Origin of the sequence: Pseudoruegeria sp. HB172150, assembly GCF_013184805.1 — a bacterium.
Taxonomy (GTDB): domain Bacteria; phylum Pseudomonadota; class Alphaproteobacteria; order Rhodobacterales; family Rhodobacteraceae; genus Psychromarinibacter.
On sequence record NZ_JAATNG010000005.1, the window covers coordinates 222,119 to 277,045 of the forward strand.

Sequence of the window (54,927 nt, forward strand, 5' to 3'; positions counted from 1 at the left end):
GGCGCAATCTGTATCAAAAAGCTGATCTCGAAATTGAATATGATTGCAACACAGCGTACGAAGGACATAAACAAAACAAGTGTGATAGAGGCCTCATATGATGCAGACTGTAACTCGTACCTTGTTCGCAGCCGCTATGCTGGCGCCGTGGCCGGCTTTGGCGGCGCCAATGCTGACCGTGACGACCACTGACGCCTCGGGGTTGCAAACGGTCCTTGAATTTTCTTCTGAAGACCTGCTCTCCATGCAACCCATAGAGGTGCAAACCGACAACGATTTTGTCGAAGGCGAGACAGTGTTCACTGGGCCGCTTTTGCGCGACCTGTTCGGGGAGATTTCTCTGGAGCCCGACGACGAGATCGTCGTGACCGCACTGAACGATTACAGCACTGTGATCCCCGCGAGCGAAGCGCTGGAATATGATGTCATCGTCGCCGTGCTGATGGACGGTGAAGAGATGTCGGTTCGGGACAAGGGACCGTTCTGGGTGATCTACCCGATGAGCGACCATCCCGAACTGCAGGATCCTGGGTACAACGACCGGCTCATCTGGCAGCTTTCCGATGTGGAGCTTACTAAGGACTAGCTAATGAACTCGGGCTTCTCTGCCCTGCGATGGCTGGCAGCTCTGGGTCTTATGGTGGCTCTGGGGCTGAGCGCTGCGGGGCTGATGACCATGCGGTCGGAGCTCGGGGCGCTGTCGAATACCAAGCGGACCGGCGCCATCTGGATCGCAAACCAGCTTGAATTCGAGCTGTTCCGTTTCACTCAGACCGTTGCGTTGTTCATGGCACAGGATCCCCGGGTAGATGCCGAGGATGTCGTGTTCCGGTTCGACATCCTCTGGAGCCGTCATTCGGTCGCGGAAATGGCGGACAACGGAAAGCCGGTGGCCGGTGACTGGCCAGAGGCCGTGGTGCTGGCAGATCTGGGGGAACAGCTGCGCGAGGACGATCCGCTGGTCCTGGGGCTGGAGTCTGGAGATGTGGAAACGGCGCGAGTGCTTCTGACTCATTTCGAGGCCTTCGCCGCGCCTCTGCATGACTACACGCTTGTGGTAAAGGATGTGCAGGCACAGGAGGATATGGATGCGCGGCAGGAAATCTGGCGTCTGTCAAAGCTGACGGTGGCCTTCAGCGCGGCACTGGGGATCGGTTCGGTCCTATTGGCGATCCTTTTCTTCGTCGACTCGCGTGTGCAGCGGCAGATCTCCAAGGAAAACATGGTGCTGCTGAAGCGGTCGGAAGCGGCCTACACTGCGCGGATCGAGTTCCTGTCGACGGTGAGCCATGAATTGAGGACTCCGTTAACCTCAATAAAGGGCGTCCTCGGGTTCTTGAAGGCTGGTGTCCTCGGCGACCTGGACAGCAAGGCGCACCGAATGATCCAGATCGCTCATTCGAATGCGGTGCGGCTGGAGAAGCTGATCGACGACATCCTCGACTCGGTGAAGGCGGAGCGAGGAGAATGGACCTTCGACTTTGAGCAGTTGGATCTGGTCAAGGTCGCTGAGGGTGTCGTCACCGCTAATGCCAGCGTCCGGATCGACCGGACCATCCGGTTCCGCAACGCGGCCAGCGGGCCAGTGATGGTCTTTGCAGATCGAGGGCGGATCGAGCAGGTTTTGTCGAACCTGATCTCTAACGCGGTGAAGTTTTCGGAGTCTGACACCGAGGTCGTGGTGACGGTGCGCAGCGAAGGCGAGCATGCCGTGGCGTCGGTCAAAGATTCCGGTGCGGGCATTCCTGAGGCTTTCCGCGGACGCATCTTCGAGAAATTCGCGCAGGCGGATTCATCCGACAAACGCCGCGCTGGCGGTACCGGGCTGGGGCTGAACATCGCCAAGCGGATAGTGGAAAGCCACAACGGCAAAATCTACTTCGAAAGCGAGCCAGGAAAAGGCAGCATATTTACCTTCGAATTGCCGCTGCTGAAGGATGCTGTCCGCGAAAAACAGGACCACGTGCTGGTTTGAGTCGTGCAGGGCGGGCTATCGGCCTGATCGTTCCCAGAGTTCCTGCACCTTCGAGAAGAGCTGCATCGGGTCAAACGGCTTCGGGATGACGCCCAGTGCGCCTTTGGACAGGATCCGTTCAGTGGTTGCTGCATCCGCTTTGGCGGTCAGGAATACCGCCGCGATGTTTTCCTTGCCCGGGATCTTTCGGATCTCGTCCCAAGCTTCTTCTCCGGTCATGTGCGGCATCATCAGATCCAGCAAAAGCAGGTCCGGATCGTAGGTCATGCATGCTTCGATTGCGCTTTTTCCGGAGTCGCATTGCTTTAATTCCAGCCCGCCGCCAAGCGCCAGCGCCATTTCGGTGATTACGCGAACATCTTCGTCGTCGTCGACATGAAGGATCTTATTCAGGTCAGTCATCTAGATTCCGACGATTACGTTAGTACCGAAACTGACCGGCAGCCGCCCGCCGTCCGTCGCGCATCCCTTGTCACAGCTCCGCGACGCGCACAAGCAGTCGGAACGTATAGTGTACCAACCAACTCACCTTTTGGGAGTGTTGCATGCATGTTACCCGTCAGCAAGCGAATATCGTTATCGAGTTAGTATTCGCGGCGAAACCGGCGAGGATTACGCTGCGGCAGAACTTTGAGTGAGAGGAAACAGCTCTGCGTTGTTGTATGATAAAGGCGCCATTATCGCCGAATTTAGCCCGAACTCGCCCATTGTGATTTCAAATTTCCGTGGCGGCAAGAATTCAAGGCAAAGATTGGCGCGCATTTTGCCCACCGGAAACAATATTAGGCCGAAAAAGTCATCGTCCGGGTCCCGGACGCAAGTGTCAGTTCAGTTCGCCAGGCGATAGAAGGCGGAAGCGCTTCCGCCGAAGACCTGTGCCTTGTCCCTGGAGTCGAGTCCCTGGGTCAGCGACTCGGCAATGTCGAACCAGGTTTCGTATTCCACGCGCAGTCGGCAGACCGGCCAGTCCGACCCCCACATTACCCGGTTCGGTCCGAAGACATCCAACACGTGATCGGCATAGGGGCGCAGGTCAGGTAGAGTCGGATTTTCGGACGCTTCGGTGACGAGGCCCGAAAGCTTACAACAGGCTCCGGTCTCGCGCGCGAGGGCGGTCATGCCATCGGCCCATTGCCGGAAAGATTCCCGCGAATGGGCGCGAATTTGCGGTTTCATACAATGATCTATGACGACTCGCATCTGCGGGTAACGTGTAAGGATCGTGAAGAATTTCTGGAGATGTCGCGGGAAACCGAGCGCGTCGAACGTTAAATCCAGGTCGACGATCGCCTGGAACGCCCACTGAATGTCGGGCCGCAGCATCCAGGCGTCGTCCTCGATGTCCTGGATCATCGGGCGGACGCCCTTGAACTTTGGATGGGCGGCGAAGCGTTCAAGTTGCGTGCGGTGGCTCGGCTTCTCGAAGTCCACCCAGCCGACAACACCAGCGACATGCGGTGTCGCGTCGGCGATACCGAGGAGGTATTCGGTTTCTTCCAGGGTGGCGGCTGCCTGAACAAGAACGGTTCGATCAATACCCTTTGCCGCCATCGCAGGTTTCAGGTCTGCAGGGCCATAGGGCCGTGATAGAACGGGATCATCCTGCGGCATCCAGTGATAATCGCCGCGTGCCGGATTCCAGTAGTGATGATGTGCATCGACCTGGGTCATGACACGTTGGCCAAGACTTTTTCTCTGTTCATCAAATCCTCCCTTGCAGTGAGGCTAGACTGAATTCTAGCTTAGTCCAAGACGCCTATACTTGGCCTACATGCATGCATTTGGGCCCAAATCGTCCGTCGCGAGAGATCAAGGGAGGAGAGCGAAATGCTCAAGGGCATCGATCCGCGGCTAAACGCGGACATGCTTCACGCGCTGCGGTCGATGGGGCATGGCGACATGCTGATCGTGGCGGATGCGAATTTCCCCGCGGAGTCGCTGGCGCGGCAAACAGTACTGGGACGGCTGCTTCGAATGGAAAACCTGACAGCGCCGGAAGCGGTGGAGGCGATCCTGTCAGTAATGCCGCTTGACACCTATGTCGAGGATTTCGCGGGCCGGATGGAGGTGATTGGCGCGCCGGAGGAGTTGCCGACGGTTCAGCAGGAGGTCCAGGCGACGATCGACGCCGCTGAAGGACAGCGGCGCCCGATGATCGGGATCGAGCGGTTCGCCTTTTACGAATTGACGAAGAAGGCCTTCGCGGTGGTGCTGACCAGCGAAGGGCGCGGATACGGCGACTTCATGCTGCGTAAGGGGGTTATCCTTGCAGATGGGTAGACGCTGTTAGCCGGCCGAGAAACGCCATTCCGTGACTTGCTTCCAAGGCTCGCCCGGCCGCAAAACAATGGACGGAAAGTTTGGATGGTTGGGCGCATCCGGCCAGTATTGAGCCTCGAGAGCGACACCGCAATATCCGCGCGCGGTTGTCCCGTCATGGAGGACATACGGCGCCTGCTCCAGCCCATGACCGTCATAGACCTGGATGCCCGGTTCGGTCGTGGCCATCTCCATCGTCACGCCTGACTGGCCAGTGAGCCAAGCGACCGGGCGCAGCGGTTCGCGGCCGCGCGAGAGGCAGAAATTGTTGTCGATGAGCCCCTCGGCGCCGCCTTCCAGAACTCGACCCTCGCGGTAGTCGAAACGGGTGCCATCGACGGGAGCAATCTCTCCGGTGGGGATCAGGTCTTCGGTGGCGGGCGTGTATTCCGCTGCCGCCAGTTTCAGGATGTGGCCTGCAACAGTCGGCGCGTCGTCCAGCCGCCAGTATGAATGGTTGGCGAGGTTGACCACCGTCGGCGCGTCGGTTTCGGCGGACAGGGTAAGGCGCAGTGTAGCCGGCGGCAGGACCTCGAAACGTGCGGTGAACAATCGGTTGCCTGGGAAGCCGCCGTCCCCGTCGGCCTGTCGGATCTGCAGGGTGGCGCTGCCGTCGTCGGTTTCGGCGATTTCCCATGTGCGGCGGTGCATGGCGGCGTCGCCGCCGTGGAGCGTGTGTTTGCCGAGGAAGTTCGTGGCGAAGTCATAGGTCTTCCCGTCGATCTCGGCCTTCGCTCCCGCGATGCGGTTCACGACCGGCCCGCAGGTGGCACCGGCGCTGCCCATCTTGCCCTCGTAGGCCGCGATGTCCGGGCTGCCCACGGTCAGTGAATAGGGGATGCTTTCAAGCCGTACGTCATTCAGTACCGCACCACGGGTGAGTAGCGCGACCGAGATCGCACCGGCATTAATATGCAGCCGGTGGATGGATTCGCCATCGCTCAATCGGCCGAAAACCTCTGTCGTCATGTTTGAAGCTCCACACGTGGTTCGGGTAGGCCCTTCAGCTCGGTCTGCAGCGAGAATGTCATGCCGCTTTCGGCGCGGGCCGCTTCTTCGGGGTCCAGCCCCTCCAGCGCGGAGGTGCAGAACAGCGTTGACAGGCCCGAGCCGCCGAGAGCCGGACAGGAGGTGTGCTTTGCAGGAAACTCGAATGTTCGCAGGAGTTTGCCTTCGGGATTATAGCCGGCGACGCGGAACGCGCCCCATTGCGCGTTCCAGAAATTGCCGTGCGAATCCGTGACCGCACCGTCTGGTGCCAGACCCTCGGGATTCAGATCTAGGAACAGTTTGGCCTCGGCCTTCGGCCAGCCGTCATCGTCCAGTTCCAGTGTGAAGACCTTTTTCGCGCGGGAACAGGCGTAATAGGCCAGTCCGCCGTCCGGCGAGAAGCAGATGGCGTTGGGGATCGTGATGCCTTCGACCAGCTTGCGCAGCTCGTTCTTGTGATACCGGTAGATCGTACCGCGGCCGGATTCCGCGCTCTTGCCCATAGTGCCGATCCAGAAGCCGCCCTGCCGGTCGGCGCGGCCGTCGTTCGAGCGGGTGCCGTCGTCGTCGGCTTCCAGCGGGCAGAGATCCTGCTCGTCGCCATATTCCAGATCGAAGCTGAACAGCCGCGTTTCGCTCGCAATCAGTAGCGTGTCGGTGTCGACCCAGCCGGCGGCGGTTACGTGTTCGTCGAACTGCCAGCGTCTAGGTTCGCCGTTCACCCGAGTCATCAGTTGCTTGCCGAGGATGTCGAACCAGAAAAGCTGATTGCGTTCCGGGTGCCAGAGCGGGCCCTCTCCCAGCTCGCAACGGCGGTTGTCATAAACCTCGACACTCATTGAAACACCTCGTCATAAGTCGCGACGATGTCGCGGGCACGGGCGGCGACGTCGGAGGCGCTGTCGCCGGGTTTGTAAAGCGAGCTGCCCAAGCCGAAGCCGCAGGCACCGGCGGTGCGCCAATCGGCGAAGTCGGATGGGCCAACGCCGCCGACGGCGTAGATCTGCGTATCCGGCGGCAGGACCGCGCCAAGCGCCTTAAGGGCGTCGGTTCCCATCTGCATGGCTGGAAATATCTTCAGCCCCGTCGCACCCCAGCGGATCGCCTCGAAGCATTCCGTGGCGGTAAAGACGCCTGGGTAGCTTTGCATGCCGAGGTTGCATGTTGCGCGGATCACAACGCGCCGGCAGTTGGGCGAAACCACCATTTGGCCGCCGGCCTGGTAGACGCGGGCGACCTCTTCTTCGGTCAGCACGGTGCCGGCCCCGATCGTCGCGTCGTCGCCGTAGGCGTCCACCATTGCCTCTATGCTGTCGAACGGGTCCGGGGAGTTCAGCGGTACCTCGATCCGGTCAATTCCCGCACCGATCAACGCCTCGGTCACGGATACAGCATCGGCTGGCGTGATGCCGCGAAGAATGGCGATAAGGTTGCGGCCCATGCGGGTTCCTCCCTCGCAGGCCGGGCGGTTGCAGTTTCTGTCCGGCCCGGAAGCGCGGACAGGTGGCGATTGCGGAGCGCACCCCCCGGTTCCGATTTGTTCGCAGGCAGGTCTCGTTTCGTCAAGCAAGCGTATGCGGGCGGATGGTAAAGTGCGGCTTTGTTGCCGATGTCCGGGACGCAGGTTCAATTTCGCTGCGCAGCATACTGCTGCGAAGCGTAACGATCTGAACGTTTCCTTAACCTGCGCGACTGTACGGTTTTTGTGGAGTTTGATGGGCACGGATGACCATGGACGGTTATTATTGGTCATGTCGGATGCAGGGGCCGTCCGTCTGTCGCGTCGACGGGTGGCGCGTCACTGAGGGGCTGGCGAATTGACGCCTGCGAAGCGCGTGATGGATTTGGCGTTGGGCCTTCTGATGGCGGTTTGTACTGCGCCGTCGCTCTTGCTGATCGCACTTGTGATCCTGCTGGTGGATGGCAGGCCGGTGTTTTACAGCTCCGAGCGGATGCGAACACCGGTGCGGTCGTTCCGCCTGATCAAGTTCCGCACGATGACCATCGGGTCGGACGACGCGGGCGTGTCCGGAGGCCACAAGTCGCGCCGACTGACTCGGTGCGGCCGTTTCCTGCGTCGAACGCGCCTGGACGAACTGCCTCAGATCTGGAACGTCGTTGCCGGCGACATCAGCCTTGTCGGGCCGCGACCGCCGTTGAGGACATGTGTCGAGGCCAATCCTGAAATTTATGAGCTGGTCCTGCAGAGCCGGCCGGGGATCACCGGGCTGGCGACGTTGTATTTTCACCGTCACGAAGAGCGGCTGCTGGCCGAGTGCAACAGCGCAGAGGAGGCGGGTATCGTTTATGCCCGGCGTTGTGTGGCCCGCAAGGCGCGGCTGGACCTGATTTACCAGCGTCGGCAGTCGCTGGGAATGGACCTGCGGCTGTTGATGCTGACAGCGGCGTTTCCGCTCCGGGTCGTGCTGGGCCAGTTGAGGCCGGTCCTGCACCGCTACTCGCTGCGAGGAATATTGCCGCATTCCCTTTCGCGGGCGAGATAGGCGGCGAGGCTTTTGTCCGTCTCGGCGCGGAAGCGGCCCTGCGGCGTGGCGCGGGCGATGCGGTCCAGGCGAAACATGCGGAAATCCTGGCGCAGTTCGCACCATGCGAGTAGCGTCCAGACCTTGCCCCAGAAGCCCAGTGTCAGCGGCCGGACGATGCGAGCGGTTTCGGCGCCGTCGGCATCGCAATAGGCGAGCAGCATGCTCTCGCGGGTGTCAGACGCTGCCTCCAGTTGGTCGATCAGTGCGCGCGTGGCGGGATCGAGTGAGCCGGAGAAGGCGTGGACTTTGACGGCATCGGCACGGGCGCGCTCCGCTTCGGGCAGGACGGCGGCTATCTTTACAAGCGCCTCCTCCGCACCCTGCACCATCGCCAGCCCGCCCCAGGCGCGGATCAGCCGGGCGCCCGCGACCAGCGCGACGATTTCGTCGCGCGTGAACATGAGTGGCGGCATCTCGTAGCCATCGGCCATCACGTAGCCGTAGCCTGACGCGCCCTCGACGGGCACGCCGGATGCCTGCAGGTCGGCGATGTCGCGATATACGGTTCGCTCTGATACCTCGAGCGTCTCGGCAAGCTGCCGCGCCGTCCGCAGGCGCCCGCCGCGCAGGGATTGCACGATGCGGAACAGACGGTCGGCGCGGCGCATCCGTCAGGCGGCCTTGGGCTCGAACAGGCCGATGCGATTACCATCCGGGTCGAGCATGACGACGTAGCGGCCGGGCGGGATCGTCATTTCGGTGCCCTCGAACTTGGCGCCGGCGGCCTCGGCGCGCGACTTCGCGGCTTCCAGCCCTCCGGGAGCATTGAGGTAGATAATGTTACCGGTGCCGTTGCCGACTGGGCCTTTCACCAGGTTGCCGCCGATGCCTTCCATGCCGAAAGCCGCGATTTCTTCGGGGCCCATGGTGGAGGGCTCCATCCCCCAGAGGAAGATGGCGTTGTAGAACTCGGTGGAACGGGCGAGATCGGTAACCGGGATCTCGGTCCAGACGACGGTGGGCTGCGGGCTCATCCTGTTTCTCCTTGAGAGCGTTGCGATGAGTCCCTTATCTCATAGTCCCACTGACAGCGTTCTGTCAGCATCTGTCAGGGATCGGGTCACCCCACCATTTTCATCCAGCCGAGCGTGTCCTCTGTCGGTCGAGACGGATTGTATTCACCGCTGATCCAGCCTTCGTAGCCTGCGCCTTTGACGGCGGCGAAAAATGCCGAAAAATCAATGCCCTCGCTACTCGGTTCGCGCCGGTCGGGAATATTACCGACCTGAACGTGGCGGGTCAGCGGGGCATATTGCTGCCACGCGGCCAGCGCGTCGCCAGTGATGACCTGGGCGTGGTAGGTGTCGAATTGCAGGCCGAGATTCTGGGCGCCAACCTCGGCGATCACTTCGGCGGCGAGGTTGTAATCGTTCAGGAAATAGCCGGGCATGTCCCTAGGGTTCAGCGGCTCGATCGTCAGGCTCTGCTCCGGTGCCTGTACCGCCGCCCATCTCAGGTTCGAGATGAAAGAATCACGCGCCGCCGCACCTTCGGCCCGGCCGGCCATGACATGCAGGTGCTGTGGTTTCAATCGTTGGGCGTAGCGCAGAGCACGCGGGAAATCGCGGCGAAAGCGTTCCTCGCCCCCCGGAATTGCTGCATAGCCGCGGTCGCCGCCAGTGTAGTTTGGCGGCGGCACGTTGATCAGCGCCAGCGGTAGACCGGCGCTTTGTAGGCGGTCGAGTATCTCTGTGGCCGGGTCATCATAGGGAAACAGAATTTCGACCCCGTCGAATCCAGCATCTGCCGCTGCCTGGATGCGTTCGAGGAAGGGCAGTTCCTTGAACAGAAAGGTGATATTCGCGCAAAGCCGGGGCATCAGGGCAGCTCCGCCGTGGGGATGAAGGGGAAGAACTGGCCGCCGGACCAGACGCCGAACCAATCAACGCCGTCCACCGCCTCGGATGCGCCCAGCTCGACCAAGCGATAAAAGCTCTTGCGATCGATCAGTGCTTCAAGGTTCGCGCGGACCAGAATGTACGGTGAGGGCTCGCCGGTTTCGGCATCACGAACCACACGGATCGGGTGGTCGGGGTCAGCGGCGGCGACATCCTCGACATTGGTCAGGAAGGTCAGCATCTGGTTGCGGCCTGCTCCGGAAACCTCGAAATCGACGGCGACGAATGGAGCGTCCTCTACCTGAATGCCTACTTTTTCGACAGGGGTGACGAGAAAGTAATCGTCGGCATCTTTGCGCAGGATAGAGGAGAACAGTTTTACAAGCTCTTTTCGTCCAATGGGCGTGCCCAGGTAGAACCAGGTTCCGTCCCTTGAAATCCGCATGTCGAGTTCACCGCAAAACTCGGGATTCCAAAGATGTACCGGTGGTAGCCCCTTCTCCGATGCCGCCTTCGCCGCCTCGGCGAGCGCCTCTGCAGACGGGCTCACGATCATTTGTCCGCTATCGCGTTTTGTCATTTGTGCTTTCGAAGATACCTGCCGATACTGTGACCGGGATATAACACGCGTTGGAGTTTTGCCATGGCCGACACCGAGAACCTCGTTGCCGAGATCGAGGCGCTGGGCGCCAAGATGATCGAGGCGGAAGCGAGCATCGCGAAGCGGTTCATCGGGCAGAAAAAGGTCGTCGATCTGGTGCTTTCGACGCTGGTTTGTGGCGGGCATGGACTGTTGATCGGGTTGCCTGGACTAGGCAAGACGCGGCTGATCGAGACCCTTGGGAATGTCATGGGGCTTGAGGATGCGCGGGTGCAGTTCACGCCAGATCTGATGCCGGCGGATATCTTGGGGTCGGAAGTACTGGAGACCGGCGCGGACGGGTCGCGGGCGTTCAAGTTCATCGAAGGGCCGGTGTTCTGCCAGCTGCTCATGGCGGATGAGATCAACCGTGCGTCGCCGCGGACCCAATCGGCGCTACTGCAGGCGATGCAGGAACGGTCGGTCACCATTGCTGGTCAGCCGCATGCGCTTCCGGCGCCGTTCCACGTGCTGGCGACGCAGAACCCGATTGAGCAGGAAGGCACCTATCCGCTGCCAGAGGCGCAGCTGGACCGGTTTCTTCTGCAGATCGATGTCGAATATCCGACCCGGGAATTCGAGCGCGACATCTTGGTTGCCACGACCGGGACCGAAGACGCGCAATCGCACGCGGTTTTCACAGCCGATGAACTGATGGCAGCACAGACGCTTGTGCGCCGGATGCCGGTGGGCGAGGCGGTCGTCGAACTGATCCTTGACCTGGTGCGCGCCTGCCGTCCGGGCGAGCCGGAGGCGCCGGAAATCGTGAACCGCTCTGTCGGGTGGGGGCCGGGGCCGCGAGCCGCACAGGCCCTGATGCTGACGGTGCGGTCGCGCGCGTTGCTGGACGGGCGGCTTGCGCCGTCTGCCGAGGACGTGCTGGCGATGGCACGACCGGTGCTGACCCATCGCATGGCGCTGACCTTCGCGGCGCGGGCGCGGGGCGAGAGCCTTGGCCACGTAATTGATACCGTGGCCGAGCAGGTGACGCGGGTCGAGGCCGCTGCGTGACATCCGCCGCCGAGTATCGCCAGCGGGCAGAAGCCCTTTCCGCCCCCCTGCCGCCGCTTCTGGCGGAGGCCGAACATCTGGCGCAAGCGGTCCTGCTGGGGTTTCACGGGCGCCGGCGCGCCGGGATGGGCGACGAGTTCTGGCAGTACCGTCCGGCGCGCGACGGCGACGAGGCGCGGCTGATCGACTGGCGCCGCTCGGGCCGGTCGGACATGCATTTTGTGCAGGAAAAGGAATGGCAGGCAGCGCAGTCGGTGTTCATCTGGCTGGACGAGTCGCAGTCGATGGGATTCTCCGGCGACAAGAATCGCTCCACCAAGCTGGAACACGGGCGGCTTTTGTCTCTGGCCCTGTCGATCCTGCTGATCCGGGGTGGGGAGCGTGTGGCGCTTGCTTCTCTGGGAACCCCGCCGCGGTCGTCGGAGCTGCAGCTTCTTCGTATCGCGCAGAGTTTCGCCATGGAGCGGGAATCGCCGGATTACGGCGCGCCTGAGGTGCGCAACCTGCTGCCGCATTCCCGCGCATTGTTCGTTTCAGATTTCATGGGCGATCTGGCGCCGCTGGAGGCGCAGCTTGCCAAGGCCGCGGATCGCGGCGTGCGGGGCGTATTGTACCAGTTGCTCGATCCGCAGGAAGAGGCGTTCCCCTTTGACGGGCGCACGATATTCGAGAGTATGGGCAAGACTTTGCGGCACGAAACGTTGAAAGCGGGCGACCTGCGCGACCGCTACCTGCAGCGGCTGGCCGAGCGCAAGGCGCGGCTGGACGACCTGGCCCATGCGACAGGCTGGCAGTACGAGTGCCACCATACCGGCGACAGCGCGCAGGCCGCGTTACTGTGGCTGTACGGTGCGTTGGAGCGGAAAGGCTGACTTGTTCACAATAGGCTCGATAGGTTTCACAGCGCCCTGGCTTCTGCTGGGGCTTCTGGCACTGCCGATCCTGTGGTTGCTGCTGCGGGCGGTGCCGCCGGCACCGATCCGGCGGATGTTCCCAGGTGTGGCGCTGCTTCTGGGTCTGACCGATGACGAAACGCAGACCGACAAATCGCCGTGGTGGCTGTTGCTGCTTCGGACGTTGGCAGTAGCGCTGATTATTCTAGGCTTTGCCGGACCGGTGCTGAACCCGCGAGAGGAAACGCTGGGTTCCGGTCCGCTGCTGATCCTGATGGACGGCACCTGGGCCGATGCCCGCGACTGGACGCGCCGGATCGACCGAGTGGATGCGGCACTGGACGAGGCGAGCCGTTTGGGCCGTCCTGTCGCGCTGGCCACTCTGACCGATCTGGAAGCGGGCGAACTGCCGTTCCGCGCCGCCGACGCTTGGGCACAGACTTTGCCCAGCCTGAAGCCGAACCCCTGGGAGCCTTCGCCGGCCGCGTTGGAAGCATGGATCGCCGAATTGCCTGACGAAAGCTTTGACACTTTCTGGGTATCAGACGGTCTGGAACGTGACAGCCGGTCTGAGTTGCTTACTGCGCTGGAAGGCCATGGCACTGTGACCGTCTTTGAATCGCCGGGCGCGGTTTACGCGCTTCGCCCTGCAGGGTTTGCCGAAGGCAATGTGGCGGTGACTGCGGTGCGCACGGGCGGTGGCGAGGCGGTGACTGTCACGATCGCCGCGCGCGGGCTGGACCCGAGCGGCGTCGAGCGGGAACTGGCGCGCGAGGACCTGACCTTCGAGAGCGGCGCGACCGAAGCCGTGCTTGAGCTCGACTTGCCGCCGGAGCTGCGCAACCGCGTCTCCCGCTTCGAGATAGCGGGCGTCCGGTCCGCCGGAGCGGTGACGCTGACCGATGACGCGCTGAGGCGGCGCGAGGTGGCGTTGATAGCCGGGCTGGACGACCGCGAGGGACTGGAACTGCTGTCTCCACTGCATTTCCTGCAGCATGCGCTGGAACCCACGGCGGACCTGATCCAGGGCGACATGCTGGATATACTGCTGGCCAATCCGGATGTGCTGATACTGGCGGACATCGCCACCATCAGCGACGCGGAACAGGAAGGGATGCTGGACTGGGTTGAGAACGGTGGCATGCTGCTGCGATTTGCCGGGCCGAGGCTGGCCGCGTCAGATGTAAGTCGCCGCCAGGAAGACCCGCTAATGCCGGTGCGGCTGCGCGCGGGCGGTCGCAACATTGGTGGCGCGATGAGCTGGGGAGAGCCGAAGAAGCTTCGCCCCTTCAAGGAAGGCTCGCCCTTTTTCGGGTTGGAGATCCCGGACGACGTGACAGTGTCGAGCCAGATCATGGCACAGCCCGACCCGCAGCTTTCCGAGCGGGTCATCGCGTCGCTGGCCGACGGTACGCCGCTGGTCACCCGCAAGCGACTGGGTCAGGGACAGGTGGTGCTGTTCCACGTCACCGCCAACGCGGAATGGTCGACGCTGCCGCTATCCGGACTGTTCGTGCAGATGCTGGAGCGGCTGGCAGTGTCCACCAGGCCGTCGCAACCGTCGGCCGAAGACCTGGCCGGGACCGTCTGGGCGCCGGATGCAGTGCTCGACGCTTTCGGTGTGGTGCAAGACGCTGGCACACTTCCGGGTGTCGCGGGCGAGGATATCGCCGCTGGCGTGTTGAGCGCGGAGATGCCGCCGGGGCTCTATACCGGCGAGGACCGGCGCATCGCGGTCAACGTCGCCAAGGCGGATACGGAACTGGCCCGCATGGCATGGCCGCAGACCGTGGCTGTGACCGGGCTGGATGTGCTGGAGGAACTGGCGCTGAAGGGCTGGATGCTGGCGGCGGCGCTGGCGCTGCTTTGTGTGGACATCCTGGCATCGCTGTGGATTTCGGGCCGGCTGTCGCGTGTCTCACGGAGTGCTGCGGCGGTGCTGGCGTTGAGTCTGCTTTCGCTGCCGCAGGGCGCGGATGCGCAGGAGAGCGACGACGAACTGGCGCTGGCCGCCACCTCTGAAGTAGTGCTTGCCTTTGTAGTCACCGGCGACGCGCGGGTCGATCAGGTGTCCGAGGCGGGGCTGCGCGGGCTGAGCCAGGTGCTTTGGGCGCGCACGTCGATCGAGCCCGCGGAGCCGATCGCCGTCGACCTTGAGACCGACGAGCTTGGGTTTTTCCCGTTCCTTTACTGGCCAATCTCCGAGGGCCAGCCGATTCCGTCGGACGTCGCCTATGCCAAGCTGAACCGCTACCTTCGCCATGGTGGCATGATCCTGTTCGACACGCGCGACGCCAATATCGCGGGGTTTGGCGCATCCAGCCCGAATGGCCGCAAGTTGCAGCGGCTGGCGGCGCCGCTCGACATTCCGCCGCTTGAGCCGGTGCCGGAGGACCACGTTCTGACGCGCACCTTCTACCTGCTGCAGGATTTTCCGGGCCGCTATGCTGGCCGCGACATCTGGGTCGAGGCAGCGCCGGCCGACGCGGCGCAGGTGGAGGGCATGCCGTTCCGCAATCTCAATGACAACGTGACCCCGGTGGTGATCGGCGGAAATGACTGGGCGGCCGCCTGGGCGGTCGATCCGAACGGCAACAGGATGTTCCCCATCGGGCGCGGATTTGCCGGTGAGCGACAGCGCGAGCTTGCGCTGCGTTTCGGCGTGAACCTGATCATGCATGTGCTGACCGGCAACTACAAATCCGACCAGGTACATGTCCCGGCGCTGCTGGACCGGTTGGGGCAATGAGTTTCGGGCCGGCGCCCCTGGTCGGCGCCGGATCGGGGGCAGCCTCCGAAACCCCGAAGTTTTCATGACCAGAAGAAGGACTGGAGCTGAGATTTGACCGGCTCGATCATCTTTGACCCTCTCCTGGAATGGCCACTTGCCTGGGCTGCTCTTGCCGTGGCTGTGCTGTTCGTGGCCGTTGCGATCTGGCGTGGGCTTTCGGGCTGGTGGTTGCGCGGACTGGCGTCGGCGGTGTTGCTGGTGGCGCTGTTCAACCCATCGCTGCAGCAGGAGGACCGCGCGCCGCTGACGGACATCGTGCTGCTGGTGGTGGATGAAAGCGCGAGCCAGCGGATTTCTAACCGCCCGGACCAGACCGCCGAGGCGATCGCGGCGGTGGAGGCCGAGGTGGCGGCGCTGGGCAACACCGAGCTTCGCGTCGTGCCTTTGGGCGACGGTGAGGGCGACCAGGGAACGCTGTTGATGACAGCGCTTGCCGAGGCGATGGCGGAGGAGCCGCGCGCCCGGCTGGCGGGGGCGATCCTGCTAACCGACGGGCAGCTTCACGATGTGGATCGCGCGCCAGACCTGCCGGCGCCATTGCATGTGCTTCTGACCGGGCGTGAGAGCGACTGGGACCGGCGACTGCTGATCACCAACGCGCCGGCCTTTGCCATTCTCGGCGAACCGGTCACGCTGAAGCTGCGGGTTGAGGACCAGGGGGCGGTGCCAGCCGAGTTGGGAGAGACCGCGGATCTGAAGATCGCCATCGACGGCGAGGAATTCCGCACCGTCGAAGTGCCGATAGGGCGCGACCTGGAGATGCCGATCGTACTGCCCCACGGTGGCATGAATGTGATCCAGTTCCAGCTGCCAGAGGCCGAGGGCGAACTGACCGACCGCAACAACTCCGCCGTGGTGCAGATCAACGGCGTGCGCGACCGGTTGCGGGTGCTACTGGTTTCGGGCGAGCCGCATCCGGGAGAGCGCACCTGGCGCAACCTGCTGAAATCTGATTCCTCCGTTGATCTGGTGCATTTCACGATCCTGCGGCCGCCCGAGAAGCAGGACGGCGTACCGGTCAACGAGTTGTCACTGATTGCCTTTCCGACGCGCGAGCTATTCATCGACAAGATTGACGAGTTCGATCTAATCATCTTCGACCGCTACAAACGGCGCGGCATACTGCCTTCGCTCTACCTCGACAATGTGCGGCAATACGTGCTGGACGGCGGGGCGGTGCTGGTCGCGGCAGGGCCGGATTTCGCCGGCGCCGCGTCGCTGTTCCGATCTCCGCTGGCCGAAATCCTGCCAGCGGCGCCGAGCGCGCGGGTGATCGAGGAAGGTTACAAGCCGAAAATCAGCGAGCTGGGGCAGCGGCACCCGGTAACGGCAGGGCTGGAAGCCTTTGCGCCAGGCGAGGCGGATGAGGACGGGCCCGGCTGGGGGCGCTGGTTCCGGCTGGTAGATCTGCAGGCGACCGAGAGCGGCCAAACGGTAATGGATGCGCTGGACGACCGACCGCTGCTGGTGTTGGACCGGGTCGGCGAGGGGCGCATCGCGCTGTTGGGGTCGGATCACGCCTGGCTGTGGAACCGCGGCTTCGAAGGCGGCGGGCCGCAGCTGGAACTGCTGCGACGGCTGGCGCACTGGATGATGAAGGAACCGGAGTTGGAGGAGGAGGCGCTGAGCGCCGCGGCCGAAGGCCAGACGATGACGATCACTCGCCGGACACTGGGCGACACGGTCGGCGACGTGGAACTGACGGCGCCGGATGGGTCGGTCATGCTGGTGCCGCTTGAGGAAGTCCAGCCGGGGCGTTGGGAGGCCATCGTGGAGGGCCCGGAGATCGGACTTTACCGACTTTCGGAGGGTGAGGAAGAGGCGGTGATCGCACTGGGGCCGGCGGCGCCGAAAGAATTTGAGGCGACCATCGCGGACGCGTCGCTGCTGGAACCGGAGGTCGAGGCGACGCGCGGCGGCGTGGCGCGGATCGAAGAGGGGTTGCCGGATCTTCGCCGGGTACGCACCGGCCGACCGGCCGCTGGGCGCGGCTGGCTGGGCATTACTCCGCGCGAAGCCTACCTGACAGCGGATGTCACTCTCGTGCCGCTAGTGCAGGGCTGGCTGTTCCTGTTTCTGGCGGCATTCCTGATGGTCGGTGCCTGGATGCGCGAAGGGCGAAGCTGACCCGGGACGGTCACGAGGCCTGACGCAGATCCGGACTATCCTCGCGGATTTTCAACATCGAGCTGTTCTGATCCAGGGCGTTGGCCTGTGCTTGCAGAACCGACAATGCAGCAGTGGTTTCTTCGAACATCGCCGCGTTGTGCTGGGTCAGCTGGTCGAGCTGGCCAACAGCGGAGCTCAACTCCGTCAAGTTGGTCGATTGCTCAGTCGCCGAGCTGGCGATCGTCTGTACCAGCTCGTCGAGATAGGTGACGAGCTTGCCAATCTCTTCCAGCGAGTCGCCGGATTCGTTGACCAGTTTCACGCCATCCTCAACCTGCCGACCGGACATATCGATAAGCTGCGCGATCTCCCGCGCCGCCTCGGACGATCGCTGCGCCAGTGCCCGCACCTCCGAGGCGACGACGGCAAAGCCGCGGCCGGATTCGCCGGCGCGCGCCGCTTCGACCCCGGCATTTAGCGCCAGAAGATTGGTCTGGAAGGCGATGTCGTCGATAACGCTGGTGATCTTCGACACCTTCTCGGAGCTTTGCGCGATGTCATTCATCGCCTTCACAGTACGTTGCAGCACGGTCAGGCCGGATTCAGACTGGTCCTTGGTCTTCGTGACGGTCAGGGCAGCCTCCTGCGCACCACGGGCGGAATTCTCGACGGCGCCGGCAATTTCCGTAATGGCGGCTGCAGTTTCCTCAAGCGAGGCGGCCTGGCTTTCGGTGCGCCGGGCCAGTTCGTCGGCGGAGCTGCTTAGGTGGTCCGTCTCAGCGGTAATCGTGGTCGCGCTTTCGAGAATGCTGCCGGCCAGTTGCGAGATCTGGTCGGCCGCGTTGTTGTAATCGTCGCGCAGCTTTACGTATGCCTCCGGGAAGTCACCTTCTATTCGGTATGTCAGGTCACCCAGCGCAATTGCGCCCAGCCCCTCGGCCAGAACCGCCATCACCTTCTGTTGTTGTTGATGGGCCTGTTCGCGCTCCGCTTCCTGCTCTGCGCGCTGGCGTTCCCGTTCCCTGCGCGCCTCCTCCTGCTCTTGCCGGCGCTGCTCGGCAGCCTGCGCTTCCCGCTCCTGCGCCTCGCGTTCCCTCTCCGCCGCCTCGATCTGTTGGCGGGCGATTTCAGCATCCTTTTCAGCCTGCTCCGCTTGCAGCTTCTGGCGTTCCTGCAGCGCGGTGCGGAACACTTCCAGTGCCCTCGCCATGTCGCCAAGCTCGCTTTTGCCGTCTGTGCCTGGAACGGCGCTGTCAGTATCTCCGTCGGTCATGCCCTCCATCCGGTGCTTTACCCCATCGAGTGGCTTCGTGATGGTGCGGCCAATCAAGGTCGAGACTACCAGTAGGAGGACGAGCCCGCCGATTTGCATGGACCACGCGACCTGGCGCAGATGCGACAGCGATTCCATGATGTCGGAGACGTAGGACCCGGTGCCGACGATCCAGCCCCAGTCTGCAAATTCCTTGACGAAACTGATTTTCGCTTCCTGCTCGGTGCTGTCGGGTTTGTTGAAATAGTAGGTGACCGATCCCGCGCCCTGTTCCTCCACGACCTTGAGCATGTCCTGGAAGATGAATTTTCCGTTTACGTCGGTGTAGTCCCACATGTCGGCGCCGCGCATTTCGGGGCTAGGATGGACGATCATCCGCGCATCGCCATCGAAGACGAAAAAGTATCCCTCGGTGTCATAGGCAAGAGACGAGAGCAGACGATTGCCTTCTTGCTGCGCGGCCTCGAGCGACATCGATCCGTCGTCCACCGCAGCCTGCAGATCCGCCAGCGCGCTGATCGCGGTATCGACGACATCGCTCAGGTGACGGTTGCGCATGTCGAAGGCACTATTCACCGACAGGGTCATCATGATTTCGGCGAGGATGATCGAGATGACGATGGCAAGTGCGACAATCGCATAGATTCGCGTCGAGATTTTGGAAAGGCGTTGGCGGAGCATATGGGACCTTCGTGGCTTGAAGCGGTCAGGCTCCGCTAATGCCACGCAGGCATTAACAATGAGTATTTCGGTGGTCAGCGCCGGGCGTCGTATCTGCCCGATGCGTCCGCACTGCACGACTAAAGTACCGCAAATTCTAATGAATGAAGGGGCAAAACTTGTTAGGCGAACCTGCTCCGAGAGCTATTGCTTTTCCGGTTTCGTTACCAGCTATTGGCGCAGATGAGATTCAGCGTGTCAGCTTCAGTACAAAGGTCTCGTCCGCCCAGCCATCCTGCGAGCAGTGGGGGCGAATTAGAATGGAGTCGATACCTTCGGGTATCGACACGACCGAAAGGCTGCGGGTGAAAGGCTGTTCATCGACATGCGGATGCAACAGTTCGCGAAACCCCAACCGCTCACCGTCCGGGGTCAGGACTTCCCATCCATCGGCGTAGTGATCCCAGCCGGTGTCGGGATGCGACAGCGTGACCGAAATCTGCCAAGTGTCGCCGCTGCGTGTGGCGGTTGCATCCTCTACCGCCGGAACGTCGGCGAAGGCCGGCGAAGCAAGCAGAAGCAGGGCAAGAACGTGTTTCATTCCGGGGCCTTGTTGAGCAGGACGAGCCTGGATTTCGAGGCGAACTCCCGACGCAGCAGGATCGAGATCACGATTGCCGTGGCAACAAGTAGCGCCACCGGTCCCAAAAGCCAGGCCGCCGCGCCAAGCGCGAAATAGACGGCGCGCAGGCCCCGGTTGAAGCTCCGGGCGGCGGAATTGGCGATGCCCGCCGCCTGATGCGCGCGGTGATAGGCCATCTCTCCCTCGTCGTTCGGCGCGGCGCCCATCACAATCAGGCAATAGCCGAACAACCGGTAGGACCAGATGAACTTGAACAGCCCGTTTGCCAGGAACAGCAGCATGAAGACGATCTTGACGTCCCAGATCACGGCAGGTGCGTTCTCCAGCGACAGATCCTCGGCCAGACCCAGAAGCTGATCCGTATTGCCAACCAGGGCCAGCCCGCCGCCGACGGCGATCAGGCAGGTCGAGGCGAAGAAGCTGGCTCCCTGCCGCAGGTTGCCCATGACCATAGAGTCGAAGACTCTGGGCGAACGGGTGATGTAATGCTCCATCCAGCTGACGCGGTACTTTTCCATCAGCACGGCGGTCGAAACGCGGTGCGCGGCCGGATGCTCTATGACATAGGCGACCGCGAACCACGCGATCAGGATGGCCACCACGGCGACCGCATCGAGCGGAGAAAAAAACTGCAGTCGGCTGATCAGGTCCATGACCGGGACGTTAGCGCGGGGCGGCCATTCTTGCCAGTTCGCCGGTGCGAGTCTATTCCATTGGAACCCGAGGGAGACTCTGATCATGGAGATGCCGGAACCGCGCGGCGACGTGCTGGCGAAGAAGGCGCATCTGGTGGCCCGGCTGCAGGCGGTGCTGCCCGAGGATGCGGTGATCCACGAGGAACACGAAACGCGAGCCTATGAATGCGACGCGCTGACGGCCTATCGCTGCCCGCCTTTGGCGGCAGTGCTGCCGACCTCGACCGAGGAGGTCTCGGCGGTTCTGAAGATCTGCCACGAAGAAGGCGTTCCGGTGGTGCCCCGCGGATCGGGTACCTCGCTTGCGGGCGGCGCGCTGCCGACGGCGGACAGCGTGATTCTGGGCGTGGCGCGGCTGAACGGGGTGCTGGAGACGGACTACGCCAACCGCTTTATCCGGGTTCAGACGGGGCGCACGAACCTGGGCGTGACCGGTGCGGTGGAGGAAGAGGATTTCTTTTACGCGCCCGACCCGTCGTCGCAGCTGGCCTGCGCCATCGCCGGGAACATCGCGATGAATTCCGGCGGGGCGCATTGCCTGAAATACGGCGTCACGACGAATAACCTGCTGGGCGTGACGGCGGTGCTGATGGACGGCACCGTGGTCGAGATCGGCGGCGCACATCTGGATGCGGGCGGGCTGGACCTGTTGGGGCTGATCTGCGGGTCCGAGGGGCAACTGGCCGTTGTCACCGAGGCGACGCTGCGGATCCTGCGCAAGCCGGAAGGCGCGCGGCCGGTGCTGATGGGTTACGACAGTTCCGAAGTGGCGGGGCAGGTTGTCTCGGACATCATCCGCGCCGGCATCCTGCCGGTGGCCATCGAGTTCATGGACCGGCCCTGCATCCGCGCCTGCGAAGCCTTTGCCCATGCCGGGTACCCGGATTGCGAGGCGCTGCTGATCGTCGAGGTCGAGGGCTCGACAGAGGAAATCGACGCTCAGCTCGCCGTGATCCTGGAAATCGCGCGGAAACACAATCCGGTAGAACTGCGCGAAAGCGGTTCGGCCGAGGAGAGCGCGCGGATCTGGCTGGGGCGGAAATCGGCATTCGGCGCGATGGGGCAGATCAACGATTACATGTGCCTCGACGGTACGATACCGGTGGACAAGCTTCCGTTGGTTCTGCGCCGTATCGGCGAGATGTCGAAGGAGTATGGGCTTGAGGTTGCTAACGTCTTCCACGCCGGCGACGGCAACATGCATCCGCTGATCCTTTTCAATGCCAACCTGCCCGGACAGCTTGAGAAATGCGAGGCCTTCGGCGCCGACATCCTGCGGCTCTGTGTCGAGGTTGGCGGCTGCCTGACCGGAGAGCATGGCGTGGGGATCGAAAAGCGGGACCTGATGTTGGACCAGTACGATCCGGTGGACCTGGAGGCGCAGATGCGGGTGAAGGACGTGTTCGATCCGGCTTGGCTCCTGAACCCGGCGAAGGTGTTTCCGCTGGCGGCGAGCGATCCGCGGCGGGCTGCGTGACAGGAAGGTTGGGCCGGGTTGGCTGACGTTTTTCTTGAAGAGACAGGAGGATGGCGGGGGGACCGCGCAGGACGATTCGTGCCGTTATCGAATGACGTGCGGGCTGCTGATCGTCTGGCCCTGGTTTCTCGGTGCCCCGGCCTGGGCCGACATGTTCCGGCCCTCCGGCATGGTCATGACGATGAAGCGCGCGCCGTTGGTACCGCTGAAGCTGAGCTTCGACTGCGTCGTCTCTGGTACGCCGGTGGAGTTCCCGAACGACATCCGCATCACCAACCGCTACAACTTCGTCACCGGCGCGGTGCAAGTGGCCTATTCCGCCCCCTTCGGCAATCACGGCACGGCCTACCTGCCCGCGCTTGGTCCGGGGCAGTCGGTCTATGTCGCGAATGCGATACCGGGCGGCTATCCCGCCGGCGCCCCCTGCTACACAAAGCAGAAGCAATGCGGCCCTTTTGCGTGCTGCCGGAGGCTTCGCGCTCCGGCAGCACGCGAATACTCGCGGGGCCGGCATGATCGCGCCAGCCTCCGAAACCGAACTGGCCGAGGCGATCTCTGCCGCCAACGCCCCCATGTCGATCCGCGGCGGCGGCACACGCCTGCAGGCTCCCCCCGACGGCACGCCGCTCACTACATCAGGTCTGACTGGCATCACCCTCTACGAACCAGGTGCGCTGACCCTCGTCGCCCGCGCCGGGACGCCCTTGTCCGAGATCATCACAGCACTGGAAGCCGAAGGCCAGCGTCTGCCATTCGAACCGCCCAATATGCGAAACTTGCTCGGGACCGAGGGCACGCCGACTATCGGCGGCGTCTTTGCCGCCAACGCCTCCGGCCCGCGGCGGATCAACGGCGGTGCGGCGCGGGATTACCTGCTGGGCGTCCGCTTCGTCGATGGGGCGGGGCAGGTGATCAAGAACGGCGGGCGGGTGATGAAGAATGTCACCGGTTACGATCTGGTCAAGCTGATGGCGGGCAGTTGGGGCACTCTCGGCGTGTTGACCGAAGTGTCGCTGAAGGTGCTGGCCCGGCCAGAGGCCGAAGCGACGTTGATCGCCCGCGGCATGGACCCGGTGCAGGGCGTCGCGGCTCTGTCGGCGGCGCTCGGCTCACCCTTCGATGTAAGCGGCGCTGCCCATCTGGGCGCGGGCGTCGCCGGAGTGGCGCGGACGCAAGTGCGCGTCGAAGGCATGAGTGGCTCGGTCATCTATCGCTGCGGGCGGCTGCTGGAATTGCTGCCGGGGTTCGAGGTGATCGAAGGCGGGGCCAGCGCGGCGCTGTGGGAAGAGGTTCGTGATGTGGCGCCCTTCGCGGGCCGCAAAGGTGCCGTGTGGCGTGTCTCGGTGAAGCCCGGCGACGGACCGGTCCTGAGCGACGCGCTGCTGACCGCCGGGGTGGACCATGCGGCGATCTTCGACTGGGGCGGCGGTCTGGTGTGGCTCTTGACTGATGAGACGAACGACGCGGGCGCAGCCTCGATCCGGCAGCAGATCGTGGCGCTGGGCGGGCATGCGACGCTGGTGCGCGGCGGCGAGGCGCTGCGCGGGCGGGTGCCGATGTTCCAGCCGCAGCCGGCGCCGCTGGCGGCGATATCCCGCGGGCTGCGCGACAGGTTCGACCCGCGCGGCATCCTGAACCCGGGGCTGATGGGCTAGACGCGATGCAGACGAATTTCACCGAAGCGCAACTGAAGGATCCCGGCATCGCCCGTGCCAACGAGATCCTGCGCGCCTGCGTGCATTGCGGGTTCTGTACCGCGACCTGCCCGACCTATCAGGTGCTGGGCGACGAGTTGGACAGCCCGCGCGGCCGCATCTACCTGATCAAGGACATGCTGGAGAACGACCGCCCCGCCGACGCGAAGACGGTCAAGCATATCGACCGCTGCCTGTCCTGCCTGTCCTGCATGACGACCTGTCCGTCCGGTGTGCATTACATGCACCTCGTCGACCATGCCCGCGCGCATATCGAGAGAACGTACAGGCGCCCTGCCGCCGAACGTGCGCTACGTTGGGTGCTCAGCCGGGTTCTGCCCTATCCGGGCCGTTTCCGCCTGGCGCTGCTGGGCGCCAAGATCGGCCGTCCGCTACGCCGCCTGATTCCCGACCCGCGTCTGCGCGCGATGCTGGAAATGGCGCCAAAGCATATCCCGCCGGTCAGCCGCAACGACGACCCGCAGGTCTTTCCGGCCAGGGGAGAGCGGAAGCAGCGCGTGGCGCTGATGACCGGCTGCGCGCAGCGGGCGCTGAACACCGACATCAACGACGCGACGATCCGTCTTTTGACCCGGCTCGGCTGCGAGGTGGTCGTGGCGCGCGGCATGGGCTGCTGCGGCGCCCTCGTGCATCACATGGGGCGCGAAGACGAAAGCCACGCCGCTGCGGCTGGGAACATCCACGCCTGGATGTCCGAAGACCGGGCGGCAGGGCTGGACGCGATCGTCATCAACACATCGGGCTGCGGTACGACGGTGAAGGACTATGGCCACATGTTCCGCAATGACCCGATGGCGGCGGATGCGGCGCGGGTCTCGGCGCTGGCGGTGGATGTCAGCGAACTGCTTATGCAACTGGACATCCCCGAAGGCGCGACGAAGAACCTACGAGTAGCCTATCACGCCGCCTGCTCGCTGCAGCACGGCCAGAAGGTCATGTCGGCGCCGAAGACACTACTGAAGCGTGCCGGGTTCGAAGTGGTGGAGCCCGCCGACCCGCATCTCTGCTGCGGTTCTGCCGGGACGTACAACCTGATGCAGCCCGAGATTTCCGGGAAGCTGAAAGAGCGCAAGGTGCGGACGCTGGAAGCCAAGGCGCCGGATGTGATTTCAGCCGGCAATATCGGCTGCATGATGCAGATCGGCTCGGGCACGGATGTGCCGATTGTCCACACCGTGGAACTGCTGGACTGGGCGACGGGCGGGCCCAAGCCGCCATCATTGATCCGCAATTGAGCCAGAAACCGCCGCATTTCAGCCGCGGAATCTGGCTAACCAAGTGTTCGGGACAAAGTGGAAGTCGCCATGAAACGCAGCTTATTGTTTCTGATATTGCTTGTAATGCTGGCCAGTCAGGGCCGAGCGGGCACCGAATCCGAGCTGCGCAAGCTGCTGACCGGAGACGATAGCCGGGGGTGGCATGCGGTCGGGCGATTGAATTTCGGCACTGTCAGCTTCTGCACCGGGGCGCTGATCGCGCCCGACATGGTCCTGACTGCCGCCCATTGCATGTACGACCCGACCACCGGCCAGCGCATCCCCGATGCGGAGATCGAGTTCCTCGCCGACTGGCGCGGCGGGCGTGCAGCCGCTTATCGCGGTGTTCGGCGGTCGGTGGTGCATCCGGATTACACCGCGCTGGGCGACGATTACATCCGGCGTGTTTCCTATGATCTTGCACTGCTTCAGCTCGACCAGCCGATCCGCAACGGCTCGATCAGGCCGTTCAGTATGCATCCGCACCCACGCGCCGGAGACGAGGTCGGCGTCGTCAGTTATGCGTTCGACCGAGCTGACAGCCCGTCGCTGCAAGAGGTCTGCCATATTTTAGAGGCGCATGGCGCGTCGCTGATCATGAGCTGCGAGGTCGATTTCGGTTCTTCCGGCGCCCCGGTCTTCGTATTGCAGGGCGGCGAGGCGCAGATCGTCTCTGTCGTTTCGGCAAAGGCCGAGCTGCGCGGCGAACCGGTGTCGCTAGGTATGACGCTAGAGAAGCCGATGGCAGACCTGCTGGCGCTGGTCGAAAGCAACGATGGTGTGTTCGACAGGCCGAAGCCGGTGGTGCGGCGACTGACGCTTGAGGCCACCCAGGGAAGTACTGGCGCGAAGTTCGTGCGCCCGTGACGTACATCAGCGGGATACGGATTGCGCTGAGCCTGTGCCTCGCGGCACTGGCGACGCCGGCAATAGCACAGAATACCGGCTTGATCCGGCTAACCGACCGCGACGATCTGTTCGGCTACGAGGCCATCGGGCGCCTTGAAGTCGGGAAAAGCGGCTATTGCACCGGCGTGCTGATCTCAACAGACTTGGTGTTGACCGCCGCGCATTGCGTGATGGACCGTTCCGGAAAACGTTATGGCACCGAACTGCAATTCCGCGCCGGGTTGCGTGACGGAGTGGCTGTGGCAGAGCGAGCAGCACTGCGCACCGTGGTTCATCCCAGCTACGATCCTGCCGACCCTGCCGCACAGCGTGTCCTTTACGATGCGGCGCTGGTGCAGCTGGACGCACCGATCCCGTCGGCGACTGCCGCACCCTTTCTTGTCTCCGAACCTTCCGGCAAGGGCAGCGAGATCAGCGTCGTCTCCTATGCCCGCGGCCGCGACGAGGCATTGTCACGACAGGCGGTGTGTGGGTTGCTCTGGCGCTACAAGGGGCTTTTGTCGTTCGATTGCGATGTGACCTTCGGCGCCTCGGGCGCGCCGGTTTTCGAGCTGACCGGTCGCCGGGCGCGGATCGTGTCGCTGATATCCTCCGGTTTCCGCGAAGGTGGGCGAAGCATTTCCTACGGCATGGAATTGCCGGCGCTGGTAGGGCGGCTGAAACGGCAGCTTGCCAGCGGTGAGGGCGTTCACCCCAACAAACCAATACTGGATGCCCGGCGCATTAGGGTCGGCGACAGCACGGGCACCGGCGCTAAATTTGTACGACCCTGAGCTTGGCGCCAAGCAAGTGCAGTTGCATTGGAACTACCGTCCGGGTTGTCGCAAAGCTGCATCCGGAGGGCGGTCGCAGGGAAAAGCGATTTCAGACCGAGCAATCCTGCCGCGCCGTCGCCGAGACTTGAAGGCTAATCAAAATCCAGATCGGAAACGGCAAGACGCCTCCTTGCGAATAAGCGGCGGAATGGTGATTGCAGGCTGAAGTGAAGGTAGCAGCTCTAATGGCCTGGCAGCTGGAAGATCCTGCGATCACAGTGTGTTGTCTGCGCAGAGCCACCTAACCCGATAGGGACTTGAAATCGAGTTTTCCCTACCCAAATCTGGATCAGCCGGATGCCCACAAGGGGCCGGCGATCAGCGGTCCGTCCCTAGTGGAGGGCCAAACATACATAGTTGTCGCTCAATGGAGGATGACCCGTGCGTAACTACGATCTTGCACCGCTTTACCGTGCGACCGTCGGCTTTGACCGTATCGCCGACCTGATGGACCGGGTGCTAACCAATGATGTCGCCCAGCCCGGCTACCCGCCCTACAACATCGAAAAAACCGACGAGAGCGCCTATCGCATCTCGCTTGCCGTTGCCGGATTCACCGACGAGGAACTCTCGGTTGAGGTCCGCGAAAACGCGCTGATCGTATCGGCTCGCAAGGCCGAGGATACGACGGATCGCACCTACCTGCACCGTGGCATCGCGACTCGCGCCTTCGAACGCAAGTTCCAGCTTGCCGACCATATCCGCGTGACCGGTGCAGTCCATGAGAACGGTATGCTGCATATTGACCTCGTGCGCGAAGTGCCCGAGGCGCTGAAACCGCGGCAGATCGCGATCAGCAATGGAAAATCCGTCGACATGAAAGCCGTTGAAGCGGAGCAAGTCGAGGCGTAACCGTCCTTTCGGATCATGTGTCGAAGGCGCGCTCTGCGGGGCGCGCCCTTTTGCTAGGTCTTGATCCAGCCGGTTTCGAGCATCGCGGCCCAGTCGTCGCGGCCTTCGCGCCGCGCCATTTCTGACATGCGCGAGGGATCATACGGCACAAGGCGGAAATTGACTCGCCAGCTGTCGCCTTTGCGTTCCAGTATCGCATAGTTGGCATCGGGCGTGCCGGCTTCGACCGCGTGGGGATAGGGCGTGTCATCGGTATAGCCTGGGACACCGACACTTCCGGGGTTCACGATCAACCGCCCGTCGGTGAGCCGGACGGCGCGGGGCAGGTGGGTATGTGCGCAGAGGATGACCTTGTGCGCACTGCTCCCCGCCAGTTCCGCGATCCCCTTGTGCGGCCGGCGGATCAGCGCGCCGTCGGGTCGTACCTCTTCCAGGAAATAGGTTTCGTCGTCCTGCGGAGTCGCGTGACACAGCAGCACTTCCCCCATCTCGGCCACCGGCGGCAGTGTTTCGAGCCAGTCAATGTGCCTTGGCTGCAGTTGGCGGTAAGCAGTGGCATCGGTCCGGTGCATCTCGGCCGGCAGATGTTCGATTAAGTAGCGGTCATGGTTTCCGCGTATGCAGGTCATCGGGCGAGAAAGCAGAATCTCGGCCGTTTCCGCCGCCGCCAATGGACTGCTCAGGTGGTCGCCGAGGTTGACGATTTCGGCGTTACCCAGCGCGTCGATATCTGCGAGGACTGCGGTGAGGGCGTCGGCGTTGCCATGAATATCCGCAATGACGGCCAGTCTGTCGGGTGTAATATCCATGTCGGGCAGTAGGACGGAATTGCCGGCGGCCCGCAAGCGGATAGCGTTACTCCGTTATTGACATGAAATCAAAATATCATGTAATCATGAAGTATGGATAAAAATCGTGCTCTCTCCGCCTTCGCCGCGCTTAGCCAATCGACCCGTTTGGATGCGTTCCGCCTGCTGATCGCCGCCGGGGGGAAGGGCATGCTTGCCGGAGAGATCGGCGACGCGCTGGACGTGCGTCAGAATACGATGTCCGCGAACCTGTCGGTGCTGACACAGGCGGGGCTGCTGCGCAACCAGCGCGAGGGACGCGCCGTGCGCTATTTTGCCGATCTGAACGGTGTGCGGGGTTTGCTGGGGTACCTGATGGAAGACTGTTGCGGCGGACATCCGGAGCTTTGCCGCAATTTCATTGAGAAGATCGATCTGGCCTGTTGAGGTATGTCATGGCTGAAAAAGTGAAAAACGTTCTATTCCTCTGCACCGGCAATTCGGCGCGCTCGCTGATGGCCGAGGCGATCTTGAACCGCGAGGGTCGCGGCCGGTTCCGCGCATTTTCGGCCGGTTCGCAACCCAAGGACGCGCCTCATCCCTACACGCTGGATCTGCTGAAACGGCTGAACTATCCGACCGAGGGCACCCGTTCTAAGAGCTGGGACGAATTTGCCGGGCAGGATGCACCAGAGATGAGCTTCGTTTTCACCGTCTGCGACCGCGCTGCAGCCGAGCCATGCCCGCTGTGGCCCGGCCAACCGATGACGGCGCATTGGGGTGTACCGGACCCGGTGCGTGCAGAAGGTAACGAGGCTGAAAAGCGGCTTGCCTTCTCCAACGCCTACCGAGTTCTGAACACCCGTATCGGTATCTTTACGTCGCTTCCGATGGAGTCCCTCGACCGTCTGAGCCTGCAGAAGCGGCTCGACGAGATCGGTCAGACGCAGCAGGAGCCCGAGCACGGCTAAGGGCTCAGTTGACACTCTCACGCACAATTCGGCCCGGAGCGGTGTACGCTCCGGGTCGGCGCGTCGCCGGGCTGTATCAGGTAGCCGGTTAGGTGGTGCCGGCGGCGCGTGGGAATGAGCCCTCTCCCGAGGACAAGTCGGGGGAGGGGCCGTTGCCCGGCGGGTGGGCGTTGCAAAGCCGCGGCGGGGGAGAGATTGGAACCGCGGCCATGTCTTTCGGGTTACTGCGACAGGCTTTTGGCCAGCCGCATCAGTTCCACCGCCTGCCGGCGATAGCCGAACGGATCCTCGCCGATGGCAGAGTTCGCCAGGTCGATAGCGTACTCATAGGACCAGTCGCCGGTATAGGCGCTGTCCTTCAGAAGCTGCCCGAACCCGGCGATGGCGGCGGCAAAGCGGGTGTCGGGCGTCACGGTTCCCATGCCTTCGGTGATCGGCACCTCGATCAGCTGGCTGGCGTCCTCGCCGGGCGCCTTGTAGCGCATCCTGAGGAACGCCAACTCGCCGTCATCCGACGCCGCCGGTGCTACGGAACTGGCGCCATAGCGCAGTGGATCGTTCAGCACCGCGGGCGAGCCCACCGGCGTGATCTCGTAGATCGCCGTCACCGAATGCCCGGCACCGATCTCGCCTGCATCGACCTTGTCGTTGTTGAAATCCTCGCGCCGCAGCGCGCGGGTCTCGTAACCGATCAGCCGGTACTCGGCTACTTTGGCGGGGTTGAACTCCACCTGGATCTTCACGTCGTTAGCAATCGGGAACAGCGCACCGGTCAGCTGATCGACTAGCACCTTCCGCGCCTCGCTCAGCGTGTCGATATAGGCGGCCGTTCCGTTGCCGTTCTGCGCCAGCGCCTGCATCGTCGCATCGTCCAGATTGCCCCGGCCAAAGCCGAGAACCGACAGGTAGGTTCCACTGTCGCGCTTGTCGGCGATGAAATCCTTCAGCGCCTCAGGCTCGTAGATCCCGACGTTGAAATCCCCGTCGGTCGCCAGGATCACGCGTGTCACCTCGCCGTCATCCGCCATGCTCTCGGCCACGGAATAGGCCTGCAGCAGCCCCTGCTGCCCGGCGGTCGATCCGCCCGCCTCCAGCGTCTCAAGCGACGCCAGGATCTTGTCGCGCTCACCCGCCGGCGTCGCCTCCAGCGCCAGCCCGGCAGAGCCCGCATAGGTCACGATGGCCACCTGATCCTCCGGCCGAAGTTCGCTCAGCATCAGCCTGAAGCTCTGCTTCAGCAGTGGCAGCTTGTTGGCGTCCTGCATCGACCCGGACGTGTCGATCAGAAAGACGAGGTTCAGCGGCGGACGATCCTCGACTGCCGGCATCTCGCCCTGCAGGCCGATGGTCATCAGCTGCGTGTCCGGATTCCACGGCGTCTCTGCCAGCGTGACTGTCGGCCGGAATGGGCCTTCACCGGCCGCAGGCGCGGGGTAATCGTAGGGGAAGTAGTTCACCATTTCCTCGATCCGCACCGCGTCGGCAGGCGGCAATATGCCCGACATCAGCGAGTTGCGGACGATGGCATAACTCGCCGTGTCGACGTCGATGGAGAAGGTTGAAACTGGTTCCTCGGTGACGACCTTCACCGGGTTGTCGTCGTCTTTGGCGAAGGTCTCGGTGTTCGGCTCCTCGGGACGCACGGCATCCGCCGGGGCCGGCGCGACGATTCCGCCAATCACCTTGCCGGCCGGAGCTGAACGCATCTCAGAAGCCGCGCCGGCCAGCGGAGAGACGCTAGGCGACGGCGACGGCGGCGGCGCATAAAGGGTGCCATCAGAAATCTCTGCCATCGACGGCGCCACAATGATCGTCTCTTCCATCTCGACCGGCGCTTCCTCGGCAATATCCGCCTCCGAAACCGCATCATCCAGATCCGCAGCTGCCTCATCCGCCACGGCGCGTTCCCGCGTTTCCAGTTCGGGCTGTTCCAGCCCGCCCAGCGGCGAGGGCACGTCCCGCAATACGGGCAGCAGGGCAACGACGCCCACGGCGACAAGCGCGGTGGTCGCGGTCAACGCGGGGCGCGAGGTCAATGTGTTCAGCATATGTCTTACTCCTGTGGCAATGCCCGCCCATCCTTTCGGGCGGTCAGAAGTAGGACGTGCGCCGTCCGTCGATCCTTGGGCGCGGTCGAAAATTTTCTGCGCGTCGTCCTGATTGCGGGTCTTGCGGTCGGCATCCGGCTCCGGCGTTGCGCGTTCGAAGGCGCGCTTCAGATCGTCAAGCGGGTCACTCATGCACTCAGCTCCTCATCCCGCATGGCCTTCAGCCGCTTGCGGATTTCCGAAAGCCGCCAGCTGGCGGTCCCCTCGGATATGCCAAGCGCCTCGGCGGCCTCGGCATGTGTCATCTCGTCCCCCATGGTCAGCGCCGCGGTGTCTCGCAGATCCTCCGGCAGCGCCGCCATCGCCGTCTGAAGCCAGTCCAGCCCCTCGGCGGTGTCGTCGGCCGCGGCACGCCGGTTCCGTTCCCAGTCGCCCCAGCCATCGGATGCCTTCGTCCGGCTCGCCGCGCGGCGCCGCGCATCATGCGCGGCATTCACCGCGACCCGGTAGAGCCAGGTGGAAAACTTCGCATCGCCCCGGAACCCGCTCAGCTTCGCGGGCAGCGCCAGGCAGATGTCCTGCGTCAGGTCCTCCGCCCCGTCACGCGTCCCGGTCAGGCGAAAGCAGACCCGGAACAGCCCGTCGTAATGCCGCGCCAGAAGCGCCGCGAACGCCTCGCGGTCGCCGCCCGCCGCGGCCAGGGCCAGCCCCGTATCGCCTGTTTCCATGCGCATCACATTGGATAGGACGCAGCCCGCAGGTCAATCCTTGGGCGTGGAACTGAAAAAATCTGGATCTTGTTATGGCCAAGAACATCCCAAGGAGGTCTGGGGGAGACAACTTCCCCCGGCGCCTGCCGCATCCCAGTTACCAGCGGTTCAGCGCGTCCTCGTCTTCGTCCTTCGCCGCGACCCAGTCCGCACCTGCGTCGGTCACTTCGCATTTCCAGAACGGCGCGCGGGACTTCAGGTAGTCCATCAGGAATTCCGCCGCTGCGAAGGCGTCGCCGCGATGTCCGGCGGCGGTGATAACCATCATGATCTGCTCACCCGGCGCCAGATGGCCAAACCGATGGATCACAAGGCAGTCCTTTAGGCCCCAGCGCTCCATCGCCTCCACCTCGATCTCTGCAATCGCCTTCTCGGTCATGCCCGGGTAATGCTCGATCTCCATGGCCCGCAGCCCGCCGTCGTCGCGCACGACGCCGGTAAAACTGACAACCGCGCCAATGTCGGTTCGTTCGGCGGCGAATGCCGTCAGCTCTGCACCCGGATCGAACGGATCGGACTGCACCCGAACCGCCATCTCAGCCCCCGGTCATCGGCGGGAAAAAGGCGATCTCGCGCACGCCAGCGAGCGGGGCATCGAAATCCGACAACTCCTGGTCCAGCGCCACGCGCAGCGCTGATACATCGGCAAAGGCCGCCTCATACCGCGCCTCGCGAGCCTTCAGTTCCGCGACCAGCCCGGCAACAGTTTCGGCCGAGGTCTCAACCTTTTCCTTCGACAGGCCGATCCGTTCGCGGACCCAGGCGAAATAGAGCACGTCGATCATGTCTTTTCCTCGTCCTGGAAGAACGGCAGCGATTTCCGGAAATAATCCCAGCCGGTAATCAGTGTCAGCGCTGCCGCGATCCACAGCAGGACGACGCCGGCCCACCAAGTGTACCAGGCGGCGGCGAAAATCCCGACAAGTCCCGCTTCGTCCGGCGCCGACCCTTCAAGGATGGCTGCGACCGTCGCCCGGTCCATGCCTTCTGTTTGCTGAATCATGTTGTGCTCGAAGATACCCTTCGCGAACAGCACCGCGATGGCCACCATTTGCGCTGTCGTCTTCCACTTCGCGAGCTTCGTCACCTTCAGCGTCGCCGCATAGGAGCCAAGGAATTCCCGCAGCCCCGAGACAAAGACCTCGCGGAACAGGATAACCGTGGCGGGCAGCAGGATCCACGGATCCATCCCGTCCGGCCGGCCGATGCCGGAGAATGCAGTGATCACCAACAGTGCGATAACCACCATCGCCTTGTCAGCGATCGGGTCCAGCATTGCGCCAAATCGCGACTCCTGTTTCCACAAGCGAGCAAGATAGCCGTCGAACCAGTCGGTCACCGCAGCGCCGATGAAAAGCAGCATCGCCAGCCAGTCGGCCCAGGGGCGGACGAAATAGAGGAACATCACCGCGACACCGGGCGCGGCGAGCAGGCGCAGGACCGTCAGGATATTCGGGATCGTCCAGCTCATGACGTCTTCCTATCGTCAACCGCGGGGACAGGGAAGGCGCTGCCTTGATCGTCTGGGAGAACCTGCTGCCCATCGGCTGTGCGTCCGGGATCAACCGCGCTCGTGGAAAAAATCGTAGATCGTCTCGGCCAACTGATCCGAGATACCGTCGACAGCCTTCAGATCCGCAAGGTTGGCCCGGCTGACTGCCTTGGCCGATCCGAAATGCGCCAGCAGGGCCCGCTTCCGCGTCGCGCCCACGCCGGGCACATCGTCCAGCGGCGTCGCACTGACCGCCTTGGCCCGTTTCGCCCTGTGCGTCCCGATCGCGAAGCGGTGCGCCTCGTCCCGCATCCGCTGGACGAAATACAGAACCGGATCGTTGTGGCGCAGCGCGAAGGGACGCTGCCCATAACGGTGAAACTCTTCCTTACCCGCGTCCCGGTCCACGCCCTTGGCTACACCTACCATCGCGAGATCCTCGACCCCCATCTCCGCCATGATCTCGTGCACGGCCGAGACTTGCCCGGCACCGCCATCGATCAACAGCAGGTCGGGCCACATCCCCTTGTCGCGGTCCGGGTCTTCCTTCAGCAGCCGCTTGAACCGGCGGCTCAGGACCTCCTTCATCATTCCGAAGTCGTCACCCGGTGTCAGCTCTTCACCCTTGATGTTGAACTTGCGGTACTGGTTCTTCATCAACCCTTCCGGCCCGGCCACGATCATCGCGCCCACCGCATGCGCGCCCTGGATGTGGGAGTTGTCGTAGACCTCGATCCGCTGCGGCGCGCTTTCCAGTCCGAATGCCTCGGCCAGCCCGGACAACAGTTTGCCTTGCGTGGCGGTCTCCGCCATCTTGCGAGCCAGGCTCTCTCGCGCGTTCCTGAGCGCGCTTGAGACCAATTCCATCTTCTCTCCGCGTTGAGGTACCAGGATTTCGACTTTGCGGCCCGCCTTCTGCGACAGAGCTTCCGCCATCAAATCGGCATCCTCGATCTCGTCCGACAGGATCAGTTGCCGTGGCGGTTCCTTGTTGTCGTAGAACTGGCCTATGAACGCCTGCAGAACCTCCGCCGCGCTCTCGGTGCCACCTAGTCGGGGGTAGTAATCCCGATTGCCCCAGTTCTGGTTCGCCCGGATGAAGAACACCTGCACGCAGGCCTGTCCCGACTCCATGTGTAGCGCGATCACGTCCGCCTCGGTGACGGCCTTCGGATTGATCCCCTGGTTCGACTGAACCTGCGTTAGCGCCCGGATCCGGTCGCGCAGGGCAGCGGCGCGCTCGAACTCCATAGACTCGGAAGCGGCTTGCATCTGCTCGGCCAGTTCCGATTGCACCTTCGTCGTCTTGCCCTGTAGGAACCGCTCTGCATCGGATAGCAGACCGGCATATCCGATCTCGTCAATGTAGCCGACGCAGGGCGCACTGCAGCGCTTGATCTGGTACAGGAGGCAGGGCCGCGTCCGGGTTTCGAAGGTGGAATCCGAACAGTTCCGCAACAGGAACACCTTTTGCAACTGGTTCAGCGTCCGGTTCACGGCGCCCGCACTCGCGAAGGGGCCGTAATAATTGCCTTTTGCCTTCTTAGCGCCGCGGTGCTTCTTGATCTGCGGAAAGGCGTGATCCTTGGCCACGAGGATGTTCGGGAACGATTTGTCGTCGCGCAGCAGCACGTTATAGCGCGGCTTCAACTGCTTGATCAGGTTCTGCTCTAGCAGCAGCGCCTCAGTCTCGGTCCGGGTGGACAGGAACATCATCGATACCGTTGCCGCGATCATCCGCGCGATCCGCGGGCTGTGGCCGGAGGGGCGCGCGTAACTCGACACCCGCGCCTTCAGATTGCGTGCCTTGCCTACGTAAAGCACCGCTCCTCGGGCATCGAGCATGCGGTACACCCCCGGCGACGAGTCCAGCGTCTTCAGATAGGATTGAATACATGCATGGCCGGAAAGTTGCGGAGCCGGCGCGGTTTCGGACATATCGCTGCTCATGACCTCTAGATTGTGATTCTCCTTCGTGGCTGCAATCTTAGCAGTCTGAAAACAAGGAAAAACATGTCCACGGATTCTGTGGAGAACTCTGGTGGTATGTTTCGAAAAGCGCGAATTTTTCCTTGTTTCTTGATGGGTTCGTCGGGTTGCTTAATTTTTGAGCATTAGTTTAACCCTTTGAAAAAAAGAGAAATTATTATGAAGCAATTGTAACTTCAATCAAATTGTAAAGTAAATGTTACGATTTCAAGACATTCCGGGAAGCGGTGTACAAGTTTGACGCTGTGTCAACTGATGGCGCGGGGTGCTACTGGTCGAGTGCAACCTCCGGTGTCTTCCACAACAGGTGCTGTCCGGCGTCGGTGCATAGCAGCTGGCCGGTCACGGCCGGTGCATGCACGAAGTAGAGCAATGCTGCGGTGATGTCCTCCGGGTTCGACCCACGTTCAAGGAGCATCGCCTCGCGCTGACGGCGGAAGTGGTCTTCCGTCTGCCGGGCGCCCTGCACTGTCGGGCCGGGACCGACCGCGTTCACCCGAACCCTGGGTGCAAGCGCCTGCGCGGCGGTCTGGGTAAAGGCCCAGAGCCCCATCTTGGCGATGGTGTAGCTCATGAATTCGGGTGTCAGCTTGCGGACGCGCTCATCGATCATGTTGACCACCAGCGCCTCTGCCCTGACCTCTCCGCGCTCATCAGTCGAGGGGGCTGGTGCCTGCGCCGCGAGTGCCTGGGTCAGCACGAAAGGCGCGCGCAGGTTCGACTCGATGTGACGGTCCCAGCTATCCCGCGTCGCGCTGCGGATGTTGTCGTATTCAAAGACTGAGGCGTTGTTCACAAGAACGGTTATCGTGCCAAGCTCCTCCGCCGCCCGCGGCAGCAGGGTCTGCATTGCGTCCTCATCCAGCAGATCCGCCTGCAATGCCACCGCACGTCGGCCCATTGCCTTGATTTCCGCGACGGTCTCCTCCGCTTCCTTTTCGGAACTGGCATAGTGCACCGCGACATCGAAGCCGTCCTCGGCCAGTGCCAGCGCGTTGGCGCGGCCCAGGCGTTTCGCGGCGCCGGTGACGAGGGCGGTGCGGATCTGCATCGAAAGACCTCCGGATGATCAGGACAGGATCAAGAAGACATAGATTCCGTAGGCCGCCGTCAAGACAGCGCCGGTGACCCGGCCCATATTGACGGGCCAGAACACGAAAGGTGCAAGCATCAACGACGCACCAAGCATCACCCAAAGATCGAAGCGCAGGAAGTCCGGATCGACGGGAATCGTACCGAATAAGCTCGCGAGGCCGATGATACCCAGCAGGTTGAATACGTTCGACCCGATCACATTGCCAAGAGCCACATCCGCTCGCTGCCGGTAGGCCGCAATTGTCGTTGTCGCCAGCTCGGGCAGCGAGGTGCCGACGGCGACCAGCGTCAGGCCAATGACGGTTTCGCTGACGCCCAAGCGCGTCGCGATCCGAACAGAACTGTCGACCAGCAGGTCGGCACCGAATGGTAACGCGGCAAGACCGGCGACCAGATAAGAGCCGATTTTCCATTTCGGCATGTTCGGATCGGCACCTTCGACCTCTTCCTTTGGCTCGTTCCGGCTGGCCATGCGGTGCTTGCGGGCAGCGAGAAGCTGCTGAAGCTGCACTGCCGCGAAGGCGGTCAGCAGGATGAGACCGTCAATCCAGGTGATCGGCCGCACGAACGCCAGCCCGATGAACAGCAAGGTCGAAAGGACCATGATCACGTAGCTCAGGCGGGTATCGTGCGCACCGCTGGCCAGACCGAACAGCAATGCCGGCAGACCCAGAACCAGCAGGATGTTCGCCGTGTTCGACCCGACCACGTTGCCCAGCGCAAGCCCCGGGGCACCTCGCAAGACCGATTGCACAACCACGATCAGTTCCGGCGCGGAGGTTCCAAAGGCCACGATGGTCAGGCTTACGACCAGAGCGGGAATGCCGAGCCGAAGCGCCATGTTGACGGCGCCGCGCACCAGAAGCTCTCCGCCGATCAACAGAAGGACCAGGCCGGCGGCGGCGATAAGGTAATCCAATAGTCAGCCCTTTCGGCAGTCGCAGGGCCCTTTGCCGATGCGGTAGCGGCCGCAGCGGGGGCATTTTCGGTTGCTCAGGTGTTTCTGCCCGGGCAGGCGCAGTTTTCCGAACATCGCCATGACACCCATCGCTACCAGGAAGAGGACGACGATCTTGACGATCATAGACCGAACCGGGCGAACAGGCCGCGTTCTTCCATCACGCCCAGCGCATTGTCTGCGACCTGACCGCTCAGGCGCGAGAACAGGCCCTTTTTCTTGGCATAAGGAATGAAGCGCACCTTTTCGCCGAAGACATCCTTCATCTTCGGGACGAGATGCCCGACGCCATCGGCAAGCCCGACATCCACCGCCTTTTCGCCGATCCAGACATTCCCGGTGAACAAATCCGGCTCATCGGCCAAACGCGCGCCACGCCGGTCCTTCACGTAGTCGATGAAGCTGTCGTGGATCTGGTCCTGCCAACCTTTCAGTTTTTCAATGTCCTCGGGTTTCTCTTCCCGGAACGGATCCAGCATACTCTTCGACTTGCCAGCGGTGTGCACCCGACGTTCGACTCCGTAGCGCGCGATCAGGTCCTGAAATCCGAAACCGGAATAGACCACGCCGATTGAGCCGACGATGGAACTGGGATCGATCCAGATCTCGTCTGCCGCACAAGCCAGCCAGTAGCCACCGGAGGCCGCAACATCCTCGGTGAAGGCATAGACCTTCACGTTCTTCTCCGCCGCTAACCGCCGGATCCGTGCCGCGATCAGCGAGCTTTGTACCGGCGAGCCACCGGGCGAATTGATGACCAGCGCCACCGCATCGGGTTTACCCTTGCGAAATGCCCGCTCAATCATCGGCGCGAGGCCGGCATCGTTGAGTGCGTTGCCGCGATTGCCGCTAGCGATCATGCCCGTGAGCCGAACCACTGCGACCTTCGGGCCCGAATTGAGGAATGGGAACCAGTTTCTCATGGCAACCGATGTAGCGGGCCGGATGCGCCGTAACAAGGTGGCGGCCCGTTCTATGTCAGCTCTTGATCCGCCACCCGGTCCGGAAGATCCACCAGATGATCCCGAGGCACAGCAGCGTGAACCCGGCGATCGCCAGCAGTGACCAGCCCAGCGCCACGTCAGCCATCCCGAAGAACGACCAGCGGAAGCCGGACACCAGGTAGACCACGGGGTTGAATAGGGTGATGTTCTGCCAAATCGGCGGCAGCATCGAAATCGAGTAGAACGAGCCGCCTAGGAATACCAAAGGCGTGACGATCAGCAGTGGAACCAGCTGCAGCTGTTCGAAGTTCTTCGCCCAGATGCCGATGATGAAGCCCATCAGCGAGAAGGACAGGCAGGTCAGCACCAGGAACGAGATCATGGCCAGCGGGTGCAGGATCTGTACATCGACGAATAACGCCGCTGTTGCCAGGATGATCAGGCCGATCATCAGCGACTTGGTGGCAGCCGCCCCGACGAAGCCGATCACGATTTCCAGAAAGTTGATCGGGGCGGATAGGTATTCGTAGATCGTGCCGATGAACTTCGGGAAATAGATCCCGAACGACGCGTTCGAGATCGCCTGCATGATCACCGACAGCATGATCAGCCCCGGCACGATGAAGGCGCCGTAGGAAACGCCTTCCACCTCGTCGATGCGGCTGCCGATGGCTGTGCCGAAGACCACGAAGTAGAGTGAGGTGGATATCACCGGAGAGACGATGCTCTGCCAGATCGTCCGGAAGGTCCGGGCCATCTCGAACTGGTAGATGGCGGCGATGGCGCGCCAGTTCATGCCGCGTCCTCCTTCACGAGGCCGACGAAGATCTCTTCCAGGCTCGACTGTCGGGTGGAGATGTCGCGCAGGACCAGGCCGGCGGATTGCAGGTCGGTCAGCAGCCGGGTGATGCCGGTCCGTTCCGCCGCCGTGTCGTAGGTAAAGACGATCTCTGTCGGTTCGCGCCCGTGGCTCAGGTTGTAGCCCGACAGACTTTCGGGGATCGCGTCCAACGGCCGGGCGAGTTCTATCACCATTTCCTTGCGGCCCATCCGCTTCATCAGCGCGCCGGTCTCCTCGATCAGCAGGATCTCGCCCTTGTTGATCACGCCGATGCGGTCGGCGATGGCTTCGGCCTCTTCGATGTAGTGGGTGGTCAGGATAATCGTCACGCCCTGAGCCTTCAGGTCGCGGACCACCTTCCACATGTCCTTGCGCAGCTCGACATCGACGCCCGCTGTGGGTTCGTCGAGGAACAGGACGCGCGGCTCGTGGCTCAGCGCCTTGGCGATCAGGACCCGGCGCTTCATGCCGCCGGAGAGTTCGCGGATGGGGCTGTCGCGCTTGTCCCAGAGGGAGAGCTGGCGCAGGACGGATTCGATATGGGCGTCGTCGCGGCGCAGGCCGAACAGGCCGCGAGAGTATTTGACGGTGCGCGTCACCGTTTCGAACGGCTCCATCGTCATTTCCTGGGGGACGAGGCCGATCAGGCTGCGGGCGGACCGGAAGTCGCGGATCACGTCGTGGCCGCCGACCTCGACGGTGCCGGAGGTGATCGTGGTCAGGCCGCAGATGATGGAGATCAGGGTCGTCTTGCCGGCGCCGTTGGGGCCGAGAAGGGCGAGGATCTCGCCCTCTTCGATCTCCAGGTCGACCCCGCGCAGGGCGTCGCCGCCGCCCTGGTAGGTCTTGCGGACGGCCCGCACTGATATCATGGCACTCATGAGGTCTCCTCCCTGTCCGGCGGAAACTAGGTCGGAGGCGGCGAATTGGAAACCGGCTTTGGCGCACAGTCGATGTGTCCCCATGGGGACGGGGGGTCAAGCCATTGATTTCAGGCGTGTTAGCGCTAACCTCTGTTGAGGACGGGGCGATTTTTCGACGGTCTGGCGGGTCAGATCAGCCGGGACACTTCGGACCTGCGGCGCGGCACCGCCGCGCGTTCCCGGCTGCCGAAGGCGGCAGGTTCGTATTCCAGTTCCGGGAACAGCCGGTAGAGTTCGTTCCGCTTCGGCTTGCCGATCCCGCGAAGGCCGGCGGAGGGATGGAAGCACTCGGTTTCCGCACCGTTGCAGTAAACGATCTCGTGGGTGTCGAGCAGAAAGTGGAAATAGGTGACTTCTTCGACATCGCGTTCCGGCGTGATCGACACGTCATTGACCAGCGCGGCGGCGGGCACCAGTACCTCGTCCTCGCCGAACAGAAGTTCGCAGCGCCAGCCGCCGAGCAGCACACATTGCTGCGGCGAGACGACGATATCGGTCGCTGGCAGGCCGAAGCCGAGGGCTCCGGCGCGGATCCTGACCGGACGCAGCGACGGATCTTCGGCCAGTGCCTTGGCACCGAGGCGGCGGGACGCGACCCAGCGCACCGGCTGATAGCCGTTGTCCTTGGTCCGCACCCGGATGCCGGGCTTCAGCATGGTCACGGGTCGCCGGCCGTATTCGACATCGATCATCGTTCCAGCTGGAAGAGGGCAGACATTCGATGTGATTGCGCCGGGTCCGATATGAGGCATGTTTGGACTTTCGAAACGGTGTGTTGTTCGCCTATTTGAAGCGCAGAACGCGCTTGAATACCGTCAAAATTGTGATCAAAGGATGGAATATCTCCTATTGGGAGACAGTTCCGCCTGAATGCCCTTCATTGTTGCCAGCACGGTGAATCGCGAGGGGGTCGATGCGCGATCCTCCGCGCACCCGTAAAGGCTTTTTGCGCGATCCTGCCATAATGTTTTTGCCTGTTCGCCGGGTCATAGCCCCAGCCAGCGGTTCGGGGACCGCAAATCCGGCACCTTCGTGGCGGCCAGGGCCCAGGCCAATTTGAACCGGCGGCGCGACAGCGAAGTGCCGACGCGGCCGCGTGCAATCTCTCGGGTCACGAGTTCCTTTCGTTCTATCATCGACAGGATGGTTCGGGCGCCCTTCATCAATTCCTCGTCCTCGCTGATATCGGCCTTTACCTCTTCGGCGAGGAAGGTCAGCGACGACTGGAAATTGTTGACCGGCACCACAATGGGCAGCGTGTAGAACGGCCCGTAGCGCTGGCGCAGCGTTTCGTCGTCGGCCATCTCGCCGTGCTCGTCCAGCAGGTCCGAGGAGCCGACCGTACCGGCGATCAGGTTCACGTGTTCGTTCGACAGGATCATCGGGTCGGCCCAGGCGACCAGATCCTTTGAAGCGGAAACGACGGTGCCGTCGGTGGCGGTCACCCCCACCTTGGTCGCGGCGTCACACATGTCCCAGACAGTGACCGCGAGGATGCTTTTCAATTCGCCCTGTCCGCGGCCGATCTTGCCTTCGGATTTCAACGCCTGCAGTCGCCGGAACACTTCGCCGGTAACCTCGGATAGCGGAATCCAACCTTCTTCGAAAAACATGCCTGCCGTCCTCTGCCGTGCCTCCCCGGGCTTTGTGCCAAGGAATCCGCGAGCGATCCAGTGGGTCTATCCGGCGATCGCGGCCTGAAGGTCGAAGATGGGCAGCAGGACCGCCAGCACGACGGTCAGCACGAAGGCCCCGACGACCATCATCAGGATCGGATCAAGCAGCGCTGCGATGCGCTTTCGGTCGTTCCGGAGCTGCGTTTCAAGGAGTTCCGCAGCGCGCGCCGCCATCGGGGCAATGCGCGCGGTTTCTTCGCCTACTTTCAGCAGTTGCAGCGCGACGGGGGGCAGCAGGGTGATCCTGCGGACGGCTTTCGCGATCGGCTCGCCCTGACGCAGCGCCGAGATTGCGGCGTCGGCGCATGCCCGATGGGTGGATACCTGCAAAACGCCCGCTGCTGCTGTCGCGGCGTCCAACGCGGTCTGCCGGCTGGCCAGCACCAGTGCCAGCGTCCGAAGATATTGCGCCGCCATCGCACGGCGCCGGAGCTGGCCAAACAGCGGGATGCGCAGAGCGAACCGCACGGCGCGATCACGGATGGCCGGGGCCGATCCCGCGAAGAGTGCCAAGATGAATGCCGCAGCCAGAGCTATCGTAACCGCGCGCCAATGTGCTGCCAGCCAGTCCGACAGGCCCAGTACTGCCGCCGTGATGGCAGGCAGTGGCTGGCCTGTCGCCTCGAACATTGCGTCGAGTTCCGGCGCCACGGTGGTGACGAGAATGCCGCAAACCGCCAGTGACACCACAGCCACGAAGCCCGGGTAGATCAGCGCGGTGGCGATCTCTGCGCGTGCACCAGTCTGGGCCTCCAGATGGTCGGCGAGGCTGCCGAACACCGCTGCCAGGTCACCCGATTTTTCCCCGGCTCCGAGCGCGGAGGCGTAATAGGGTGGGAAGCCTGATCGCAGGGTGGCGATGCCCTGAGAGATCGGAAAGCCCTCTAACACCGCCGCTTTCAGCGCGGTGGCGAAACCGTGCAGCGACCGCGATCCGTCGCTTTCGATCACCGCGTCGAGCGCCGCTTCGACCGGGAGGCCCGCGCTCAGCAGGACCGCCATCTGGCGTGAGAAGACGGCCCTGTCACCGGCATCCGGCTGTCGGTGCCTTCGCGCCGGCAAGTGGGCGCGCGCCGCGATCTCTGTGGCCATCAGCCCCCGAGCCTGCAGCGCCGCGTAGGCTGCGCGTTCGCTCTCTGCGACCAGCGTGCCGGTTTTCCGCTGCCCGTTGCCGGTATAGGCAATGTACGCGAAGGGACGCATCTAGTGGTCCCCCAGAACGCGGTGGACCTCTTGCAGCGAGGTCAGCCCCTTCGCGGCCAGTGCCAGCCCCTGTTCCAGCAGGGTTTCGCCGGGAACGCGTTGTCGCAGGTCTGCCTCCGGCGCGTTGGCACCGATCAGGGTGGCGAGGTCGTCGCTGATTTCCACGATCTCGAACACGCCGCGACGGCCGGAATAGCCGGTGCCGCCGCAGCCCGTGCAGCCTGTGGCGTGGGCCAGTTCCCTGGGTGGCGTGGCGAACTGACTGGCTTCCTCCTTCGTGGGTGGGGCTGTTTCACGACAGTCCGGACAGAGCATCCGCAGCAGTCGCTGCGCCAGCACGCCGCGCAAGGTCGCCGCGATCAGGTAGTTCTCAAGCCCGAGGTCGCGCAGGCGTGTCACCGCGGCGATGGCGTTGTTGGCGTGCAGCGAGGAGAAGACGAGGTGGCCGGTCAGCGAGGCCTGCGCGGCGACCTGCGCGGTTTCGGCGTCGCGGACCTCTCCGACGAGGATCACGTCCGGGTCCTGCCGGAGCGTGGCGCGGAGGCCGGCGGCGAAGGTCAGGCCGATGCCCGCGTTGGTCTGGGTCTGCGAGATGCCGGGCAGGTGGTATTCGATCGGGTCCTCGACGGTGACGATGTTGCGTTGACCCCGGTCGGCGAGGCGCAGGAGAGAGTAGAGCGTGGTGGTCTTGCCGGAGCCGGTGGGGCCGGTGGCGAGGACGATACCGTCGGGGCGGGCGGCGAGGCGGCGGAGGGTGGTTTCCTGGGTTTGGGTCAGACCGAGGGTGTCGAGCGGCAGGAGGCCGGTGTGCCGGTCGAGCAGGCGCAGCACCACACGCTCGCCGAACTGGCCGGGCAGGGTGGAGATGCGGACGTCAATGTCGCGGCCGCCGTGGCGCAGGGCGATGCGGCCGTCCTGCGGCAGGCGTGTTTCCGAGGTGTCGAGGCCGGCCATGACCTTGAGCCGCGAGGTGACGCGGCGGACCGGCACGTCGTTCCGGTCCATCACGGTGCGCAGCATGCCGTCGACGCGCAGGCGGGCGCGGAGGCCGGTTTCGTGCGGTTCCACGTGCAGGTCGGAGGCGGCGGCGCGGACGGTGCGGCGGAGGAGTTGGTTGACCAGTTCGATGACCGGCGCCTCGGTGGTGTCTTCGAGGAGGTCGCGCAGGACGGCGCTGTCGCGGGGTTCGACATCGAAGGTGAGGTCGGCGTCGGTTTCCTCGGGGTGCTGGTAGGCGGCGTTTAGGCGGGTTTCGAATGCGGCGGTTTCCACGCGCTCCACTGTCAGCGGCTGCCCGGCCCGCCGCCGCGCTTCGCGCAGGCCGAGGGCGGTGGCGGCGGGTCCGCAGATCAGGCGGTCACCCTGCAGCAGGGTCTGCTGGTCGCGGGCGAAGGAGAAGGGGAGCTCGGGCATGGCGGGCGGATGGGTCAGGGGGAGCCGTTGAACTGGATCCGCGATGGCAGGGGCGGGAAGCCGTGGGAGCGGACGTAGGGATCGATGAAGCCGGCGTCGAAGGGCTGGTCGAGGTTGGCGCCGTCATAGGGGAAGCTGGAGGCGGGGAGGTTGGGATACTGGTTGTCCTGGGGCAGTCGGATCGCGTCGGAGGCGCGGCGGGCGTCCAGCGCGATCTCGCTGGTAAGGCGGTTCGCCTCGGCATCGCTGCGGACGACGCGGGGCCTGAGCAGCAGGAGCAGCACGCGCTGGTTGCGGTTCACCGCACGGCCCCGGAACAGGGCGCCGAAGAGCGGCAGCTTGTTGAGGCCCGGCACGCCCTGCTGCTCGGTGCCGGAGCCGTTTTCCAATAGGCCACCCAGCATGATCACGCGCCCGTCGCCGACAAGGACGTTGGTTGTCAGCGTACGTTTCGATGTAATTTCACCGCCGGCGGCAGAGGTCGTCCGGGTCAGGTTCGACACCTCCTGCCCGATGGACATGCGGACCGTGTTGTCACCTGTGATCTGCGGGGTGACACGCAGGGTCAGGCCGACATCTTCGCGTTCGATGGTCTGGAACGGCTGATCCGGCACAGCGCTGTCGCCGACGGTGGAGTAGCTCCCGGTGACGAAGGGCACGGATTGCGCCACCACGATCTCGGCCTGGGTGTTGTTCAGCGTCATTACCGACGGCGTAGACAGCAGCCTTGCCGAATTCGACGCGGTCAGAGCGGTCAGAAAGCCGACGAACCCGTCGTCCCCGCGCAGCCGCAGTCCGCCGGCAAAACCGCCATTACCGGGCCTCACCGCCTTGCCGTCGATGGCCGCCGAGACAAGGCTCGTCAAACTGGGGCGGCCACCGATGGAAAACTCTGCCCCGCCGAACAGGGCGTTGTTCATAAGCGCGCCGAACTGCGCCGAGAGGTCGGACAGGGTCTGCACCGAAAGCTCGAAGATCACCGCCTCGACCAGAACCTGGCTGGGTCGCTGGTCAAGCCGTTTGACCGCGGCAGTGATCGTGCCGATCCGGTCCGACGGGGCCGTCACAAGAATGGAATTGGTCTGCGGTTCCGCGACCACCGTTACCTCACCCGGCTGGTCGGCACTGGCCGCCAGCACCGACCGGGCGATGACCGATTCCAGTTCCAGCGCGTCGGCGTAGTTGAGCTGCACCACCGCCGTCGCGACCGACCGCTGCGGTGTGTCGAGCTGCATCACCACCTGCCTTATGCGGCTGCGGAACTCGTCGTTTCCGGAAACCACGATTGCGTTGGACCGGTGGTCCGCCGACAGACTGCCGCCCGGTGGCACGATATCCAGCGACTGCAGTGTTGCGAGGAGGTCGGGCGCGGTGGAATGTCCAAGCCGGATCGTCTCGATCGCAGCACTCGCCGGGCGGTCGAGACGCTCGATCAGGCCGGCGATCCGGTCGATGTTCTCGCGCCGGTCCGAGATCACCAGAAGCCGGGACTGGTTGACGGTGGACAGTACCGCCTCGGATGGCAGCAGCGGGCGGATCACCTCCACCACCTGATCCAAGGGGATGTTGCGAACTGCGAAGACGCGGGTCTCGAAGGCACCGCCCGCCGTGCGCACCCGTTCCCCCGGGGCCAGTTCCCGCGCCAGATCCAGCGGCACGATACGGTCGACCTGTTCGCCCTCGATGATGGTCAGGCGGTTCAGTTCCAGTACGTCGAGGAAGATCTCGTAGAGCGCCGACGTGCTGACCGTACCAGGTGCGATGACCGTCACTGTTCCCTGTACCCGTGCATCCAGGGTGAAGTTGCGGTTGGTGGCGTCGGCAACGATTTCGACAAAGCTGCGCAGGTCGGCATCGCGCAGGTCCAGCGCGATCTGCGCCCGTGCCGGAACCGCCATCGCGCAGAGCATGGCAAACGCAAGGAAGATGAGGCGTATGCGCCTCAAGGCCGGTTCCCGAGGTTGGCCGCGGGACGCATGTCGCGGGCAAGATGACCGGTCTCGGGGCGCTGCACCGGGATAAGCTGCCTTTGGCCGCGCCAGAGTATATGGACGCCTTGCGCGTCGATGGCCGTTACGGTTTCGCCGCCTTCCAGACGATCGCCCGGCCGCACCACCTGCTGAATGCCGCCCGAGGAGACCAGCGCCCAGCCATCCTGTGCATCGGCCACCAGCCCGGTGAGGCGGTAGTCGTAGCGGAGTTCCGGCTCTGGCAGCGGGGCGGCGGCTGGTGTTGCCTCTGCCGGAAGCGGAGCGATCCCGAAGACCGGCGGCCATTCGCGAGCGATCTCGGGCGCATTGTCTTTTGTCGGCTTCCCCATGGGCTCCGGCGCCGTAAAGGGCGCCGGAGGCTTTGCCGTGAGTGTCCCCCCCAGGCCACTCACGGCGAGCCCCAATGCGCCGAGCGCGGCGGCGAGGGCTATCTTCGGCAACAACGGCATTCGTTAACGACTCACTCGTTCCGGTAACGGGTCCTTAACCACACGCTCCGCCGCAATTCTTGAAATCCCGTTAACGCTTGGCTGGCTGGTGCCTGTCAGTGTGTCGGTGTCAGCGTGAAACGCGCTGTGACCAGGCCGGACGTCACGCGCGCGATGCGGTATGCTGCAACGTCGTACCCCCAGCGCGGCGATGTATCGTGCAGCCATTGGGTCAGCGCGTCGAACCGGACCGGGCCGAAGGCGATTTCCACGCCGCCGGGAGTGTCCGCCAGCCGTGTCAGAGCGCTGCGCAGCCCGGCCGCGACGAGGCTTTGCTCCAGCGCGGCGAGGCTTGTCTGTGCGAAGGGTTTCCGGGTTTCCATCGGACCTTCCGATGGCAGATCCGCCACACGGAGGGCGACCCAATTGCGCAGGTCTTCCGCCTCGGCCGCCGCGATCCGGGCAGTCGTGCGTGTCTCGAGCAGAGGCATGACAACGAGAAGGATCAGCGCCAGAGGCACAATGGTGCCGAGCAGTATCAGCAGGGCGCTTTCGCGCGGGGAAAGGGGCGCAAGGCGGTTCATTGGGAGCCTGTCGCCGCCGTGAGAGTCAGGCTTGCGGAGACACCGTTGTCGCTCGTGGTCGGGTCCCGTATCTCAACCGCGAACATTCTGCCCCGCAAGCTCCGTGCCAGCGCTTCCAGCTCGGCAAAGCCGCCGGTCTCGACCGTTGCGATCAGCCCGGTGTCTGCGCTGTACTCGACAGAGCGCACGGTGGCGGTGGCAAGGTCTTGCGCGGCGCGCTGGAACAGGTGGAACGGGTCGGCAGGCGGGGAATGCGGAGACTTGGCAAGCGCGGCGTCGACCTGTGCGCGGATATCGAGGATCGGTCCGGTCGGAAGAACATGGGCGCGCAGCATCGCCTCGGTATCATGGCGGGCGGTGGCGTCGCGGTATTGCAGGTCTCGGGTCTCGAAGGCGACGCCGGTCAGCCAGGTTGCAAGGGCCAGACCCGCGACGGCGGCGGGGGGTGCCCAGTTCCGGTGCAGTGTCCGCCGCCTGGCCAGCGGTGCGCGCAGGTTGCAGCCCCGCGTCGCGTCGGGCCAGCGGAGCAGGCGATGCCCGGTTTGGGCCAGCGTTTCGGCGCTGGCGTGAAGTGGAACGCGGGTGGCGCGCAGGGCGGAGTCGATGGCTTCGTGGGGGGCGCCGAGGCGGAGGACGGCCTGCGGGGGCGATGAAATTGCCCGTTCGAGCAGCAGGGCGGCCAGTTCCGGCTCTGCGGTGAAGCCGTCCTCTGGCCCCAGTCTTGCGCGGACGGTGTCGCCGGTCACCTCGACCGTCCAGACGCCATTTGCGCAGGGCAGGGCGAGGTAGTCGGGCAGCAGGGCATGAGCGCCGCGGCCGAGCGCGTGTCGCCACTCGGACAGCTGGGCGGGATCGGCGGCTATGGCGCGGCTCCAAGGGCGCTGAGGCTGACGGAAGGGATGGAGTTCGACGCGATCCGGTGGCAATGCAAGCTGTTCGGCGAGCTTCCGGCATCCGGCACGGTCCCTTGCGCGGCCTTTGATGCCGTCGGGCAGGTCGACCGGCAGAAGGGGCAGGTCCGCGCCCGGCGCAAGGGCCACATGCGGTGTGGTGGGCGGCGTGCCATCGCCGATGAGCCAGATCGCCGGTTGGCCGGGGATGTGAACCTTGGCAGTCATCCGTGCGCGCCGGATGCGCGTTTGGGTGCGCGTGAGATGCCGGATTTCGCCATCAATCGGGCTCGGCCCAGCGATAGGCGACCCCGATCCGACCTTCGTCGCGGCCGGTTCTGGTGCGGTCGCGGAACAGGATCGTGGTGCGGCGTGCGATGCGGTCGTCGCGTTCGACGGTAAGATCGGCCCGGAACCATGTGCTGGTGACCGTCAGGCGGTCGAATGGCAGGTGGCCGATATCCTCCGTTTCCAGCGCCGCGATGGTGCGGTGGCGCAGGTCGCGCAGGTCTTCCAGTGGCGGGTCTTTGGCACGTTGAGTGTATGCGGCGCGGATCTCGGGCGGGAAAGGGTGGAGAACCGCGCGCAGGACGGGGGCGGAGGCGGTGTTGAGGTTCAGTTTCGTCTCGGCCGGCAGGGCGGCGAGGTGGCGCGTCAGGATCGCGAAATCCGCTGGTATCAGGCCGGGGACGCCGCGCAACTCGTCGAGGAGCGATACCGGGCCGCCGTGGCGGCCGTCGACACTGAGGAAGGCACGGATATCGTCGGGCAGGCTGGGCGGAAGGTTGAGCTCGGCGAAGAGGCGGCGGAAGGTCTCGTCGACATAGGCGTCGGGCGGGGCGGACAGCCAGTTCACGTTGAGCCGGCCCTGCAGGTCGGTGATCGCGGCATCGGCGCGGCTTTCTCCGAAGTCCGCGTGTTGTGCCATTGACCAGTCCTGCCGGAGATATACTGGCTGGCCGTCCCGTCCCACGGATGCAAGCGACCTGACGGTCAGGGCCTCCATTGCATCTAGACCGGTTTCGATCCGCGATGCTTCCTGCGCGGCGGTGGTTCTGGCGCGGGCGGCACTGCTGCGGCCGAGCATCGTTGCGACGACAGAGGTGATGACCAGCACGACCACGAGAGCATTGATCAGGATGAAGCCACCGTCGCGTTTCATCTCAGGCTCACCAGCGTCTGCAACTGGTCGAGGGTCTCGTGTTCCAGTGTGACGCGGATCGCGGCAGGGAGTGCGAGCGCATTCTTTTCCGGGTTCGGGAAGCCACCTGTCCACCCGCTGCCGGTATCGTAGGTTTCGAACATGAGCGCATGGACCTGGTTGAAAATGACCAGTTCCGGACCGGCGGCAAGCATGTTGACGGGGGCCAGCGAGGTCCAGAGCTGGCGTGTGATAGTGCCGGACTGCTTGTCCAGCCGCCAGACCGCGCGGGCGGTTGCCGGTCCGCTGGCGTCGAACCTCGGCTGGCCGCCGAGGCTCAGGTCGAAACGCTGCTCGCCCGCCGTGACATCGAGAGCGGGGCGGGCGGGGCCGTCCGGTGGCAGGAACGGCAGAGCGATCGCGGAGTTCAGGTCGTGGCGCAGCAGAGCGAGACCGTAAGACAGGTCCGCCGTTTCGGCATCTCGTGCCGCAAGCTGCCGGTCGGCGCGCAATGTCTGCGCGATCACCTGTGCGCCGATCAATGCGACGCCGGCGAAAACAGCAAGGACGACCGTAAGTTCCAGCAGCGAGAAGCCCCGGTCGCGCCGCCGCGACAATATTTGGCCACCGGGTTCCGTCACCGCCTTATCCCGGGCCGCGCTCATTCTCCGGCACTCTCCACGTAGGCCACGGCCAAACCGCCCGGCTGCCCGTCTGCCCTGGCCTGTACGGTGGCGGTGACCAGACCTTGTGGTCCTGCTGCCACCGCCAGTTCCAGGGTCCAGACCAAGGGTCCGTGGCCCACCGTCGCAGGCAATCGTCGCCCGGCTTCCAGGCCAAGGAGTTTCAGTTCTTCCGCCCGGTTCAGCGCGGCCTCCCGCGCGAAAAGGCGGGGTAAGTCCCCCTGTGCTTCGCGTCGGGCCTGACCAACGGCCCGGAACCCAACGGCAACTGCAGCGGAGAGTACCAGGAGTGCAACCGCCACCTCGATCAGGCTGACGCCCCGCTCCTGGTCTATGGTCCGGAGCATGCGATTGCCCTCCATTCGTCTCCCAGGCAGGTCACGTCGGCGAATTGGATCCGCGCCGGCGTGGATCGGCCGTTCGGCAGGAAGGCCAGGACCGGCTCCGCCCCGCTGGGCCGTTCGATCCGTACCGGGCGATCCCAGGTGACAATGTCCCCGCGCGCCTCCCAGTCGCCGCCGACGCGGCGCATGCGGGTGTAGCCCTCTGCCGTCAGCATGAGCCCGAGCACCTGTTGCCCGGTTACGGCCTGCACGCGCATCCGGTCATGGGCGTCGCGAAACTGTTCCCAGCCCGGGGCGGTTTCAGGCCGGTTCGTTCCCAGCGTGGCCGAAACAGCGAGGGCGGAGAGGATCGCGATGGCGACCGCCAGTTCAACCAGGGTAAACCCCCGGTCTTCGGAGGTCATTCCAGCGTCCATGTTCCGATATCCGTGTCGAACCCGGTGCCCCCCTGCGCCCCGTCCGCGCCATAGGAGAAGATGTCGAATGCGCCGTGCACGCCCGGTGACAGATACAGGTATTCGTTGCCCCAGGGGTCTTTCGGCAGCCGGTCAACATAACCGCCGCCGGCCCAGTTCGCCGGTACCGGATCGCTTGCAGGAGGCGAGACCAGCGCGCCTAAACCCTGATCCGTGGTTGGGTAGGTCAGGTTATCCAGCCTGTAGAGCTGTATGGCACTGGACAAGGTTGTGAGGTCGGCCCTGGCCCGCGTGACGCGCGCCTGGTCCGGGCGGTCGATGACTCGCGGCACGATGACCAGCGCGAGGATCGAAAGGATCGCCACGACGACCATCAGTTCCAGAAGAGAAAAGCCCTCATCGCGCGCGGGGCGCGGGACACTCTTACCATGGCTCATCAGAGCCCTCGAAACTCGTTACTACGTCATCAGGGTAGCAAACCCTGTGGTCGCGCTCAAACTTTATTCCGCGGCGGTCCTTTTGAAGGCAGGCTCCATCAAGATGGGAAGCAGCGCGTCGCACAGGACCCTGGCCACGCGGCGGTGCACCACGGGACCGAGCATTTCGCACGCGGCCTCCGCCTCGAACTGACCGTAGATCATGTCGGGCAGGCCGGCATCGATCTCTGCCTGGGTCGCGACAACCTCGATCAGCTGTGCACCGGTTTCGCAGACGGCATTCAGCATCGCCCTGTCGACGAAAAGCGGTTCATGGCAGATCGTGCCGCCGTCCTGCCGGGAATATGGCGCATGATCGGACATCCATAGCAGGACGACCGGACCGGGGATCTGGCCGACGAGCGCCCGCATGCGCGCGACCCAGGCGGTCTGCAATTCCCGCCGGACGAGTTGCAGGCGTTTCGGGCAGGTGCGGGCGAGTGCGGTGAGCATGTGCTCCGTCCGCTCAAACTCGCGAAAGTCGACCTCTGGGTAGATGTCCTTGAGCTTGCGGCCGGCACGGATGAAGTAGTCGTTGCGGCGCGGGTCGACGGTGTAGAACCTGTTCGACATGCTGATCGCGCCCATGACCTGGATCACGGTCACCCGGGAGCCGGCGGCGATATCTATGAGGCTGGGATTTGCCAGAAAGGCATCGAGCCCGGCATCGCGGCAGCCCAGGTTGATGCAGGGTGTGCCAAGGGATCGTTCGAGCAGTTCGGGGTACGGTTCGGAAATGAAACGGCCGAAGGTTTCCGTGTTCCCGATACAGGTGATGTAGTCGCCCGCGGCCTTGCGCTGCGGGCCGCGGAACAACAGCCGGGACGTCCCGTACTGACAGGGAGCGTAGTCCAGCGCTCGGGCTCGAGCGGTCTGCATGGTCAACTGCATTCTCGTCGCGACGTTCATCTTTGGCCTTCGTTCAGCATGTCAAACCGGGCTTGCCGTTTGGCTAAGATTTAAGCTGCAATTCGAGCGAAATCGTTACAGCGGGTGGAACTGCCGCCCATGTTTTGAGTGGGCGAGTCGATCTCGACCTGGACAACTTTAGGGCGTGAATGGGCGACGGCAAGCCCCTTGTGACCAACACTGGACACAAGTCTGTCGCAATAGCGGTTATGTGACTTTAGGTCAGCTTTCTGCCGTGTCGCATCTGCCACGTCGGGAACGGATCGTTCCCCGCCGGCGCGGCGAGATACACGCCGCGCGCAATGGCGCGGGCGAGGCACAGCGCCGCCGCGTGACCTATCGCGATCTGGTCTGCCATCAGGTCGGCAAGCGGGCGCTGGCCGGTGGCGGCGGCGAAGACGAGGTCGCCATCGGCCAGGGTGTGGCTGGGCACGACCGCGCGGGCGATGCCGTCATGCGCGGCCACGGCCATGCGTGTCGCCTGGGCCTGGTTGAGCGCGGCGTCGGTGGCGACGACGGCGATGATGGTGTTGGCGTTGCGGAGCTGGCCCTTGGTGGTGAAGCGCAGCGGGTCGGGATCGGGGGACGGGCCGAGGCCGCCGAATTCGCCGTTCAGTTCGAACGGGGCGGCCCAGAAATGGGGGCCATCGCCGGTCGTGGCGCTGCCGATGGCGTTGACGGCGGCGAGAGCGCCGACGGTGTGGCCGGAGGGCAGTCTGAGGGAGGCGGAGCCGAGGCCGCCCTTGAGCCCGGCGGTGGTGCCGCCGGTGCCGGCGCCTGCAGTGCCCAGTTCGAAGGTCTCGGCGGCACCGGCGAGGGCGGCGCGGCCGAGCGCCTTGTAGGGGTTATCGGTCCAGTCCTTGTCGCCGCCGTTCAGCAGGTCGTTGATGATGGCGCCGGGCACGATGGGGACGATCTGTCCGCGGATGTCGATGCCCCGGCCGGCGGCGCGCAGTGCGTCGGCGACGCCGCTGCCGGCGTCGAGACCGAGAGCGGAGCCGCCGGACAGGACAAGCGCGTGCACCTGCTGCACCGCACGATCGGGGGCGAGGAGATCGGTTTCCCGCGTGCCGGGCGCGCCGCCCATGACGTGGACGGCGGCGGTGAACGGGTCTTCCGCCGTTACTACGGTCGCGCCGGTCTTAATGCGGTGGTCTTCGGAATTGCCGACCAGGATGCCTGGAACGTCGGTGATCAGGTTGCGTGGGCCGGGTTGCATTCTGGTCCTTGGGATGGGGCGTGCAGTGGGAATTCGTGCCGTCAGATCCGCGGCTTGGCCGCCGCAGTGGCTGGATCGCCGGTGTTTGGCTCGCCTTTCGGCTCGATCAGGAGGACCTTGCATTCGGTTTCGGCGCGCGGGCGGTGGGTGACGCCCTTGGGGACGACGAACAGCTCGCCCGGTCCCACTGGGATGCTTTCGCCGTCGACATCCATGATCATCTCGCCTTCAAGGACAAGGAAGAAGTCGTCGGTGGTTTCATGATGGTGAAACGGGAAATCTCCCTGAAATTTCACCACCATGACGTCGTTGCCGTTGTAATCGGCGACGACGTGCGGGTCCCAGTGGCTGGAGAATTGCGCGAGTTTCTCGGCGAGGTTGACCTTGGGCATCAGATACAGCGTCCTCCGTCGACTTCCATGGCAACCCCGGTGACCATGCTGGCCTCGTCGGAGCAGAGAAAACAGGCGGCGTTGCCCATGTCCTCGGGCGTCGAGAACCGGCCGAGGGGGATGGTGGCGAGGAATTTCGCCCGCATTTCCGGCGTGTCCTGTCCCATGAAGCTTTTCAGCAGCGGCGTTTCGCCCGCGACGGGGCAGAGCGCGTTCACGCGGACGCCGTGGGGCGCGAGTTCGACGGCCATGGTCTTGGTCGCGGTGATCATCCAGCCCTTCGACGCGTTGTACCAGTTCAGGTTCGGGCGCGGCGACAGGCCGGCGGTGGAAGCGATGTTCAGGATCGCGCCAGTCTTGCGGGATTTCATGTGCGGGACCAGATACTTGGCGGTCAGGTAGACGGATTTCGCATTGACGGCAAGGACACGGTCGAACTCGTCCTCCGGCACGTCTTCCATCGGCATCGGCAGGTGGGTGATGCCGGCGTTGTTCACCAGTATGTCGAGTGCGCCAAAACCGTCGACGGCGGCATTGGCCATCGCGGCGACGCTGGCGCCGTCAGCGACGTCGACGGTCTGGGCCGTGCCGCCGATCTCTGCCGCGATTTCCGTGGCGGCCTCTGTGTTGATGTCGGCCACCATCACCTTCGCGCCTTCGGCCGCGAATTTCCGTGCGATTCCAGCGCCGAAGCCGGAGCCGCCCCCGGTGACGATGGCGGTCTTTCCGTCGAGCCGCATATGACCTCCCCATTTACTGCGGCCACATTACGCCGCAGGGCGCGGATGCCAAGGGCGTTGGCCGGTACACTGTCGCCGATGCGCAAGGCGGGAAAACCCGACCCTTGGTTGCGAGGGCGGTGAGGCGTTAATATTAGTAATATATTTCAGTTGGTTGACTGCAGGAGTAGTTGAAGAAGCCCCACTATTGCCCAGA

The 54,927-nt window shown here is 63.8% G+C and carries 59 protein-coding genes; 16 read left to right on the plus strand and 43 right to left on the minus strand.

What is annotated here, in order from left to right:
• Positions 1–169 precede the first annotated feature (169 nt).
• Positions 170–586, plus strand: coding sequence for a molybdopterin-dependent oxidoreductase (locus tag HCO70_RS19780; RefSeq protein WP_253913391.1), 417 nt, complete (start codon positions 170–172; stop codon positions 584–586).
• Positions 587–589: 3 nt separating this feature from the next.
• On the plus strand, positions 590–1,975 hold the full coding sequence (locus HCO70_RS19785) for a cell wall metabolism sensor histidine kinase WalK (protein ID WP_172299418.1): 1,386 nt from the start codon (positions 590–592) through the stop codon (positions 1,973–1,975).
• A gap of 15 nt (positions 1,976–1,990) precedes the next feature.
• Here HCO70_RS19785 and HCO70_RS19790 read toward each other — a convergent pair whose 3' ends face one another.
• Positions 1,991–2,377 carry a response regulator gene (locus HCO70_RS19790; protein ID WP_172299420.1) on the minus strand — a complete coding sequence of 129 codons (387 nt, stop codon included), beginning with the start codon at positions 2,375–2,377 and terminating at the stop codon, positions 1,991–1,993.
• A gap of 426 nt (positions 2,378–2,803) precedes the next feature.
• Positions 2,804–3,646 carry an amidohydrolase gene (locus tag HCO70_RS19795; protein ID WP_172299422.1) on the minus strand — a complete coding sequence of 281 codons (843 nt, stop codon included), beginning with the start codon at positions 3,644–3,646 and terminating at the stop codon, positions 2,804–2,806.
• A 156-nt stretch (positions 3,647–3,802) separates the two neighbouring features.
• Between HCO70_RS19795 and HCO70_RS19800 the strand changes: the two genes are divergently transcribed.
• A complete protein-coding gene (locus HCO70_RS19800; RefSeq protein WP_172299424.1) occupies positions 3,803–4,255 on the plus strand; it encodes an RbsD/FucU family protein in 453 nt (150 codons plus the stop codon).
• Positions 4,256–4,261: 6 nt separating this feature from the next.
• Here HCO70_RS19800 and HCO70_RS19805 read toward each other — a convergent pair whose 3' ends face one another.
• Genes HCO70_RS19805 through HCO70_RS19815 form a run of 3 tightly spaced genes read right to left on the minus strand, consistent with a single transcriptional unit; the run spans position 4,262 to position 6,725 of the window.
• The gene (locus tag HCO70_RS19805) at positions 4,262–5,263 is read right to left on the minus strand and encodes an aldose epimerase family protein (protein WP_172299426.1); all 1,002 of its coding nucleotides are present in this window, start codon (positions 5,261–5,263) and stop codon (positions 4,262–4,264) included.
• On the minus strand, positions 5,260–6,123 hold the full coding sequence (locus HCO70_RS19810; RefSeq protein ID WP_172299428.1) for an SMP-30/gluconolactonase/LRE family protein: 864 nt from the start codon (positions 6,121–6,123) through the stop codon (positions 5,260–5,262). The genes HCO70_RS19805 and HCO70_RS19810 overlap by 4 nt, the downstream gene beginning before the upstream one ends.
• The gene (locus HCO70_RS19815) at positions 6,120–6,725 is read right to left on the minus strand and encodes a 2-dehydro-3-deoxy-6-phosphogalactonate aldolase (protein WP_172299430.1); all 606 of its coding nucleotides are present in this window, start codon (positions 6,723–6,725) and stop codon (positions 6,120–6,122) included. The genes HCO70_RS19810 and HCO70_RS19815 overlap by 4 nt, the downstream gene beginning before the upstream one ends.
• A gap of 376 nt (positions 6,726–7,101) precedes the next feature.
• Between HCO70_RS19815 and HCO70_RS19820 the strand changes: the two genes are divergently transcribed.
• Positions 7,102–7,788, plus strand: coding sequence for a sugar transferase (locus tag HCO70_RS19820; RefSeq protein WP_305849443.1), 687 nt, complete (start codon positions 7,102–7,104; stop codon positions 7,786–7,788).
• Here HCO70_RS19820 and HCO70_RS19825 read toward each other — a convergent pair.
• The 4 genes from HCO70_RS19825 to HCO70_RS19840 form a co-directional block, all read right to left on the minus strand.
• Positions 7,740–8,438, minus strand: a complete 699-nt coding sequence (locus tag HCO70_RS19825) for a YafY family protein (RefSeq protein WP_172299434.1) — start codon at positions 8,436–8,438, stop codon at positions 7,740–7,742. The genes HCO70_RS19820 and HCO70_RS19825 overlap by 49 nt on opposite strands.
• Before the next feature lie 3 nt (positions 8,439–8,441).
• Complete coding sequence (locus tag HCO70_RS19830) at positions 8,442–8,804, minus strand: VOC family protein (protein WP_172299436.1); 363 nt, start codon at positions 8,802–8,804, stop codon at positions 8,442–8,444.
• Positions 8,805–8,890: 86 nt separating this feature from the next.
• A complete protein-coding gene (locus tag HCO70_RS19835) occupies positions 8,891–9,649 on the minus strand; it encodes a hydroxypyruvate isomerase family protein (RefSeq protein ID WP_172299438.1) in 759 nt (252 codons plus the stop codon).
• A complete protein-coding gene (locus tag HCO70_RS19840) occupies positions 9,649–10,248 on the minus strand; it encodes a DUF1285 domain-containing protein (protein ID WP_253913392.1) in 600 nt (199 codons plus the stop codon). Before HCO70_RS19840 ends, HCO70_RS19835 begins: the two co-directional genes overlap by 1 nt.
• Before the next feature lie 63 nt (positions 10,249–10,311).
• On the opposite strand from HCO70_RS19840, the gene HCO70_RS19845 reads away from it, so the two are divergent.
• The 4 genes from HCO70_RS19845 to HCO70_RS19860 all read left to right on the plus strand — a co-directional run bounded on the left by HCO70_RS19845 (position 10,312) and on the right by HCO70_RS19860 (position 17,130).
• Positions 10,312–11,319: a MoxR family ATPase gene (locus HCO70_RS19845; RefSeq protein ID WP_172299442.1), complete on the plus strand. Its 1,008-nt coding sequence runs from the start codon at positions 10,312–10,314 to the stop codon at positions 11,317–11,319.
• On the plus strand, positions 11,316–12,191 hold the full coding sequence (locus tag HCO70_RS19850; RefSeq protein WP_172299444.1) for a DUF58 domain-containing protein: 876 nt from the start codon (positions 11,316–11,318) through the stop codon (positions 12,189–12,191). Before HCO70_RS19845 ends, HCO70_RS19850 begins: the two co-directional genes overlap by 4 nt.
• A gap of 1 nt (position 12,192) precedes the next feature.
• Complete coding sequence (locus HCO70_RS19855) at positions 12,193–14,961, plus strand: DUF4159 domain-containing protein (protein ID WP_172299446.1); 2,769 nt, start codon at positions 12,193–12,195, stop codon at positions 14,959–14,961.
• Positions 14,962–15,054: 93 nt separating this feature from the next.
• Complete coding sequence (locus tag HCO70_RS19860) at positions 15,055–17,130, plus strand: hypothetical protein (RefSeq protein WP_172299448.1); 2,076 nt, start codon at positions 15,055–15,057, stop codon at positions 17,128–17,130.
• A gap of 10 nt (positions 17,131–17,140) precedes the next feature.
• Here the strand turns inward: HCO70_RS19860 and HCO70_RS19865 are convergent, their stop codons facing one another.
• The 3 genes from HCO70_RS19865 to HCO70_RS19875 form a co-directional block, all read right to left on the minus strand.
• On the minus strand, positions 17,141–19,066 hold the full coding sequence (locus HCO70_RS19865; RefSeq protein WP_172299450.1) for a methyl-accepting chemotaxis protein: 1,926 nt from the start codon (positions 19,064–19,066) through the stop codon (positions 17,141–17,143).
• A gap of 229 nt (positions 19,067–19,295) precedes the next feature.
• Positions 19,296–19,646: a hypothetical protein gene (locus tag HCO70_RS19870; RefSeq protein ID WP_172299452.1), complete on the minus strand. Its 351-nt coding sequence runs from the start codon at positions 19,644–19,646 to the stop codon at positions 19,296–19,298.
• The gene (locus tag HCO70_RS19875) at positions 19,643–20,341 is read right to left on the minus strand and encodes a DUF599 domain-containing protein (protein WP_172299454.1); all 699 of its coding nucleotides are present in this window, start codon (positions 20,339–20,341) and stop codon (positions 19,643–19,645) included. The genes HCO70_RS19870 and HCO70_RS19875 overlap by 4 nt, the downstream gene beginning before the upstream one ends.
• 85 nt (positions 20,342–20,426) lie before the next feature.
• On the opposite strand from HCO70_RS19875, the gene HCO70_RS19880 reads away from it, so the two are divergent.
• A complete protein-coding gene (locus HCO70_RS19880) occupies positions 20,427–21,860 on the plus strand; it encodes an FAD-linked oxidase C-terminal domain-containing protein (RefSeq protein ID WP_172299456.1) in 1,434 nt (477 codons plus the stop codon).
• An 84-nt stretch (positions 21,861–21,944) separates the two neighbouring features.
• Here HCO70_RS19880 and HCO70_RS19885 read toward each other — a convergent pair whose 3' ends face one another.
• Positions 21,945–22,130: a hypothetical protein gene (locus HCO70_RS19885; protein ID WP_172299458.1), complete on the minus strand. Its 186-nt coding sequence runs from the start codon at positions 22,128–22,130 to the stop codon at positions 21,945–21,947.
• A gap of 245 nt (positions 22,131–22,375) precedes the next feature.
• On the opposite strand from HCO70_RS19885, the gene HCO70_RS19890 reads away from it, so the two are divergent.
• The 5 genes from HCO70_RS19890 (at position 22,376) to HCO70_RS19910 (ending at position 27,407) form a co-directional block, all read left to right on the plus strand.
• Positions 22,376–23,515, plus strand: coding sequence for an FAD-binding protein (locus HCO70_RS19890; RefSeq protein WP_172299686.1), 1,140 nt, complete (start codon positions 22,376–22,378; stop codon positions 23,513–23,515).
• A 5-nt stretch (positions 23,516–23,520) separates the two neighbouring features.
• Complete coding sequence (gene glcF, locus HCO70_RS19895; RefSeq protein ID WP_172299460.1) at positions 23,521–24,810, plus strand: glycolate oxidase subunit GlcF; 1,290 nt, start codon at positions 23,521–23,523, stop codon at positions 24,808–24,810.
• Between the two features lie 69 nt (positions 24,811–24,879).
• On the plus strand, positions 24,880–25,698 hold the full coding sequence (locus HCO70_RS19900; RefSeq protein WP_172299462.1) for a trypsin-like serine protease: 819 nt from the start codon (positions 24,880–24,882) through the stop codon (positions 25,696–25,698).
• Positions 25,695–26,513 (plus strand): serine protease, encoded by an 819-nt coding sequence (locus tag HCO70_RS19905; RefSeq protein ID WP_371742280.1) that lies wholly within the window; start codon positions 25,695–25,697, stop codon positions 26,511–26,513. The genes HCO70_RS19900 and HCO70_RS19905 overlap by 4 nt, the downstream gene beginning before the upstream one ends.
• A 423-nt stretch (positions 26,514–26,936) precedes the next feature.
• The gene (locus tag HCO70_RS19910) at positions 26,937–27,407 is read left to right on the plus strand and encodes an Hsp20 family protein (RefSeq protein WP_172299464.1); all 471 of its coding nucleotides are present in this window, start codon (positions 26,937–26,939) and stop codon (positions 27,405–27,407) included.
• Positions 27,408–27,460: 53 nt separating this feature from the next.
• Here HCO70_RS19910 and HCO70_RS19915 read toward each other — a convergent pair whose 3' ends face one another.
• Positions 27,461–28,216 (minus strand): metallophosphoesterase, encoded by a 756-nt coding sequence (locus HCO70_RS19915; protein WP_172299466.1) that lies wholly within the window; start codon positions 28,214–28,216, stop codon positions 27,461–27,463.
• 93 nt (positions 28,217–28,309) lie between these two features.
• On the opposite strand from HCO70_RS19915, the gene HCO70_RS19920 reads away from it, so the two are divergent.
• Both HCO70_RS19920 and HCO70_RS19925 read left to right on the plus strand, forming a co-directional pair.
• The gene (locus HCO70_RS19920; protein WP_172299468.1) at positions 28,310–28,642 is read left to right on the plus strand and encodes a helix-turn-helix transcriptional regulator; all 333 of its coding nucleotides are present in this window, start codon (positions 28,310–28,312) and stop codon (positions 28,640–28,642) included.
• An 8-nt stretch (positions 28,643–28,650) separates the two neighbouring features.
• Complete coding sequence (locus tag HCO70_RS19925; RefSeq protein ID WP_172299470.1) at positions 28,651–29,166, plus strand: arsenate reductase ArsC; 516 nt, start codon at positions 28,651–28,653, stop codon at positions 29,164–29,166.
• 221 nt (positions 29,167–29,387) lie between these two features.
• Here HCO70_RS19925 and HCO70_RS19930 read toward each other — a convergent pair whose 3' ends face one another.
• The 29 genes from HCO70_RS19930 to HCO70_RS20070 form a co-directional block, all read right to left on the minus strand.
• Complete coding sequence (locus HCO70_RS19930) at positions 29,388–31,406, minus strand: VWA domain-containing protein (RefSeq protein ID WP_172299472.1); 2,019 nt, start codon at positions 31,404–31,406, stop codon at positions 29,388–29,390.
• Positions 31,403–31,942 carry an RNA polymerase sigma factor gene (locus HCO70_RS19935; RefSeq protein WP_172299474.1) on the minus strand — a complete coding sequence of 180 codons (540 nt, stop codon included), beginning with the start codon at positions 31,940–31,942 and terminating at the stop codon, positions 31,403–31,405. The genes HCO70_RS19930 and HCO70_RS19935 overlap by 4 nt, the downstream gene beginning before the upstream one ends.
• Positions 31,943–32,081: 139 nt before the next feature.
• Positions 32,082–32,519, minus strand: a complete 438-nt coding sequence (locus HCO70_RS19940; protein ID WP_172299476.1) for a molybdenum cofactor biosynthesis protein MoaE — start codon at positions 32,517–32,519, stop codon at positions 32,082–32,084.
• 1 nt (position 32,520) lies between these two features.
• Positions 32,521–32,769 (minus strand): molybdopterin converting factor subunit 1, encoded by a 249-nt coding sequence (gene moaD, locus HCO70_RS19945; RefSeq protein WP_172299478.1) that lies wholly within the window; start codon positions 32,767–32,769, stop codon positions 32,521–32,523.
• On the minus strand, positions 32,766–33,455 hold the full coding sequence (pgsA, locus tag HCO70_RS19950; RefSeq protein ID WP_172299480.1) for a CDP-diacylglycerol--glycerol-3-phosphate 3-phosphatidyltransferase: 690 nt from the start codon (positions 33,453–33,455) through the stop codon (positions 32,766–32,768). The genes moaD and pgsA overlap by 4 nt, the downstream gene beginning before the upstream one ends.
• 90 nt (positions 33,456–33,545) lie before the next feature.
• Positions 33,546–35,426 carry an excinuclease ABC subunit UvrC gene (gene uvrC / locus HCO70_RS19955; RefSeq protein WP_172299482.1) on the minus strand — a complete coding sequence of 627 codons (1,881 nt, stop codon included), beginning with the start codon at positions 35,424–35,426 and terminating at the stop codon, positions 33,546–33,548.
• 307 nt (positions 35,427–35,733) lie between these two features.
• Positions 35,734–36,510, minus strand: coding sequence for an SDR family oxidoreductase (locus tag HCO70_RS19960; RefSeq protein WP_172299690.1), 777 nt, complete (start codon positions 36,508–36,510; stop codon positions 35,734–35,736).
• A 24-nt stretch (positions 36,511–36,534) separates the two neighbouring features.
• The gene (locus tag HCO70_RS19965; RefSeq protein ID WP_172299484.1) at positions 36,535–37,479 is read right to left on the minus strand and encodes a calcium/sodium antiporter; all 945 of its coding nucleotides are present in this window, start codon (positions 37,477–37,479) and stop codon (positions 36,535–36,537) included.
• 3 nt (positions 37,480–37,482) lie between these two features.
• Complete coding sequence (locus HCO70_RS19970; protein WP_172299486.1) at positions 37,483–37,644, minus strand: hypothetical protein; 162 nt, start codon at positions 37,642–37,644, stop codon at positions 37,483–37,485.
• Entirely contained in the window at positions 37,641–38,441 is an 801-nt protein-coding gene (locus HCO70_RS19975; protein ID WP_172299488.1) for a S49 family peptidase, read from the minus strand. The genes HCO70_RS19970 and HCO70_RS19975 overlap by 4 nt, the downstream gene beginning before the upstream one ends.
• A gap of 55 nt (positions 38,442–38,496) precedes the next feature.
• Positions 38,497–39,258: an ABC transporter permease gene (locus HCO70_RS19980; protein ID WP_172299490.1), complete on the minus strand. Its 762-nt coding sequence runs from the start codon at positions 39,256–39,258 to the stop codon at positions 38,497–38,499.
• Positions 39,255–40,184, minus strand: coding sequence for an ABC transporter ATP-binding protein (locus HCO70_RS19985; protein WP_172299492.1), 930 nt, complete (start codon positions 40,182–40,184; stop codon positions 39,255–39,257). The genes HCO70_RS19980 and HCO70_RS19985 overlap by 4 nt, the downstream gene beginning before the upstream one ends.
• A 170-nt stretch (positions 40,185–40,354) precedes the next feature.
• Complete coding sequence (locus HCO70_RS19990; protein ID WP_172299494.1) at positions 40,355–40,918, minus strand: Hint domain-containing protein; 564 nt, start codon at positions 40,916–40,918, stop codon at positions 40,355–40,357.
• A 294-nt stretch (positions 40,919–41,212) separates the two neighbouring features.
• Entirely contained in the window at positions 41,213–41,839 is a 627-nt protein-coding gene (locus HCO70_RS19995; RefSeq protein WP_172299496.1) for a hypothetical protein, read from the minus strand.
• Positions 41,840–41,905: 66 nt separating this feature from the next.
• The gene (locus HCO70_RS20000) at positions 41,906–43,105 is read right to left on the minus strand and encodes a type II secretion system F family protein (protein WP_172299498.1); all 1,200 of its coding nucleotides are present in this window, start codon (positions 43,103–43,105) and stop codon (positions 41,906–41,908) included.
• Positions 43,106–44,518: a GspE/PulE family protein gene (locus HCO70_RS20005; RefSeq protein WP_172299500.1), complete on the minus strand. Its 1,413-nt coding sequence runs from the start codon at positions 44,516–44,518 to the stop codon at positions 43,106–43,108.
• Positions 44,519–44,532: 14 nt separating this feature from the next.
• Complete coding sequence (gene gspD / locus HCO70_RS20010; protein WP_253913393.1) at positions 44,533–46,464, minus strand: type II secretion system secretin GspD; 1,932 nt, start codon at positions 46,462–46,464, stop codon at positions 44,533–44,535.
• Positions 46,461–46,838, minus strand: coding sequence for a type II secretion system protein N (locus tag HCO70_RS20015; protein ID WP_172299502.1), 378 nt, complete (start codon positions 46,836–46,838; stop codon positions 46,461–46,463). Before HCO70_RS20015 ends, gspD begins: the two co-directional genes overlap by 4 nt.
• A 215-nt stretch (positions 46,839–47,053) precedes the next feature.
• Entirely contained in the window at positions 47,054–47,521 is a 468-nt protein-coding gene (gene gspM / locus HCO70_RS20020; protein WP_172299504.1) for a type II secretion system protein GspM, read from the minus strand.
• Entirely contained in the window at positions 47,518–48,639 is a 1,122-nt protein-coding gene (gspL, locus tag HCO70_RS20025) for a type II secretion system protein GspL (protein ID WP_172299506.1), read from the minus strand. The genes gspM and gspL overlap by 4 nt, the downstream gene beginning before the upstream one ends.
• Before the next feature lie 52 nt (positions 48,640–48,691).
• Positions 48,692–49,573: a general secretion pathway protein GspK gene (locus tag HCO70_RS20030; protein ID WP_172299508.1), complete on the minus strand. Its 882-nt coding sequence runs from the start codon at positions 49,571–49,573 to the stop codon at positions 48,692–48,694.
• A complete protein-coding gene (locus tag HCO70_RS20035; RefSeq protein ID WP_172299510.1) occupies positions 49,570–50,217 on the minus strand; it encodes a type II secretion system protein GspJ in 648 nt (215 codons plus the stop codon). Before HCO70_RS20035 ends, HCO70_RS20030 begins: the two co-directional genes overlap by 4 nt.
• Positions 50,214–50,582, minus strand: a complete 369-nt coding sequence (locus HCO70_RS20040) for a prepilin-type N-terminal cleavage/methylation domain-containing protein (RefSeq protein WP_172299512.1) — start codon at positions 50,580–50,582, stop codon at positions 50,214–50,216. The genes HCO70_RS20035 and HCO70_RS20040 overlap by 4 nt, the downstream gene beginning before the upstream one ends.
• Positions 50,567–50,983, minus strand: coding sequence for a prepilin-type N-terminal cleavage/methylation domain-containing protein (locus tag HCO70_RS20045; protein ID WP_172299514.1), 417 nt, complete (start codon positions 50,981–50,983; stop codon positions 50,567–50,569). The genes HCO70_RS20040 and HCO70_RS20045 overlap by 16 nt, the downstream gene beginning before the upstream one ends.
• On the minus strand, positions 50,980–51,432 hold the full coding sequence (gene gspG / locus HCO70_RS20050; RefSeq protein ID WP_172299516.1) for a type II secretion system major pseudopilin GspG: 453 nt from the start codon (positions 51,430–51,432) through the stop codon (positions 50,980–50,982). Before gspG ends, HCO70_RS20045 begins: the two co-directional genes overlap by 4 nt.
• A 63-nt stretch (positions 51,433–51,495) precedes the next feature.
• Complete coding sequence (locus HCO70_RS20055) at positions 51,496–52,362, minus strand: DUF6473 family protein (RefSeq protein WP_216665536.1); 867 nt, start codon at positions 52,360–52,362, stop codon at positions 51,496–51,498.
• Positions 52,363–52,597: 235 nt separating this feature from the next.
• Positions 52,598–53,599 (minus strand): P1 family peptidase, encoded by a 1,002-nt coding sequence (locus tag HCO70_RS20060; RefSeq protein WP_172299520.1) that lies wholly within the window; start codon positions 53,597–53,599, stop codon positions 52,598–52,600.
• Positions 53,600–53,640: 41 nt separating this feature from the next.
• Complete coding sequence (locus tag HCO70_RS20065) at positions 53,641–53,991, minus strand: cupin domain-containing protein (RefSeq protein ID WP_172299522.1); 351 nt, start codon at positions 53,989–53,991, stop codon at positions 53,641–53,643.
• The gene (locus tag HCO70_RS20070; RefSeq protein ID WP_172299524.1) at positions 53,991–54,731 is read right to left on the minus strand and encodes a glucose 1-dehydrogenase; all 741 of its coding nucleotides are present in this window, start codon (positions 54,729–54,731) and stop codon (positions 53,991–53,993) included. The genes HCO70_RS20065 and HCO70_RS20070 overlap by 1 nt, the downstream gene beginning before the upstream one ends.
• Between the last annotated feature and the right edge of the window lie 196 nt (positions 54,732–54,927).

Excerpts from the sequence above, each read along its gene's own strand:
- HCO70_RS19780 (WP_253913391.1), top strand. The coding sequence starts at position 170 with ATGCTGACCGTGACGACCACTGACGCCTCGGGGTTGCAAACGGTCCTT.
- HCO70_RS19785 (WP_172299418.1), top strand. The coding sequence starts at position 590 with ATGAACTCGGGCTTCTCTGCCCTGCGATGGCTGGCAGCTCTGGGTCTT.
- HCO70_RS19790 (WP_172299420.1), bottom strand. The coding sequence starts at position 2,377 with ATGACTGACCTGAATAAGATCCTTCATGTCGACGACGACGAAGATGTT.
- HCO70_RS19795 (WP_172299422.1), bottom strand. The coding sequence starts at position 3,646 with ATGACCCAGGTCGATGCACATCATCACTACTGGAATCCGGCACGCGGC.
- HCO70_RS19800 (WP_172299424.1), top strand. The coding sequence starts at position 3,803 with ATGCTCAAGGGCATCGATCCGCGGCTAAACGCGGACATGCTTCACGCG.
- HCO70_RS19805 (WP_172299426.1), bottom strand. The coding sequence starts at position 5,263 with ATGACGACAGAGGTTTTCGGCCGATTGAGCGATGGCGAATCCATCCAC.
- HCO70_RS19810 (WP_172299428.1), bottom strand. The coding sequence starts at position 6,123 with ATGAGTGTCGAGGTTTATGACAACCGCCGTTGCGAGCTGGGAGAGGGC.
- HCO70_RS19815 (WP_172299430.1), bottom strand. The coding sequence starts at position 6,725 with ATGGGCCGCAACCTTATCGCCATTCTTCGCGGCATCACGCCAGCCGAT.
- HCO70_RS19825 (WP_172299434.1), bottom strand. The coding sequence starts at position 8,438 with ATGCGCCGCGCCGACCGTCTGTTCCGCATCGTGCAATCCCTGCGCGGC.
- HCO70_RS19830 (WP_172299436.1), bottom strand. The coding sequence starts at position 8,804 with ATGAGCCCGCAGCCCACCGTCGTCTGGACCGAGATCCCGGTTACCGAT.
- HCO70_RS19835 (WP_172299438.1), bottom strand. The coding sequence starts at position 9,649 with ATGCCCCGGCTTTGCGCGAATATCACCTTTCTGTTCAAGGAACTGCCC.
- HCO70_RS19840 (WP_253913392.1), bottom strand. The coding sequence starts at position 10,248 with ATGACAAAACGCGATAGCGGACAAATGATCGTGAGCCCGTCTGCAGAG.
- HCO70_RS19845 (WP_172299442.1), top strand. The coding sequence starts at position 10,312 with ATGGCCGACACCGAGAACCTCGTTGCCGAGATCGAGGCGCTGGGCGCC.
- HCO70_RS19865 (WP_172299450.1), bottom strand. The coding sequence starts at position 19,066 with ATGCTCCGCCAACGCCTTTCCAAAATCTCGACGCGAATCTATGCGATT.
- HCO70_RS19870 (WP_172299452.1), bottom strand. The coding sequence starts at position 19,646 with ATGAAACACGTTCTTGCCCTGCTTCTGCTTGCTTCGCCGGCCTTCGCC.
- HCO70_RS19875 (WP_172299454.1), bottom strand. The coding sequence starts at position 20,341 with ATGGACCTGATCAGCCGACTGCAGTTTTTTTCTCCGCTCGATGCGGTC.
- HCO70_RS19880 (WP_172299456.1), top strand. The coding sequence starts at position 20,427 with ATGGAGATGCCGGAACCGCGCGGCGACGTGCTGGCGAAGAAGGCGCAT.
- HCO70_RS19885 (WP_172299458.1), bottom strand. The coding sequence starts at position 22,130 with ATGCGGATGTCGTTCGGGAACTCCACCGGCGTACCAGAGACGACGCAG.
- glcF (WP_172299460.1), top strand. The coding sequence starts at position 23,521 with ATGCAGACGAATTTCACCGAAGCGCAACTGAAGGATCCCGGCATCGCC.
- HCO70_RS19900 (WP_172299462.1), top strand. The coding sequence starts at position 24,880 with ATGAAACGCAGCTTATTGTTTCTGATATTGCTTGTAATGCTGGCCAGT.
- HCO70_RS19915 (WP_172299466.1), bottom strand. The coding sequence starts at position 28,216 with ATGGATATTACACCCGACAGACTGGCCGTCATTGCGGATATTCATGGC.
- HCO70_RS19920 (WP_172299468.1), top strand. The coding sequence starts at position 28,310 with ATGGATAAAAATCGTGCTCTCTCCGCCTTCGCCGCGCTTAGCCAATCG.
- HCO70_RS19925 (WP_172299470.1), top strand. The coding sequence starts at position 28,651 with ATGGCTGAAAAAGTGAAAAACGTTCTATTCCTCTGCACCGGCAATTCG.
- HCO70_RS19930 (WP_172299472.1), bottom strand. The coding sequence starts at position 31,406 with ATGAGTGACCCGCTTGACGATCTGAAGCGCGCCTTCGAACGCGCAACG.
- HCO70_RS19935 (WP_172299474.1), bottom strand. The coding sequence starts at position 31,942 with ATGGAAACAGGCGATACGGGGCTGGCCCTGGCCGCGGCGGGCGGCGAC.
- HCO70_RS19940 (WP_172299476.1), bottom strand. The coding sequence starts at position 32,519 with ATGGCGGTTCGGGTGCAGTCCGATCCGTTCGATCCGGGTGCAGAGCTG.
- moaD (WP_172299478.1), bottom strand. The coding sequence starts at position 32,769 with ATGATCGACGTGCTCTATTTCGCCTGGGTCCGCGAACGGATCGGCCTG.
- pgsA (WP_172299480.1), bottom strand. The coding sequence starts at position 33,455 with ATGAGCTGGACGATCCCGAATATCCTGACGGTCCTGCGCCTGCTCGCC.
- uvrC (WP_172299482.1), bottom strand. The coding sequence starts at position 35,426 with ATGAGCAGCGATATGTCCGAAACCGCGCCGGCTCCGCAACTTTCCGGC.
- HCO70_RS19970 (WP_172299486.1), bottom strand. The coding sequence starts at position 37,644 with ATGATCGTCAAGATCGTCGTCCTCTTCCTGGTAGCGATGGGTGTCATG.
- HCO70_RS19975 (WP_172299488.1), bottom strand. The coding sequence starts at position 38,441 with ATGAGAAACTGGTTCCCATTCCTCAATTCGGGCCCGAAGGTCGCAGTG.
- HCO70_RS19980 (WP_172299490.1), bottom strand. The coding sequence starts at position 39,258 with ATGAACTGGCGCGCCATCGCCGCCATCTACCAGTTCGAGATGGCCCGG.
- HCO70_RS19985 (WP_172299492.1), bottom strand. The coding sequence starts at position 40,184 with ATGAGTGCCATGATATCAGTGCGGGCCGTCCGCAAGACCTACCAGGGC.
- HCO70_RS19990 (WP_172299494.1), bottom strand. The coding sequence starts at position 40,918 with ATGATCGATGTCGAATACGGCCGGCGACCCGTGACCATGCTGAAGCCC.
- HCO70_RS19995 (WP_172299496.1), bottom strand. The coding sequence starts at position 41,839 with ATGTTTTTCGAAGAAGGTTGGATTCCGCTATCCGAGGTTACCGGCGAA.
- HCO70_RS20000 (WP_172299498.1), bottom strand. The coding sequence starts at position 43,105 with ATGCGTCCCTTCGCGTACATTGCCTATACCGGCAACGGGCAGCGGAAA.
- HCO70_RS20005 (WP_172299500.1), bottom strand. The coding sequence starts at position 44,518 with ATGCCCGAGCTCCCCTTCTCCTTCGCCCGCGACCAGCAGACCCTGCTG.
- HCO70_RS20015 (WP_172299502.1), bottom strand. The coding sequence starts at position 46,838 with ATGGGGAAGCCGACAAAAGACAATGCGCCCGAGATCGCTCGCGAATGG.
- gspM (WP_172299504.1), bottom strand. The coding sequence starts at position 47,521 with ATGAACCGCCTTGCGCCCCTTTCCCCGCGCGAAAGCGCCCTGCTGATA.
- gspL (WP_172299506.1), bottom strand. The coding sequence starts at position 48,639 with ATGACTGCCAAGGTTCACATCCCCGGCCAACCGGCGATCTGGCTCATC.
- HCO70_RS20030 (WP_172299508.1), bottom strand. The coding sequence starts at position 49,573 with ATGAAACGCGACGGTGGCTTCATCCTGATCAATGCTCTCGTGGTCGTG.
- HCO70_RS20035 (WP_172299510.1), bottom strand. The coding sequence starts at position 50,217 with ATGAGCGCGGCCCGGGATAAGGCGGTGACGGAACCCGGTGGCCAAATA.
- HCO70_RS20040 (WP_172299512.1), bottom strand. The coding sequence starts at position 50,582 with ATGCTCCGGACCATAGACCAGGAGCGGGGCGTCAGCCTGATCGAGGTG.
- HCO70_RS20045 (WP_172299514.1), bottom strand. The coding sequence starts at position 50,983 with ATGACCTCCGAAGACCGGGGGTTTACCCTGGTTGAACTGGCGGTCGCC.
- gspG (WP_172299516.1), bottom strand. The coding sequence starts at position 51,432 with ATGAGCCATGGTAAGAGTGTCCCGCGCCCCGCGCGCGATGAGGGCTTT.
- HCO70_RS20055 (WP_216665536.1), bottom strand. The coding sequence starts at position 52,362 with ATGCAGTTGACCATGCAGACCGCTCGAGCCCGAGCGCTGGACTACGCT.
- HCO70_RS20060 (WP_172299520.1), bottom strand. The coding sequence starts at position 53,599 with ATGCAACCCGGCCCACGCAACCTGATCACCGACGTTCCAGGCATCCTG.
- HCO70_RS20065 (WP_172299522.1), bottom strand. The coding sequence starts at position 53,991 with ATGCCCAAGGTCAACCTCGCCGAGAAACTCGCGCAATTCTCCAGCCAC.
- HCO70_RS20070 (WP_172299524.1), bottom strand. The coding sequence starts at position 54,731 with ATGCGGCTCGACGGAAAGACCGCCATCGTCACCGGGGGCGGCTCCGGC.